The sequence below is a fragment of the Microvirga makkahensis genome, from assembly GCF_009830105.1.
Classification (GTDB): Bacteria; Pseudomonadota; Alphaproteobacteria; order Rhizobiales; family Beijerinckiaceae; genus Microvirga; species Microvirga makkahensis.
In genome coordinates, this window is sequence record NZ_WURB01000002.1 from 167,892 (window position 1) to 224,417 (window position 56,526).

Consider the following 56,526-nt stretch of genomic DNA (forward strand, 5'->3'; position numbering starts at 1 on the left):
GCGGACGATCCGTCGTGGTCACTGCGTCCTGCGGAAATCCGGTGTCGATTTGTACTTCATGATGGGACTGGGCGATTTGAATGCAAATTTAGGCACTTCATGTGAGACCGAAGAGGTAGCCAGTCTCACATGAAGTGCAAACGGTCACGAGAAAGCAGCCTCCTTGTCGATTGCCGGCCGCCACGCCTCAACGGCCTCATCTGTGATTCTCTCTGTGCCTGTCCGAATGGCCTCAATGGCAAGTTCGTTCAATGTGGAGAAGACCTTGGCCGTGATCCCATCCGTGATGCGGGCGAGGTGCCGGAGGCTCTGGGCGGACAGGGAGGAGGGGCGTCGAAGCGGCACGCTCCGCAGGACGGGAGTCACGAGTGCTTGGAACTCGTCATCGGCCCTCCAGCGGGGAAGCGCAAGCTGGTCGAGGCGGCGCACCAGCTGGGCGTCGCCGGCAATGGCTTCACTTGCATCGACTATGCCCAGGCACACGAGTGAGGCTTTCAGCTCGTTGCTGAGGAACCGGAACAGCTGGAGGATGACACGCTGTTCGCGTGGGCTGCCCGCAAGCAGGTTGTGCACCTCATCGAAGACGAGCACACGGACATCGACCTGTTTCATCAACTTCAGTGTTCTTGTCTCCAGTTCGGCCAAGGGCACCGCGCGTTGCTCGAGGCCGGCATCCAGGGCCCTCAAGAGCTGGGCATAGATCCGACGCTCCCTCGGTCGCGAGGTCAGGGTCATTCCAAGTACCGGGATCGTCTCCAATCCATGGACTGGATGAACGATCAGCGGGTTATCGCGCCGGAACTTCTCGACGAGCATCGTCTTGCCCATGCGGCTATGGGCGAAGATGGCAAGCCCTGGTGGCCGGGTCGAAGGCGGGTGGTCGCGCAAGGCTTGCATCAGTTCGAGGACGCGCCGGGCTCTCGTGAAGCCCACCCAGCGTTCCGTTCGGATGGCTCGGATGCGGATATCCTCAGGACGGTCGAGCAGGGCCGCAGCTCCGGGCGCAAGATGAGGCGGCAAAGGCTGCTCGACTGTCATCCCCAGAACTCCATGTCGTCGTCACCCTCGCGCATGGTCGCGGTGTCGAGACCCCTTTGAGCGGCGTCGGTGGGACCTCGTCGGGCACCTGCCTGGGTGGTCTGCGCGCAACCCGGCGGCGCGCCGCAGCGCTCGCCAGGGCCGCCGCATCCTCAATCTGCCGCTGTTGGGCAAGGGAGGCAAAGAGAGCTTCTTCGTTCAGGTCCCGCCGGCCCTGTTCGTAAAGGCGCTTCTTGGCGTTCTTCCACTCCCACCAGGTCACCGGCGGATGGGCCAGATTGCGGTAGCGGGCCTCGACAAAGCGTCTACCCGGCTGGCGCACGAAGATCCGGGAAAGGTCGCGTGGGTCGTACTTGACCAGCAGTTCGCCTCCCCGTCCGACATCCCGGGACAGAGCGTCTGACCAGTAGCGGATCTTCTCCAGATGAATGCCGTCTTTCGAGAGCCGGCGACGGGTCTCGGGGAGAAAGGCGGTCCAGAACGCCATACGATCCGGCGGCAGGTCGAAATCGACCTCGCCCTGAAGGTCACGCCAGACGGCAAGCGGCGGTCGCAGCAGGGTAGTGTGGATCCGGTGATGGTACTTGCCGGCCACTTCGATCGCGAGCCAGACCCCAAGCTCGCGCAGGGTAAAGATGGAACGTCCCTCAGCATCGTAGTCACCGCGGAACTTGGCATTCGAGAAGGTGGTGCCCGGCAGCAGGTGCACGGCACCCATCATAGTTCCGATGATGCGCTCGATGTGGCCGCCAAAGCGTGGGGCCGCAGGCGGCCGATACTGTAGCTTGATGCCATATTCGCGGCAGGCTGCCTTGAGGGCCCGCGAGTGGAACTCCGCGCCATTATCGCAGTGAAGAACTTGGGGCAGGCCTGCGACAGGCCAGTCAAGATCAAGACCTCGCTCATTGAGCCAAGCGCTTTTGCCGTAAACGGCATGCAGCAAGCATAGGCCAACAGAGGAGGCCGAAGGAGGGTCGAGCGAGAGATAGAAGCCTGCCACCATACGAGTGTGCACATCGATCGCGACGGTGAGCACAGGTCTCCCAATGGGACGGCGGTGCTCTTCATCCACGACAATCACGTCAACCACAGTGTGATCGATCTGCCAGACTTCGTTCGGACGGTCAGCGATGTAGGTGCCTGGGCTGGGAGTAACCTTCGCGAGAACATCCCCCTCCCCTCGCCTGCGCGCGGTCTTCTGCAGGTCAAGTTCATTGACGCGGCGCTGAATTGTTCGGCGGTCTGGCAGCCGTAACGGCACCGTCAACTTAACCGAGTAAAGGCTGTTTTCCGGCGATTTCAGCTATTCCCCGGCAGGTCTAAGCTATTGAAACTGCGTGACCGGCGCCGAACCTAAACACCAAAAATAGCAAGTAAAAGCGTTAAGTTGACGGTGCCATCCGGATAACTTCAAGAACTCCCGTTCCGTCGGCGCCTGGTTGGGCCTGACCACCCGGCGCTACCAGTCGGGCGAGGTCGACTATGATGGTCATATCTCCCGGCGGGGCGACCGCCAGGTGCGAGGGCTTCTGTTTGAGGCAGCGACCGTCATCTTGACCCGCAGCTCGGCCGATAGCGGTCTGCAGACCTGGGGCCTCAAGCTTCGGGAGCGGGTCGGCTTCAAGCGGGCAGCCGTTGCGGTGGCGAGGAAACTCGCCGTGATCATGCATGCGATGCTCAAGACCGGCAGCTTCTTCGACCGGAGCATGGGTGCCGCGGCCTAATCGTTTGAAGATCGCGCTCAGCCTCTGAGCGCGCTGAGACGTCCCTGCCGGGACGTGGGCCGAGCCATTCCGCTTGTTGGGATGCACCGCTGATGCAGCCGAGTGCGGCGTCCACATAGGAAGGCTCCTCCCGCGCAGTTCCATCATGCGGCGACAGCTGTCGACCGCGAAGACGACCCTGCCCCCGGCATACGCTCACTCGGCGCAAGGTTGATCCGCCTGGACTGGGCTCTTCTGAGTACCCCCTCGACCCTGATCCCAGCGTCGAGCCAGTAAGCTCTTGAAGAAAACACTTGCAAAACGGCCCGCGATTAGACGACCCCAACACAGAACCTCATGCTCTCCTTTGCGGCCGCTGATAGCTTGATTGACATCACACCGGTACAACCTTAACATCTCGATTGCTTTAAATATAAAGCAATCGAGATGTTACCCTATCGAAGCGTTCGATCGAACCTGAAGTTCATACTTCAACTCGAAATCTGTTGCCGATGCATTCTCCATTGCGGGAGAATTCGAGACCGATTTCGGTTTAGTGGGTTCTGACAGGTGATTTGGCAGCTGCAAAGTCAACAGACCTACAGAAACGGATAAAGTGCATACTGGGAGGAACAGTTATGAAGAAGGTAGCGACTTTTCTAGTTTCTCTGACGATATCAATGGGCATCACCAGCGCAATTGCACAAAAGCAAGAGCGTCCAACGCTACCTGAGCTTCAGTTCGTCGAGATCCCAAAGCATGCTCAAAGTAAATACACGGGAGATCGTTGGAGCTTTATGGAGGCGGGTAGAACGGATGCACCACCAATCGTCTTCCTGCATGGCGTTGGCGCAAATTCGATGCACTGGCGATACCAGTACCATGATCTTGCTGACGACTTCAGGGTGATCGGCTGGAATGCCCCTGGATACATGCTCACCGACGCCTTAAAAGCCGAATTGCCTGGCTGCAAAGATTATGCGGACGCGTTGAAGGACTTTCTAGAAGCCATGAAGCTGGACCGGGTCAACATTGTCGGCAACTCCTTCGGCACGCGCGTCGCTCAATGTTTCGGAATGCACTATCCAGATCGCATCATCAAATTGGCAATGACGGGCACCAGCCGCGGCCTTGATGTTTCTAAGGAAGAAGCAGACAAGACCATGGCCGAGCGAAAGCGCCAGGTTTCCAGCGGTGGCTATGGCTTTGGTGAGCGAGTGAACGCTCTTCTGGGCACGAACCCCTCACCAGAGACAGTGGAGACGGTCCGCCACGTTCTGCGGGCGACAAACCCTAAAGGTTTTCTGCACGGTGTTGGACTTGGTCTCGACTCAACCTATCAGCCGCACGTGTCTGGACCCAAGCTGACCTTCCCTGTGCTGCTAATTCAGGGTGATTCTGACCGCGTGAACCCCCTCGAGGAGGAAGGTGCCGTTGTTCTGAAGCACCTGCCCAACGCCCGGATGGAGGTTCTAGAGAATATCGGTCATCTTCCCGAGGTTGAAGCACCGGAGCGGGTCAATGCTCTCCTGAGAGATTTCTTCAAATAAGTGGTGCATCTGGAAAGCCATGCAGCCAATGGCCGGAAGGCAATGTAGGGTAAGCGGTGCCAACGCCGGTTGCCTTCCGGCACTCGTGGATGATCGGCTTTAGCTCGGCATCGTTACTTAACGATCTGTGATCGGATGGCGCCGTATGACGGGTATGAAGAAGCCCCGTCAGTTGCTCGACGCCCGCCACCGTTTCACGGCTGAACTGCCTTGATCTACCGCAATGGCCCAAGAATAGGTCAGAAATAGGAACACGCCTTCCGGACATGGCATGCTGCCTAGCGAACGCCCTTGTCCTCCGGGGATCCAAGTCTTCGAAACCGATCACGGAGACGATCACAGATGATCGACGAGAGGACCTTGACCTTGCTCCCAACCCCATCCTGTGGGCGCTCGCGCCATGCCTGTGGTTTAGGTCCGGCTATGGCAGGGCGTGAGCCGAGGCCGGCTTGATGTCGTTCGGCCGCACGATTTTCTCCTTGCCCGTCATGTTCTTGATCAGGTAGGCCGGCTGACGCTCGGCCCCGGCCGGGACAATGTTGACGACGCAATAGGTGCGTCCTTTCTCTCCGTCAGCGGCACCCTCGCTCAGGCGGACAAGCTGACCGATGTGAAACGTGGATCGCATGGAACCCTCCTGACGGCTGCGACAGGATCGGCAACTGGAAGCAACCACAAGGAGATGCTCTCAGGCTGCGAAGGATTGACCGCGCTGCTGCATCCAAAGCTTGTTCAAAAGATCGACATAAAGCTGACGCCTCTCACAGTGGGCGGCCCTGAGTTTTTCCGTGATGTATCGCTTGAGTTCTTCGGCGCTGGCGCTGTTCTCGACTTCCTCCAATTCGAGTTGATGCTCGAAATCGATGTTGCCAAGCGTATGGGCGACCTCTTTCAACATCAGATCAAGGCTGGGCGAGTACATCCGATACTGGTGGCTGGCGTAATTGGACACAGTTCCCTCCATGCTTGTTCATCATGGTTTGGGGCTTGGCTTATCCAGCTATATTACGGCGTCCTGGGCCAGTATCTTTGATGCGGAGCAGAGGGAAATTCCGTATTCTTACGGAGATACGGCATCATGCTCCCGGTAGGCAGGAGTCAGGAGAACCCACCGTTCTCTCAAGACGATAGGCTTGACGACCCGATGATACGCCTTCAACCGTGCGATCGTGCCCTCCTCGTCCGGCCCGATCAGCCGCGAGTAGCCCGCCACGTCGGCGCACACGATGGTCACCAGCCTGCGCTCCATGGAGCGCTCCATCACTGGTCCAGTCTGGTAGGCCGAAGCCTACTTCTGAGGCCCCGAGAGGAAAAAACGTCGGCCGGGAGCTTCATTGCGGCCTGCAACACAGCAGTGTGGCTGATGCCCCTTGTTGCCTATGCCCGTGGGCTGCTGGCTTTGGTCTTGTTTCGAGCTTTAGGCCTGGAGTTGAGCCCGTTCCATGGACTTGGGTCTTCCGATTACACGGCCAGCCGTCAGCCGGACCTGGTATCATCCGATTGGTCCGATGGGCCAGTTGTCTCCTGTCCTTCTCGTCCGCCGGCCGTGTCCTGACCGGTCGCGCCTCGTCCTTGTACCTGAACGCGCCGGGAGCGCTCCTGCCGCCCGGTCTTCGGCACGGTCACGGTGAGGACGCCGTTCTCGAAACTAGCTCGGACCTGCTCGGGGTCGGCGGCATAGGGCAGGCGCAGTGAGCGCTGGAAGGTGCCGTAGGAGCGCTCGACGAAGTGGAAGGTCTCCTTCTCGTCTTTGCGCTCGAACTTCTTCTCGCCCCGGATCGTGAGCACGTCGTCATCAAGACTGACATCGATGTCCTGCTCGGTGACTCCCGACAGTTCCACCGTGATGCGGATCTCCGTGTCCGTCTCCGACACGTTCATGCTGGCGTTGACGAAGGTGCCGACGTCGCCCTGGCCCTGGCTGCCGGTCGCGGCGGGCAGGCCGGCGCCGCGGAAGACGTCATCGAAGAGGCGGTTCATCTCGCGATGGAGCGACAGGAAGGGATCACCAGGGAACATTCCGTCGGGACGGAAGGGGGTCATCGGATGACGGGCCATTGTGCGTTCCTCCTCATCAGCCTGAGATCATTGGCGGGTGTGTCCCGCTCAGGAAGGGCAACACAACTCGGACTGGATGATGTCGGATCCGGCATCTCCGCCATGGGGAGACCAAAGCGAAAACGCTCGATCCGTGGGAGAAATCATAATCCCCTACCAACCTCCTTGGAACGGAGATTAGGTCTACATGCCGCCTTCGCCTGGGGTCTTTTGATCGGCATCTGCGGCTGGCCCAACCCGTGATCCGAGAATCTGCGTAGGCATACCGGACCTGCCAGCCGCCGTTCCGACTTGAATGGTTGGCCCGACGGTATTCGAGGGTGATAAGGCGATGCAGCCGATCTTTGTATTCGGCACTCTTAGCGAGATTACTCCCCTGATTGGACGGGTTCGCACTCCGCTATGGCGTCCTCATCAAACACCTGCTCCGGGATCGTATACGGCGGGCCGTTGAGCCATCCTTCGAGTTCTGCCTCTTCCTGCGCGAGATACCGTCTGACCGGGTGGCCATCGACGATGGTTCTGGTTTCCACCAAGTCAACCCTGATCGCCACGATCGTCCGGGTGCCAATATCCGTGCAGCGCCAGCGGCCGGCCGGCGTCGTGAACTCGCCGCCAATCCGGAACTCAAAGTGCTTCATAGGCTGCTCTCCATCTCGCTTTGCCTCTCCCGCATCCGCCTTAGCTCTGCCGGATGCCCGACAACCATCGGCCCAATCCGAACTCCTCTGGAAGGAGCAAACCTCCCACCCTCGCTCGCATGAGTGTTGCAGTGTCGCGCGGAATTACCTCACAATCGCCCGTCGGATGTCCCGGTGGCGTCAAACGGACACAATCTCCGCCAGGGCCAGGAATGCTACCTCGTTCTTGCATCCAATCTGGAGAAGGTTTTCTGATGCTTCGCCGTCTCATTGTGCTTGGTCTCGTTCTTTCGTCCCCTGCCTTCGCCCAAAGCTACACCCGCAGCGACATCGTGCGCGGCCTGTGCCAGCCGGATGGCTGTGATGAGTTCACGGTCCTCAGGGCGGATCGGATCGCCGCGGGCGAAGAGGGGACGCTGTTGAAGACCCGGGTGAGAACGTTCCATGCCAGTTCCGCCGGCCGGCAGGAGCGCGGCGAGCAGGGCGGCTATGTGTTCTGCTCGCCGACAAAGCCCGCGCTCATCGCCGAGCGGGACGGGCGCACGATGGCCTTCTATCTCGCCCCATTCACCACGCTGGAGAGCCGCGAGACGATCCGCCGGAACACCAACTTCCACGCGCTCTATTTCAGCATCTGCCATGGGCCGGAGGCCGGCAGGGCGGCAGTCCACAACCTCTCTGGAGCGGCCCGCGATCTGGGCTACCGCGTGTCTCTGGTGCAATCGAAAACCGAACCTTTGACGCGCGCCGACGATATTCTTGCGGCGACGGGCCGGCCGCCTGTCACCGCCGGTCCCAGCCCCGGCATGAATGCGGAACTCACACCGCGACCGACACGCCCGCAACCCGCTGCTCCCAACTTGACGGTTGGAGGTGGGGAGCACCCTGTACGACCGCACGCCGGTTCTGCCACAGTCACACCGAAGGACGACGGCATCATGGCCGGGCCGCGGCAGCTCACCAACCGCATGTTTGACGCTCTTGATGAGGTCGGGGAGTGGGTGCTCGGCCGCTGATCGGCAGCCCGGGATGCAACCGGACGAACTACGCCGCCTCTTCCAGCACCTTCCGAACCGTGGCCAACGACAGGCCGAAGTGCATGGCGACTTGTCCTGGCTCCACCCCGGCCAGAAGGGCGGCCCACACGGCTTTGCGCTGGCCCTCCTGCAGCGGGGATGAAGTTTTGCTGGACCTTGAGCGCCTGTCTTGCGGTTCGGGATCTGGAACGAGGCGCTTGAGCGACAGGCTGAACTGTCGGGCCGCCGCCTCCAGCTCCGGCCGATTCCCCCTGCCCTTCTCCAGCCGGCGCTGTACCTCCTCGATCAGTTGGCCGAGGTGTTGGGCTAGGCGTGCGTCAGACCAGCCAGCAAGCTCCGGCGGCTTGGCCAAAACGGAGGCCGGTTCGGACAGCGGGGTCGGGATGGTCAGCGTGACCTCAATCGGGTCGAGAGTGTGGGGTGAAGTTTCCTTCGGCATAGAATATATATGGGTATCAGGCGGCTCTCTTCCCAGCCTTGAGGGCTCAGCACGTTGCCGCGAGCTTCGGCAGAACAGGACTGGGCTGCGTGGGCGAGACGTCTCAACCTCCCCGCTGATGCTGCGCGGCCGTCGCGCGAACAATCGTGCTCATGGCAATTGGCGTAAAGTGTCGGCACTGTCGGAGGAGGGGTTCGGCAGACGAGCCTCGACGGCCGCAAGGAACTCCTCCACCGCCTGCAGTCCGCCCTGCTCCAGATTTCTGCTGTGGCTGCCGCCCTCGATGCGGATGAAGCGCTTTGGCTCAGGGGCGGCCTCAAACAGCCGCTCGCCGAACGCAAACGGGATGGTGCGGTCTTCCGTGCAGTGTAGGATCAGGATCGGCGCCTTCACGGCCATGATGATGTCGAGTGAGCGGAACTGGTCCAGCATCAGCCAGGAAACGGGTACATACCAGTAGGTGAGGCGGGCTACGTCGGCGGTGGAGGTATAGGGCGCATCCAGGATCAGCCCCGCCAGCGGCTGCTCGCTGGCTAGGCGCACCGCCACTCCGGTGCCGAGGGACTCGCCATAGGCGACCAGGCGCGAGGCCTCATAGGATTGCCTAACCCAGTCGTAGGCAGTGCGGGCGTCCGTGTGGAGACCCGTCTCGGTTGGTGTGCCCGTTGACCCGGAGTAGCCGCGGTAGCTGATCATCAGCAGCCCGCGGCCGGAGGCGGTCAGCGCCTGAGCGCGCAAGCGCCCGTTCCACAGGCTGCCGCCATTGCCATGAAAATACAGGATCAGCGCCTTGCCGGGCTCAGGCGGCTTCCACCACGCCACGAGCCGTTCGCCGTCGGGTGTCGTCAGAACCAGATCCTGAAAGCCGACAAGTCCTGCCTCGGCGGCTGTGGTGCGGCGGTCGGAGGCCGGATAGAGCAGGCTGCGCTGGTTCACGAACAACACGGCGAGAACGCAGGCATACAGGACGAGCACAACAAAGGCGGGAAAGCGGAGATGGCGGACCATGGAACGAGTGCTATGTCCTGCGGGAGACGCTGGTGGATTTTGCCCTTGGAGATAGCGCCGTGCTGATCTTAGACGATGCCCCAGGCGCGGTAGCGGGAGCGGCCTGTGAGCTCGCGCGGGCGGGTGCCTCCGAGCTGCGCCAGCATCAGATCGACGGCCTTCGGGGTGACCTTCAGCAGCTTGGCCCCGAGCGGCACCGTCACCAGCGGACGGGAGAGAAAGAGCTCCACGAGCTCCGGCAGCTTGGAGTTACTGCGGCACTTGTCTGTAACCCGGTTCATCAGCTCGCGAGCGAGGATCAGCCGGTCGAGATCCTTGTGGCCGATCGCGACCGCCTCCTCCACCACCGTGCAGAAGCCCTCGAGCTTGGAGAGCATGAGGTTTTGTGGGGCAGATTGGTAACGGGTCGGCTGTACGCGGTCTCCGGCGAGACGAAACAAGGCTACGGGACATCCTCACTTGCCAAAGCGCACCTCATCCGAACCCGACTTGTCTGGTGCTTCCCAATCTCCGAAGATTCTGCAGTTCAAGGTTTGGCTGCTCGGCATCAGCCCCATGATCTGGCGGCGGGTTCAGGTGCCAGCCAGCATGACCCTGCGGAAGCTGCACGGTGTCATCCAGGTGGCGGTGGGCTGTGAGGGCATCCATCTGTTCCAGTTCACGCTCCGGGCCAGACGGTTCGGCTCTCCGGAGTTGGCGGCTCGGTCTCCTGATGTCCCGCTCTCCGAGCTTCGCCTCCGCCAAGGAACCCGCTTCCGCTACGAGTACGACCTCAATGGCCCCTGGAAGCACGAGGTACGCCTCGAGAGCCGGCATGAGGCCGACCCTGGGAGTAGCTATCCCATTTGCCTGGATGGGGATGGATCCTGCCCGCCGGAGGACTGCGGCGGGGTGAGCGGCTTTCTGGCCCGGCGTGAGGCCTGGACTGCTCCGGAGACCCGTGATGACTTCGCCGCCCTCGCTAATTTCGTGGATCAGCTCGCTCTCAAGCGAAGCACAGGCACCTCCATCGATGCCGAGGAGGTCGATGACGTCCGGGAGGCTCTCGAGCGCCTTGAAGTGCGCCAGAGCTGGCAAGGAAAGCCGTTCTCCCGTAAGGACGTCAACGGGCGGCTAAGGGACGCCGAGTATCTCGACCTCATGCATCAACAGTGGTGAGGCCATGGCCGCGGTGATCTGACAACGGCGCCTCGGCTCGCCCGAGAACCCATGGAAGGTCCCATGCAGGTCAGGATCATGCTTCAGATCGTCGGAGACGATGGTACCATAGGTGGCACGGAGGAAATCGCAGCTCTAACGAAGGTCACCGAGGGAGCCGAGGATCTGGGCTTGTCCTTGGCCGAGAGCAAGGCCCTGCTGGCAGCCGCTCAGCAGCGAATCGTCGAGGCTCAGGTCAATGGCTGGCTCGAGAACCACCGGCACTGCAAGGTCACTGGTCGGAAGCTCCGGTGCAAGGGCAGTTACTCGATTACCTTTCGGACCCTGTTCGGCGATGTCCAGCTCAAGAGCCCACGCTTCTACCTTCCCAAAGAGCGGCAGACCAACGGTCCGGCCACCATCTCGCCTCTGACGCAGTTGATCCCCGACCATGTTGCGCCGGAGCGCATGTACCTCGAGACCCGCTGGGCCTCGCTCGTGCCCTATGCGGCAGCCGCCGGTCTCCTGGCCGATGTCTTGCCTGTGGAGAGCGGCGTCAACGCAACGACGGTCCGTCAGCATGTGCTCCGCGCCGCCGAGCGGATGGAGAGTGATCTCGCTGAGCAGCGGGTCTCATTCATGGAGGGAACGGACCCTCGCGATTGGGAGGATCTGCCAATTCCTGATGGACGAATGGTCATTGGCCTCGACTGCGGCTACATCCGCGACTGGCGCGACAGAAAGAAGAATTTCGAGCTCATCGTCGGTCGGTCCATGTCCGAAGAGGGAGACGCCCGGTACATCGGCTTCGTTCATGGCTATGACCGCAAGCCGCAGCGCCGCATCATTGACCATCTCCGCCGGCAGGGTTTCCAGGCCGACCAGGATCTGACCTTTATCACCGACGGCGGTGATGAAGTCCGGGGCCCTCGCCGAGCGGATCAGCCCGTGCAGCGAGCATGTCCTTGTCTGGTTCACATCACGATGCAGATCACAGTTCTGCGCCAGTTTGCTCAGGGCTTGGTGCACCATGACAAGAACGCCGGGACGGCGGTCCTCGATGGGCTGCGCCGGATCAAATGGTTTCTGTGGCATGGTAATATCTATCGAGCCCGCGAGGCCATCGATGATCTGGTGCTCGATCTCGAAGCTCTCGACAGTTGCTATCCCAACCTGCGCAAGCTCAGGACCACTATACGGAAGTTCCAGCTCTATATCACCAGCAATGAAGCGAGCCTGATCAACTATGGCGAGCGCTACCGGTCCGGTGAGCGGATCTCCTCGGCTTTTGTCGAGGCGACGGTGAATGCCGTCATCAGCAAGCGCTTTGCCAAGAAGCAGCAGATGCAATGGAGCCGGCGCGGAGCTCATCTGCTTCTGCAGACACGGACCAGAACCCTGGATGGCTCGCTGCGTGCCGCATTCGAGCACTGGTATCCCGGCATGATGAACGACAATGACAGGAGCCACAGGCAGGCCGCGGCTTAGCTGCCCCACAAAACCTCATGCTCTCCAAATCGGCATCGTTGGCTTTGATGAGCGCCAGCGCCTCGGCGCGCACTGCCGCCGGATAGCGGCGGATGCTGGGTTTGCCACGACGGGTGGATACCAGCGCTTTGGGGGCATGAGCCCGATAGGCCTTGAGGCGGACGACCTGCCGGCTGGTGAGCCGCAGGAGCTGGGCAGCCGCATTGACGGTCATGCGCTCTGTCGTCACGTCACGCAGAACATGCGTCTGACACCGGGAGGAGGCGGAATTTGTAACGAGCAGAGCGGTGACATCTCTATCAAGGGTCCACAACTATAGTTCGCATAAGCTATCTTATGGAACTTAGAGCGCCGTCCATTTCCAGGAACGGAGCCTCCGGCGGTCCAAGTTCCGGCTGTCCGAAAGTCCCTCGCCAGAATCTTCGGCCCCGAGGACAACTCGCGCGTCGGCGCGAGGGTCCTGCGCTATGCCGGAAATGGCGAAGCTGCCGCAGCCCGGAATCGCTTATCGGGTCTCGCGCGGAACAAGGCGGACCTGGAACGCATTGCCTCTTTAGGAGTATGCCGCGTTTTTGACATGCTTTCGCCCTCCCGGTGAAGAATGGAACCGGCCGCTCCGGGAGCACCGAGCAAAAGCGATCTGCGGGGCATATCTTGGCCGAGAACACATCCCGGAGCGGACACTGGTTTCTTCGTGGCGGCGGGGACATGGGTGCGCTCATCCGTGCCTGTGACTGGTCCGCGACCACGCTCGGGGCGCCAGAGAGCTGGCCACACCCCCTTAAAACGGCTCTCAGCATCCTGCTCAATTCGAAACACCAGATGTTCCTGGCCTGGGGGCCAGATCTGCTCTCCTTCTATAACGATGCCTATCGCCCCGTTCTCGGAGCCCGTCATCCCAAGGCCCTGGGTAAGCCATTCCCGGAAATCTGGGCAGATATCTGGCCGACCATCGCCCCTCTTGTGGACCGGGCGCTCGCGGGAGAAGGCACCTGGTCGGAAGACCTTCCCCTTGTGACCTTCCGCAACGGCTTTCAGGAGATTGCCTATTTCACCTTCTCCTACAGCCCGATCTTCGACGATAACGGTAAGGTCGCGGGAATGTTCTGCGCCTGTACCGAAACCACGGACGAAGTGCTCTCGGCATTCCGGGCGCGGCACAACGGAGGCGCTGCCGATGAACGAAGGCTGCACTCCCTGTTCCAGCAGGCCCCCAGCTTCATGGCCGTCGTGCGTGGTCCCCACCACATCTTCGACATGGCCAACAGCGCCCACCAGCGACTTGTAGGCTTCCGCAACATCATTGGAAAGCCGGTTCGTGACGCCCTTCCCGAGATCGCGGATCAAGGCTTTGCCCGGCTGCTCGATCAGGTGTACGCCACAGGACAGCCCCACATAGGTCGCGGCACCCCTCTTCTGGTCCAGCCTGCATCCGGCGCACCGGCTGCACTTCGCTACATCGACTTCATCTTTCAACCCATCCCTGCACCGGATGGTTCAGTTTCCGGAATTTTCATCCAGGGACACGACGTAACCGATCACAAGCGCATCGAGGCTGCGCTGTCCGAGAGCGAGGAGTGGCTGCGGCTCGCCCTCCAGGCTGGCCGCATGATCGCATGGGAGCAGGACCTGACAACGAATTTCGTGACACGGTCGCAGAATGCGCTCGACCTGCTGGGGATCGGATCCGGTCCGCTCTCGGAGATGCTCGACCGCATTCCTCCTGAGGACCGGCCTCTACGGGAGCACTTTCGCCCCGGTGGTGACGGCACGGGCACCGGTACCATCGAATTCCGCTACACGACGCCAGGCGGACGAACGCTCTGGCTCGGGATGCGTGGAGAATGGTCCGGTCCGAACCGTCTCATCGGCGTGACGTTCGACATCACGGACCGCAAAGAGGCAGAGGCCGAAATCTGGCGCGTGGCCAACCATGACGTTCTGACCGGCCTGCCGAACCGCGCCCTGTTCCATCAGAGATTCGAGGAAGCGCTCCATGCCGCGAAGCAAAGCAACACGTCCGTCTCCCTTCTCCTGATCGACTTCGACCACTTCAAGGAAATCAACGACGCGCTCGGTCACGATGCAGGCGACGCCTTCCTGCGGGAGACGGCCCGACGCCTGTCCACGCTTGTCAGGGATTGTGACGTCGTCGCTCGTTTCAGCGGTGACGAATTCGCGGTTTTGCTGATCGAGCCTCTTCGACTGAAGCATGCCGCGAAGCTCGCTGAAGCCATGATCGAGAAGCTGAGCGAACCCTTTCAGTATTGCGGGCGCTTGATCGGCAGCAAGGCCAGCATCGGCGTCGCCGCATTTCCTGATCATGATGTCATGCCCGCCGATCTGCTCAAGGATGCGGACATCGCTCTCTTCGAGGCCAAGGCGCAGGGGCGCAGCCGCGTCGTTATATACCGCCCTGCCCTGCGATCGGCTATCGAACAGCGGATTGCACTCCTGGAGGATGTTCGAGACGCGTTGTCCAAACATCGGATTGTCCCGTTCTATCAGCCCAAGGTTTGCCTCTCGACGGGGCGGGTCGTCGGCCTCGAGATCCTGGCGCGGTGGCGGCATCCCACGAAAGGCATTCTGGCTCCCGGCTATTTCGGAGCCGCCTTCGATGATCCTCGGCTGGCGATAGTGCTCAGCGAGACGCTATTGACCAAGGCGGCTGCGGATATGCGCGGATGGCTTGATGCCGGGCTTGATCCCGGCCGGGTCGCGTTCAATCTCTCCTCGTGCGAGTTCAGCCAGCTCGGGATGCCCGATCATGTGTTCCGCATCCTTGAGAGTGCCGGTATTCCGCCCGAGCATTTCGAGATCGAAGTCACGGAGACGGTTCTGCTCACCCGGAGCCCGGACAGCATCTCCGCAACTTTGAACCGCTTTCACGACAGAGGCATTTCCATCGCCCTGGACGATTTCGGAACCGGCTATGCCTCGTTGACGCACCTGAAGCAATTTCCTGTCGAGCACATCAAGATCGACCGCAGCTTCGTCATCGACCTGGAAAAGGATTCCGAGGATGAAGCCATCGTCGCCGCGATCATCACCCTCGGCCGGAACTTGGGCATGCATATCACAGCGGAGGGTGTCGAGACGAAGGGGCAGGCGGAACGGCTCCGGGACCTGGGTTGTCACAATGGACAGGGTTATCTCTTTTCCCGGCCCGTCGCCGGTACTGAAGTGCCTCAGCTCCTTGCAAGATCCGGAACGATGAATGGACATTGAGCCTTCGAGCCATACCGAGGGCTCAGAACGTGTCGGCTTTCAGCGCCGGCTCTGGATGCTTCGTCTGAATCTCGTCGCGGGGGTGATCGGATTTGGCATCCTGATCCTGTCCGTGCATGGCATATGGAACGAGCGTCAGGAAGCCTGGGAAAGAGCTCAACGAGCCTCACGCAATCTCCTGACGACGCTCGCCCGCGATCTTGGCAGCCATCTCCGATCGGTTGATGTCGCCTTGATCAGGATCACGCGCGGGCTTCGCTATCAGGGCTTCACGAGCCTGCCGCCCGAGGTCCAGCACGGCATCCTCTTCGATCAGGCCGGATCGGCCAGCATCGCGAGAACCATTCTCCTTCTCAACGCATCCGGAGACCTTGTTGCGGATGGAGGCCCTCTGCTGGCCCCGCGGGGTCTCAACGTCTCGGACGCCGATTTCTTCAAGATCCACAAGGAGCGATCATTTGCGGGCTTGTTCCTCAGCCATCCCTACGAAAGTCAGATCAAGCTCGGAACGCTCAGCATTGCTCTGAGCCGGCGGCTTTCGAAACCGGATGGCGAGTTTGCGGGAGTTGCCGTCGCTGAAATCGCCCTGTCCGACATCTACGAGCGGTTCCAGAACCTGAATATCGGTCCTGGAGGCTCGATCACACTGTTTCGCGACGATGGCACGATCCTCATGCGTTTGCCCTACGACAGGGAGGACATAGGCCGGAAACTGAGCGACACAGCGAATTTCCAGCGCTTCCGCGAGAAGGATTCCGGCAGCTTCGAAGGGATCGCTGCGATCGATCGGATACGTCGGCTTTACACATTCAGCCGTGTGGACGACCTATCTCTCATCCTGACGGTCTCTCTGTCAGTCGATGAGATTCTCGCACCCTGGTGGCGAAGGACCATGGTTCTTGCGGTTATCACGGGCGTTCTCTGCGCCGCGGTGATGCGCCTGATGTTTCTGTTCCGGCGCGAGCTCGGACGCCGCACCCGCGCCGAGAAGGCGTTGGAGCGTCTCTCAGCGATGGATCCTCTCACCGGCCTTCCGAACCGCCGCACCCTCGATAAGATACTTCGCCGGGAGTTGCAGCAGGCGATCCGCTCAGGCTCACCCCTGTCGCTGCTCTTCGTCGACGTCGATTGCTTCAAAGGCTACAACGACGAATACGGCCACGCCAAGGGCGACGATGTGCTTCGCGCCGTTGCCGATGCCATCGATGCTCCCAGCCAGCGCTCCGGCGGTATCGCTGCCCGCTATGGGGGGGAGGAGTTCATCGTCGTCCTGCCGGAAATCGGACAGACTGATGCCGGAGTCGTCGCACAGACGATCCGCAAGGCCGTAGCCGGGCTCGGCATCGAGCATAGACGGAGCGCATTCAACATCGTGACGGTCAGCATCGGCGCTGCGACAGCGAGCCCGGCCCGAGAGGACGACGCCATCCGTCTCCTGAAGGCTGCCGATGCTGCGCTTTACGAAGCCAAGGCCGCTGGACGAAACCGCGTCTTCGGGCCGGGAGGAGAGAACGGGGCCTCGGCGACGTGAGCGCATCCGGGGATGCACGATGGTCGAGGGCCGTCGCTTCGACCGTTCCACCCTGCTCCGCGTGCGGTTGAATCCGGTCGGTCCCGGCCAGACGGGCCAATGTGGCCTCCCCATCACATACGTCACAGCGCCGGAGCGGGCGAGCCCCTCCGTCCAGGGCTACAGAACGGCCTGGTAGATGCTCACGACCTCGTCGAAGTTCATGTTCCTGGGATTGTTCGCCAGAAGCCTCTGGATACCGACGGTGACCTCCTTCGCCATGTCGGGAATGTCGGCACCGGTCACTCCCATCTGGCTGAGGCGTGTTTCCAACCCGACCGATGCGACGAGTTGCTCCAGCTCGGCGACGAAGGCTTCGGCTGCCTCGGCGTCGCTGGCAAAGCGGCGGTCCGGCAGCAGACAGGCGGCCAGCTCGGCATAGGCCTTCTCTGCAACCGGCATGTTGAAGCGGAACACCGGGCTCATGACCAGGGCATTGCTGTGGCCGTGCGGCACATGGAAGCGTGCACCGAGAGGATAGGACAAGGCATGCACGGCTGCCACCGATGCATTGACGAAGGCCATGCCGGCCAGCATCGAGCCCTGCAGCATGGCGGAACGGGCCTCGATGTCGGAACCATCCGCGACGACACGGCGGATATTGGCTCCGAGCAACTGCAGTCCCTTCATCGCAAGGGCGTCCGAGACGACGTTCTTGCGCGTGCGGCTGGTATAGGCCTCGATGGCGTGAACCATGGCATCGAGCGCGGTGGCGGCAGTGACGCGCGGCGGCATGCCCAGGGTCAGCTCGGCATCCAGCAACGCCACATCGGGCAGGAGCTGCGGAGAATAGATCGCCTTCTTCTCATTGGCGTCGCTGGTCACCACGGAAACCCAGGTCACCTCCGACCCGGTACCGGCGGTCGTCGGCACCTGGATCAGCGGCAAGCGGCGGCCGCGCGCCAGATCCGTTCCGTACAGTTCCTCGATCTTCTGATCCGAACGAACCAGCAGAGCAACCAATTTCGCCGTGTCCAGCGAGCTGCCGCCCCCAAGGCCGATCACGCCATCCGCCTCGAAGGCGCGGGCAGCCTCTACGGCGGAGCGCACCACATGGACCGGTGGGTCGGCCTGCACCTGATCGAACACGGCTGCGCCGATGCCCGCCGCCTTCAGGGACGCGACGGCGCGATGCCCAAAGCCGCACGCCGCAATGCCCGCATCGCAGATCACGATGGCGCGGCCGACGCCAAGCCCCGTCATGAGCTCGCCCAGGCGGCTCAAGCCTCCGGTCTCGCAGATGGCGCGGGGCGTAGTCTGAAAGGTGAAGTCGTTCATTGCGGATCCTCCCTGTTCATGGGCAGCGTTCACGAAACCTTCTCGCGGGCATCCGCTTGAACGAGATCGCTGCCCTTTTCGGCGATCATCATGACCGCCGCTGCCGTGTTGGCCGAGACCATGGCCGGCATGACGGATGCATCGACGATGCGCAGCCCCTCAAGACCGTGGACCCTCAGGCGCTCATCCACCACGGCGCGCGGACTCTTGCCCATGCTGCATGTGCCGATGGCGTGATAAATCGTCTGGCCGTTGCGCCTTGCGAAGTCGAGCCATTCGTCGTCGGTGTTCACGTTGGATCCCGGGTTCATCTCGTAGGCGCGATACCGGTCCATGGCGGGCTGCTCGATGATCCGCCGCGCGATACGCATGCCGCCGATCAGGGATTCCTGGTCGGTCCGGGCGGACAGGAAATTCGGACGGATCGCCGGCGGGGCCATCGGATCCGGGGACTTGATGTGGATCGATCCGCGGGATTCCGGACGCAGCTGCGTGACGCCGATCGTCATGCCGGGCTCGCGATCGAGCTTGCGCTCGCCGGCATTCGCATAGCTCGCATGCATGAAGAAGTACTGCACATCGGGCGTTTCCAGCTCCGGGCGCGTCTTGACGAAGCCGTGCGCGAGGCCGGTCCCGTAGGTGAGGATCCCCTTTCGGGTCAGGAAGTACTGACCGACGGCGAGGCCGAGTCGCCATCCTCGCGTCAATTCGTTGAGCGTGACCGGAAGTTTCACGCGCCAGTTCATGCGCGTGGCAAAGTGGTCGATGTAGTTGTTGCCCACACCCGGCAGGGCATGGAACACCGGAATGCCGGCCGACGCCAGCGTCCCGGGATCCCCGACGCCCGACAATTCGAGCAGATGCGGGGTCTGCACGGCCCCGGCTGCAAGGATCACCTCGGCCCGCGCCCTCACCTCTCGCTCCTCGTTGCCGATCCGGTATCTCACACCGACGGCGCGACGCCCTTCGAAATTGATACGGGTGACATGAGCGAGGGTCTGGACCTTCAGGTTCGGCCGCGACAGGGCCGGACGAAGATAAGCGTCCGCCGCGCTCCAGCGCCGTCCCTTGTGCTGGTTGACCTGATAATAGCCGAAGCCTTCCTGGCTCGCCCCGTTGTAGTCGGGATTGCGCGGGAAGCCTGCCTGCTTCGCCGCCTCGATGAAGGCCTCCGAGATCGGCGGACGTTCGGCGACGCGAACGATGTGGAGCGGCCCGCTTCCACCCCGCAGCTCGCTTTCGCCGTCCTCGAACGCCTCGAGCCTTTTGAAATAAGGGAGAACGTCCTGGAAGCTCCAACCGGTGGCTCCCATCTGCGCCCAAAGATCGTAATCCTGTGCTTGCCCACGCACGAAGATCATGCCGTTGATCAGCGTCGACCCGCCGAGCCCCTTGCCGCGCGGCACCACGATGGTTCGGTTGTAGACGTTTTCCTCGGGCTCCGTCTGAAAGCGCCAGTTGTACTTCGCATTCGTCAGGAGCTTGCTGAATCCTGCGGGAATGGAAATCCAGAACCCGCTGTCGGTGCCGCCGGCCTCGAGCATGAGCACGCTGTTCTTGGAATTGGCCGTCAGCCGGTTCGCCAGCACGCAGCCGGCCGTCCCACCGCCGACGATGATGTAGTCAAAGGATTCCATGACGATATTCTTTCATAAACTCTGGCGGCCGCGGTCGAGGCGATCTTCAGGGGGAAAGCACCTTGCCCGGGTTCAGCAATCCTCCCGGATCGAGCGTGCGCTTGAGCTTGCGGGCCAACGTCATTTCGGCACCGGAGCGATAGCGGACCAGCTCGCCGACGCGATATTGACCGATCCCGTGCTCCGCCGAGATGCTCCCGCCATGGGCGGCCACCGCGTCATGGACGATGCGGTTGACGATCGCCGCGTCATGGCCTTCATCGACGAGCACATTGTAATGGATGTTGCCGTCGCCGAGATGACCGAAGGCGTTCACCCGTGTTCCGGGAACTCCGGCGGCGAGAGTCTTCCCGGCCTCTGCGAGAAAGCGCGGCACGGCGGTGAGAGGCACCGACACGTCGTGCTTGACGCTCTTGCCCTCACGCGCCTCGGATTCCGTCACGTGCTCCCGCAGGGCCCAGAGTTGCGCAGCCTGTGCTCCCGATTCGGCGATGACGCCGTCGAGGGCGATCTCGCGCTCGAAGGCTGCGCCGAGCATCGTCTCGGCAGCCTCGCGCAGACCTGCAAGGCTGGAGGCCGCCTCGATCAGCACGAACCACTCACCCTCGGCAATGGGCGCCTTCAGCCCCGCATGCTTCGCCACGAGCTGCAGGGATGTTCCGGAAATCAGCTCGAAGGCCGAGATCTGATCACCCAGGTCGTCCTGAGCCAACGCGAGAAGCCGCAGGGCCGCATCGGGATCGGTGACGGACAGCAGGGCGGTCACAGAGTGCTTGGGACGCGGTACCAGACGCAGCACGGCCGCCGTCACGATCCCCAGCGTGCCTTCGCTGCCGATGAAGAGCTGCTTCCAGTCGTAGCCGGCATTGTCCTTGCGCAGGCGGCGCAGCCCGTTTGCGAGCGTTCCGTCGGGGAGCACGACTTCGAGGCCGAGCACGAGATTTCGTGTCATGCCATAGCGCAGCACGTTCACGCCGCCGGCGTTGGCGGCAACGACGCCGCCAATGGTCGCCGAGCCCTCCGCCGCGAGGCTGATCGGCAGCAGGCGCCCGACCGCAGCCGCCGCGTCCTGCGCAACCTTCAGAATGCAGCCGGCCTCGGCTTCGATGGTCATGCCGACGGCGTCGAGCTCACGGACGGCCGCCATCCGGGTGAGAGACAGGACGATCTGCGTGCCCGAGGCATCCGGTACCGCGCCGCCGGCCAGCCCTGTGTTTCCGCCCTGCGGAACGATGGAAGCGCCTGCCTCGCGGCAGATATGCACGATCCGCACCACCTGGTCCGTCGATGATGGCCGAACGACACAGGCGGGCCGACCCGGGAAGAGTTTGCGCCAGTCGACTGCGTAAGGCTCGAGGTCGGGCCCTTCAGTAATGACTGCGGACGGGCCGAGCGCCTCTGCCAGCCGTGCCGGGAGATCCGATGGAATGCTCATCTCAACGCCTCGTCGAGGAGTGTGCCGTCGAGGGGCGCGCCCTTGGCCTCCATGGCGAGGGCCAGCCCGTGGGCAACCTCGCGACTGCCTGCGAATGCCGCGCGCTCGAGGACCTTCGAAATGGTCGGGGAAGCCTCACGGCCGTGAACCCTTTGAACCGGCTGGTCGAGCCAGTCCATGTAGCGGCGCTGAATTTCGTCGGCGAGCATCGTGCCGTAGGACGTGCCGACCGATCCCTGCTCGACGAGGATCACGTTGTTGGTCCGGCGGATGCTGGCCCCGATGGTGTCCCAATCGAGGGAGGCCCGGTCGAGGGAGCGCAGATCGATCACTTCCGCATCGACGCCCAGGCGCTCGACGGCTTCGAGGCTGCGCGTCACCATCGCCGAATAGGTCAGCACCGTCAGGTCGCGGCCGGGGCGAGCGACGCGGGCCCTGCCCAGAGGGATGACGTAGTCGAGATCCTCGGCCGGGATGGCGCCCACCGCCTGGTAGAGGTCGACATGTTCGATCACCAGGATGGGATCGCGGCAGCGGAGGGCCGCGTTCATCAGCCCAACGTAATCGTGCGGTGTCGAGGGAGCCACGATGCGCCAGCCGGGCGACGTCGCGAAGATTCCGGCGGGATCGAGGGAGTGCTGCGATCCGTAGCCGGTACCCATGGCGATCTTGGTGCGGAGCACGAGCGGCATATCGGCGTCGCCGCCGAACATGTGGCGGGCCTTGCCGATCTGATTGAATACCTGATCTGCGGCGACCCACATGAAATCGGGATACATGAACTCGATGATGGGTCGATAGCGGCCATCCATCGCGAGCCCGCCGGCGACGCCCGTGAAGGCCGCCTCGCTGATCGGCGTTCCGAGAACGCGCCCGGGATAGACATCGGCAAGCCCCCGGGTCGCGCCGTTGGTGCCGCCTTTCAGCCGGTGGATGTCCTCTCCCATAATGACGAGGGAATCGTCGGTCTCGAATCGCCGGTGCAGGACATCGGCGATCGCATCCACGAACTTCCGCTCCTTCGTCGGGCCCCGATAGGCATCGGCCTCAATGATCCTGGCCTGATCCCAGTCGGGAAGGTCTCCCCTGATGCCGACATCGACGAAGGCGGCGTCGGGCCACAGGTCGGGACGGATGCGCCGCGAATTGCCGTGCGGCTCCACAAGCCGTTCCGCCAAGCGGGACATGACGGTCTTGCACCGGTCGCGCAGGTCGGAAGCCTCCGCCTCGTCGAGAAGGCCGCGCCTTATCATCTCGTCCGCCGTCCGCTTGAGCGGATCGCGGGCGCGCCAGGACGCCTCCTCCTCCTTGGTGCGGTAACCGAAGGCGGAGCCCGGCAGCGGCCCGTTCTGGTGGAAGAAACGATAGACCTCGGCCTCGATCAGGGCGGGGCCTTTGCCGCTCCGGCACAAGGCCAGCGCTTCCTGGGTCGCGAGGTGGACCGCCAGGGGGTCCATGCCGTCGACCCGCCATGACGGGATTCCGAAACCGCATCCACGGCCCGACAGGCGAGCCTCCCGCGTGACCTCGTCGACCTTGGTCGCAACGGCATAGAGGTTGTTCTCGACGAAGAAGATCATCGGCAGCGACCAGGCGGCAGCGAGATTCATCGTCTCCAGAGCCGAGCCGATGTTGATGGCGCCATCCCCGAAATAGGTGACAGCGACATCCCCCGTTCCGGCGAGTTTGTGCGCCATTGCGGCGCCTGCCGCCAGAGGCACTCCGCCGCCGACAATGGCATTGGTCCCGAGCGCTCCGGCTTCGGCCCAGCGCAGGTGCATGGAGCCGCCACGTCCGTGCCCGAAACCGGGCTCGAGTCCGAGGATCTCGGCCAGCGTCCGGTGCAACACCTCCTCGACTTCGGACGGGAACTCCGCCTTGGGATCGAGCTTCGGCGCCACGTAAGCGAGCGCCTTGGCGAGGAACTGGTGGTGTCCGCGATGCGAGCCGTTTACCTGATCGCTCGTCCGGAGGCCGACGATGGAGCCTGCCGCACCTCCCTCCTGACCGATGGAGGAATGGGCCGGACCATGCACAAGCCCCTCCCCGGCAAGATCCAGAACGGTTTCCTCGAAGGCCCGGATGAGGTGCATCTGGGTCAGCATATCGCCGAGCAGCGCAGGATCGGCCGCGTTCCAGTCCTTCAGGGTGGTGCGAAGTTCGACCCAGGGGGCTGCAGGGGCAAGCCTCGTCCGTCCGGGCATGACAGCTCTCCTATATGTACCCGTAGGCGGTCCAGCCGCCATCGACCCCGACGACCTGACCCGTCATGGGTCCGGACGCATCCGAGGCCAGGAACGCCGCGACTTCGGCGACTTCGTGGGTTTCGATGAGACGTCCCATCGGCGTGCGCCTCTCCAGCGCACCGAGATCGAGCCGCCCACGCGCCTGCAGGTCCTCGAGGAAGGGCGTGCGGACATAGCCCGGCGCAATGGCATTCACGCGGATTCCATGGCGTGCCCACTCCACGGCGAGCGCCTTCGCCATGGCGGAGACGCCGCTCTTTGAGACGACATAACCCAGCCGTTCGGGCGCAGCGACCACGCCGTAGATGGAAGATGTCAGGACGATGCTCCCCCGCCCGAGCGGAACCATCCGGCGGCCCGCCTCGTGAACCGTGAGAAAGACGCCGTCGAGGTTTACGCTCATCACACGCCGCCAGCCCTCGAAATCGAGGTCGAGGGTGGGGCAGTTCTGAGAGATTCCGGCATTGGCGAGCACGATGTCGACGGGACCAAAGCGCCTCTCGGCGAGATCGAAGGCCGCCTTCACGTCGGCGGGTTCCGTCACGTTGCCGAAGGCGACAGCCGCGTTCTCGAGATCGCGGACAGCCGCTTCGGCATGTGGATCCTGGTCCAGCACGACGACGCGGGTGCCTCGTTCCGCGAAGGTCCGTGTCATTGCGAGGCCGATACCGGAGGCTCCGCCCGTGATCAGGGCGCAGCGCCCATCGAGACCTTTCACGGGCGGGCGGGCGGTCATGGACGCATCTCCATGAACTCTGCCATCAGTTCCAGCTGGCATGCGAGCATGGGCCTGCCCGGATGGGTCCGGCAGCCCCGCTCCCTGGCAGCTGCCATCAGCGCCGTGACCTCGGGCTGCATGATGATCTCCGCCACCGTCTGATCCGGCGTGAGACGGGTCACATCGAGAGGAAGAGGATCGCCTTCCTTGAGTCCGAGGGAGGTTGCATTGACGACGATCTCATGCCCTGACGGATCGCCGGTTCCAATCTCCACCGGAACGGAGGGATGATTCTCGGCAAGGCGCTGCCTCAGGTCCTCGCTCTTGCTTAGTGTGCGGTTTGCGATGGTGAGCAGCGACACGCCGGCTTCCGCCAGGGCGAACGCAATGGCATTGGCTGCTCCGCCCGCGCCGGCGAGATAGATGCGACGCCCGCGCGGCTCGATGCCGTTCTCCCGCAAGCCCGCGACGAATCCGGCTCCGTCCAGCATCTCCCCCACAAGGCGGCCATCGGCCTCGCGGCGCACCGTGTTGACGGCCCCGATCGCCCTCGCCTGCTTGCTGACGTCGTCACAGAGATCGACGATCGCTGTCTTGTGCGGGACTGTGACGACGAACCCCTTGAGGTTGCGCATCGCCTTGAGTCCTGAGACCAGGGCCGTGAGATCGTCCGCTCCCACATGGAACGGGATGAGAACGCCATCGACGCCGCGCTCTTGCATGAGCGAGTTGAGAGCCTGAGGCGTCTTCACGTGGTGGATGGGGTCGGCAAGAATGCCCCAGATCGCCGTTCGTCCCGTAATCTCTGTCATCGCATCACCCGAGCGTGTAGGCGACCTTCACCGCCGTATAGAACTCGCGCGCGTAGGCACCCTGCTCGCGCGGCCCGTAGGAGGATCCCTTCCGACCGCCGAACGGCGTGTGATAGTCCACACCCGCGGTCGGCAGGTTCACCATCACCATGCCGGCGGCCGAGCGCTTCTTGAAATCGCTGGCGTATTTCAGGGATGTCGTGCAGATCCCCGAGGAGAGGCCGAACTCGGTGTCGTTGGCGACCGTGACCGCCTCCTCGTAGTCGCGCACGCGAATTACCGTAGCGACGGGACCGAAGATCTCTTCGCGGTTGACCCGCATGCTGTTGGTGGTCTCGGTCAGAAGCGCCGGAGCCATGTAGTAACCGGGTGTCTCCCGATTGAGGATCTCGCCCCCGGTCACGAGTTTCGCACCCTCGTTGCGGCCGATGTCAACATAGCCCAGATCCTGCTCGAGCTGGGAACGGCTCACCACCGGGCCGATGTCGGTTCCCGCCTTGAGCGCGTCATCCACCTTCAGGCCGGCCACGCGTTCTCTCAGAGCTTCGACGAAACGATCGTGAATTCCTTCTTGAACGATCAGACGCGAGGAGGCGGTGCACCGTTGCCCGGTGGAGAAGAATGCTCCGTTGACGGCGCATTCGACGGCGACCTTCAGGTCTGCATCATCGAGTACGACCAGAGGGTTCTTGCCGCCCATTTCGAGCTGGATTTTGGCGCCTCTGGCCACGAGGTCGCCCGCGAGACGGCGCCCGACCGGTACGGAACCCGTGAAGCTCACGGCCCTCACTAGCGGCGACCTGACGATGGCGTTGCCGACCTGCGAGCCCGGGCCCATCACCAGGTTGAAAACGCCATCCGGAAGGCCCGCCCGCGAGATGATCTCTGACAGGGCCCAGGCGGAGCCCGGAACGAGGTCCGCCGGCTTGAACACCACGGTGTTGCCATAGGCCAGCGCCGGCGCGATCTTCCAGGCCGGAATGGCGATCGGGAAGTTCCAGGGCGTGATGAGACCGACCACGCCCTCGGGTTCGCGGACGATCTCGACATCCACGCCTGCCCTCACCGACGCCAGCCGGTCGCCTGTGAGGCGCAGAGCCTCGCCTGCGAAGAATTTGAAGACGCGACCGGCGCGCACGACCTCGCCCACTCCTTCCGGCAGGGTCTTGCCCTCTTCGCGCGAGAGGAGACGCCCGATTTCGTCCTTCCGGGCCAGGAGCTCGGTACCGATGCGGTCGAGGGCATCGGCCCTGGTCTCGGGGCTTGACGCGGCCCAGGCGGGGAACGCGGCATGAGCGGACGCGATGGCCGCCTCGGTCTGGGCCGCGTCCGCCGATGCGTATTCGCCCACCACGTCATCCAGATTCGACGGGTTGATGTTGCGGTTCGTTGTGGTGCTCTCCACCCACTCGCCGCCGATGTAGTTCCGGTGCAACATGTCGGTCCCGTTTTCAGATTCCAAGATAGGCAGTCTTGATGTGCGGATCGGCCAACAGGCCTGCTCCGGTGTTTTGCATGGCGATACGGCCGTTCTCGATCACGTAGGCGCGTTCGGCGATCTTGAGCGCATGGAAGGCCTTCTGCTCGACCAGGAGCACGGTGGTGCCCATCTGGCAGATGCGGTCGACCACATCGAACATCTGCTGCACGATGAGAGGCGCGAGGCCGAGCGAGGGTTCATCGAGCATGAGGAGCTTGGGAGCGGCCATGAGTCCGCGCGCGATGGCGACCATCTGCTGCTCGCCTCCCGACAGCGAACCCGCCAGCTGATCGAGTCTCTCCCTGACCCGAGGGAAGATGTCGAGAACCTCTTCGAAGCGCTTGGAGGCCCCTTCCCGCGCATTGGGGTGGTAGCAACCCATCATCACGTTGTCGCGCACGGTCATGACCGGGAAGAGCTGCCGCGCCTCGGGAACCATGACGAGTCCGCGTCCGACGATGTCGGCAGGGTCGCGCCTGTCGATTCTTTCACCGTCGAAAACGATTTCTCCGCTTGTCGGCTTCACCAGGCCCGAGATCGTCCGCAGCAGCGTGGTCTTGCCCGCGCCGTTCGAGCCGATGATGGTCACGACCTCGCCGCGCCCGACCTCGATCGTGATATCCTGAAGGATGACCGTACGGCCGTAGCCCGCCGTTACATTAGATACCTTGAGCATCGACGAAATCCTCTCCGAGATAGGCCTCGATCACTCGACGATCCTTCACCACGTCCTGCGGGTTGCCTTCGGCAATGACCCGACCGGAGTCGATCACCACGATCCGATCCGACAGGCTCATGATGGCCTGCATGTTATGCTCGATCGCGATCACAGTGACGCCGGTATCGCGGATGGCGCGGATGAGATTGACCATCTTCTGCGTGTCGGTCTGGCTCTGGCCCGCCATCACCTCGTCGAGGAGAAGGATCGAGGGCTCCGTCGCCAGGGTTCGGGCGACCTCCAGGCGCTTCAGACCGCCGATGGGAAGGTTGCGGGCCTCCAGATCCTTGATGTCCTCAAGCCCCACCAGACGAGCGACGCGGAGCGCTGCCGCCCGTGCATCCTCCACTTTCGGATGGCGCATGAAAGCGCCGACCATGATGTTCTCAAGAACGGTCAGCTTGCCGAAGGGCTGCACGATCTGGAAGGTGCGTCCCACACCGAGACGGGCGAACTCGTCGGCGGAGGCCGGGCTCGTCATCGCCCCATCCGGTCCGACGATGCCGATCGTACCGGCAGTCGGCTTCAGGAAGCCGGATATCTGGCTGAAGAGGGTCGTCTTGCCGGCCCCGTTCGGACCGATGATACCCAGGATCTCGCCGCGCTTGAGCGTGATCGATACGTTGTCGGTCGCCGTCAGGCCGCCGAATTTCATGACGAGATTGCGCGCTTCCAGGATCGGCTTGCCCGTTTCGCCCGTAATCTGGCGCAGCGCCGGAGCCACCCGGTCCTCCCGCTGGCGTCCGCCGCCCGGAAGCCTGTCGACGAGCTTCATGAAGCGAGGCCCGAAGGTTCCGACGAGACCGGCCGGCAGCGTCAGGGTGATGATGATCAGGACCGTGCCGTAGACGAACCCGTGAAGGCCGTTGGCGGAGGCACCAAGCCAGCCGCGGGCCAGCTCCGCGATCGGAACCACCAGAACCGTGCCGAGCAGGGGGCCGAACACGGTCCCCAATCCACCGATGAGGGCGAACATAGCGATCTCGATGGAGGTCGCTAGCGAGAACATCGTCGCGGGCTCGAGGAACGTCATGTACATGGCGTGGAATGAGCCAACGAGCGAGGTGAGCGCCGCCGAGATCATCACGGCCTTGAGCTTCACGCCGGTGTTGTTGACGCCTGCGGCCAGGGCCGCATCCTCACGCTCGCGCACGGCGGTCAGGTAGAAGCCCAACCGCGAGTTGCGGATGGCCCAGGAGACGATCAGCGTCAGCAGAAGTAGGCCGAAGGCGATATAGAGATAGTTGATCTTGTTCTCGAAGATCATCCATGCCCAGCCGAGATTGAGCGGAACGATGAGTCCCGCCGCGCCGCCGGTCAGGCCGTTGAAGTGAATGGACAGGAGGCGCACGACCTCCAGGAACGCAATGGTCGCGAGGGAGAAGAACGGCCCGCGCAGGCGGAAGCAGGGATATCCAATTCCGATGCCGACCAGCACCGACAAGGCCGCCCCCGCCCACATGCCCAGCCAGGGACTCAGGCCGACATGCTGGATCAGGAGGGCTGTCGTGTAGGCTCCGATGCCGTAGAACACCGTGTGGCCGAGTGACAACTGGCCTGCATATCCGCCGACGATGTTCCAGGCCGTCGACAACGCGCCGAAGATGCAAATCGTCACGAAGACGTGGACCACGAACGTCGAGTCGATCAGCACCGGCACGATGAGAAGCATCGAGAGGGCGATGAGCGCGCAGTAGACACGGGGGTTCGTGAGGCGGGACAGCAAGCCCGCGTTTCGCTGACTCGTCTCCGCTGGGGCAATGACTTTAGCGGTCATGGATCACTCCGTGCCTCGGCCGAACCCGAAGAGGCCCGTCGGCTTGAAGATCAGGATGAGGATGAAGATCGCGAAATAGACGACCTCCTTGAGGTCCGGCGCGATGTAGTAGCCGGAGAGGCTGTCCACGATGCCGATGATCAGGGCGCCCACGAAGGCCCCGTAGATGCTGCGCATGCCACCCAGCACCACGATCACGAAGGCCGTGAGCACGAAGTATGTTCCGATCGTCGGAGTGACCGGATAGAGCGGGATCAGGAGTGCACTCGCCAGGCCGACGCAGGCTGCGCCGAGGCCGAAGGTGATGACGTAGATCCGGTCGACCCTGACCCCCATGAGCAGGGCCGCGTTCCGGTTCTGAGCCGTGGCGCGGATCGCCCGCCCGAGGGCTGTCGTCTGCATGAAGAAGTGCAGCCCGGCCACGAGGGCGACGGCGCAAGCGAACATGATGATCTGGCCGACCAGCATGGTGTATCCGCCCGCGGAAACGGCCTGCCGTGCGCTCGGAACGGTCAGTGAGTAAAGATCCGCGCCGAAGACCAGGAGCGCGAGATTCACGAGAGCGGTCGATAATCCGACCGTTGCGAAAATCTGGATGTGCTCGTCAGCGCCAAGAAGCGGCTGGATGACGAAGCGCTGCACCAGCGCTCCGAACACGAACAGAAGGATGACGACCGGAACGATCGAAACATAGGGGTTCAGCCCCAGGTGAGCTCCAAGGAGGTAGACGGCATACATGCCGATCATCAGGAACTCGCCATGGGCGAAATTGACGACCCGGACGATTCCGAAGATCAGGGTGAGGCCGACGCTGATGATGGCATACATGCTGCCGAGCAGAATGCCATTGAGTAATAGCTGTATGAGGACGTCCATCGACGGGCTCCGGGACGCAGACAGGAAAAGCGAGGGGACGTTAAAGACGGCCCCCGGGGCGCGCTGCCCCGGAGGTCGCAAGCGCTGCATGGGGTCAGTTCGTGCCGACGCCGGTCTTCATCTTGGCCACGGCGGCTTCCGGCGGGAACACGGTCACGAGCTCGCCGCCCTGCCATTGCATGAGGAACGGGCTGACGCGGGTATTCTGACCCTTCTCGTCGAACTTCACGCCCCAGCCGGTCGCCGTCTTGCCCATCGGGATGTCGACCTTCAGGAGGGCCTCGCGGATGCTGTCGGCCTTCAGGTCCTTGGAGGCGGCCATGGCGTCGAGGAAGACGTTCGCGCCCATGTAGTTCGTGAGGCTGTGGCCGGAACGCGGCGGGATGCCGTACTTCGCCTGGTACTTCTTCACGAATTCGTCGATGCCGGGAGCGGCCTGGGGATTCGTACGATATTGCGGGAAGTCGACGTTGAGCGCGCCTTCGATGTTCTCGTTGCCGACGGCCTGCGCCGTGTCACGAGTGGAGTAGCCGCCGCCGGCGCCGATCACGGCCTTCGGCTTGAAGCCCTGGTCCTTCATCTGGCGGAAGAAAAGAACCGTATCGTTCTGGTACGACGTCTGCAGGACCACGTCGACATTCGCCGACTTGAGGCGCAGGATCACCGGCGTCAGGTCAACCGACTTCGCGGAATAGGGTAGCGTTTCGACGACGTTCAGGCCCTTTTCCTTGGCGCGCGCCTGCTGGAAGCTCGACACGGTCTGGCCGTAGAGGGAATCCTCGTGGATGATGCCGATCTTGAGGTCCTTCGGCTGAACGTTGAGAGCAGGAGCCACGGCCTCGATAACCGAATCCACCATCCGGTTGGCGAAATCCTTGGAGGTCGGGTTCGTGCGGAAGACGTATTTCAGGCCGCGCTCCGTGATGGGATCGGAGATCGCACCGAGCTCGAAATACGGAACGCCGGCCAGCTGCGCGACCTGCGTCGCGGCAAGCGCCAGCGAGGACGAGTAGGTTCCGAAGATCACCGAGACCTTATCGACCGAGGTCAGGCGGCGCGCCTCGCCGACGGCCTGGTTGGGATCGACCGCGTCGCCGCGAACCAGTTCAATCTTCTTGCCGTTGAGGCCGCCTGCAGCGTTGCGCTCTTCGACAGCGATCTCAAGGCCACGGAAGCTCTCATCGCCCAGAAGGGCAAGGCCACCAGAAAAGGGGTAAAGCGCTCCGACCTTGACGGTCTGCTGAGCGTAGGCCTGAGACGCGCTCAGCGCCAACCCGGCGGCCAGAGCCGCCTTCATCAATAACTTCATCGTTTCCTCCCTGAAGCCTCCTGTTCCCGGCGGCTTCTTCCGAGCAGCGCCGACGGCACGGCACGACCGGCCCTGTTCGTTCGGCGAGGGAGATTGTGCAGATAACCAAGTTGCCTGACAAGTAGGAAATTGCTAATCCTTAGGTCGAGCAGGATGGACGGGACCAACCGCCCACAGGAAGCTGCCCCACAGCAGGAGGAAACTCGCATAATGGCTATTCCCGAGACCATGCGGCAAGTCCGCTTCGAAGGCGCAGGCGGACCGGAGGTCATTCGCCTGGAGACCGCACCGATTCCGCAGCCCGGTTCTGGCCAGGTGCTCATCGAGGTCGCAGCCGCCGGCGTCAATCGTCCAGACTGTCTCCAGCGGGCGGGAGGATACCCCCCTCCCCCTGGCGCAACGGACGTGCCGGGCCTCGAAGTCTCAGGGCGCATCGTCGCCGTCGGCGACGGCGTGAGCAGCCTCAGGGTGGGCGACGAAGTCTGCTCCCTGGTCGCAAGCGGCGGCTATGCGGAATATTGCGTAGCGGATGAAGCTCTCTGCCTTCCTGTTCCGGGACCCTTGTCATTGCTGGAAGCCGCCGGAGTCCCCGAGACCTACTTCACGGTTTACGACAACGTCTTCACCCGCGGTCGCCTCGCGGCAGGGGACACTCTCCTCGTGCACGGCGGATCGAGCGGGATCGGTTCCACGGCGATCCAGCTCGCCAAGCAGGCCGGAGCCATTGTCTACGCGACCGCAGGCTCGCCCGAGAAATGCGACTTCTGCCGCTCGCTCGGCGCCGACGTCGCGATCGACTACCGCTCGCAGGATTTCACCGAGGAGGTCAGGCGCCTCACCAGGGAACGTGGCGTCGACGTGATTCTGGACATGGTTGGCGGCCCCTACATCGCGCGCAACATCTCGGTGCTGGCGATCGAAGGCCGCCTGGTCCAGATCGCATTCCTGCAGTCGAGCAAGGTCGAGATCGACTTCATGCCCGTCATGCTGCGCCGCCTAACGATCACGGGCTCGACCTTGCGGCCGCGCTCTGTTGCGCTGAAGGCCGAGATCGCCGAGGCCTTGCGGCGGAACGTGTGGCCTCTTCTCGAGAAGGGGGCCGTCCGCCCCGTGATCCACGCAACCTTCCCGCTGGAGCAGGCCCGCGAGGCCCACGAGCTGATGGAGTCGAGCGCGCACCAGGGGAAGATCATGCTGGAGATCCGCAAATGAGTTCGCATGCCGGTTGCGTCGCTCTGATCACCGGTGCCGGCCGCGGCATCGGGCGAGCCGTTGCGGATGCTCACGCAGCTGCAGGCGCCCGCGTCGCCTATGTCGATCACGACCTTGCCCTCGCGGAGGACGCTGCATCGGCGGCCCGCCAACGCGGTTACGAGGCGATGGCTCTTTCAGCCGATGTTGCGGACGAGGAGGCGGTCGCCCTCGCCTGCCGCCGTGCGGCGGAAGCGCTCGGGACCATCGACATCCTCGTCAACAATGCCGGCATCTCGCCCAAGACGGGACCGGATGGAAAGCGGGCGAACGCATGGGAGATGAGTCCTGCGGAATGGCGGCGCGTCATCGACGTCAACCTTACGGGAGCATTCAACGGCATGCGTGCCGTCGTGCCGGGCATGCGCGAGATCGGCCGAGGCCGCATCGTCAGCATGTCGTCGGTGGCGGGAAGGACCTATTGCGACATCGTCGGCGTCCATTATGCCGCCTCCAAGGCAGCTCTGATCGGCTTCACGAAGCATCTGGCAGGGGAGCTCGGCCCCTACGGCATCACGATCAATGCCGTCGCTCCGGGCCGCATCGATACGCCCCTGGTGCGCGGAACCGCTCCGGAAGCCAATGAGGCGGCGCGTCTCGCGACTCCGCTGCGCCGGCTCGGAAGCCCCGAGGACGTTGCCAACATGTGCCTGTTCCTCACCTCCGATGCTGCCGCCTTCGTGACCGGACAAGTCTGTGACGTGGCAGGCGGCTGGCTGATGACCTGAGGAGGTCGCTGACGGACCATGTTGGATTTCAACGGCAAGACCCTTTTCCTCACCGGAGCGAACGGCAGCATCAGCCGCGCGATCGCGCGGCTCTTCTTCGATCTCGGCGCGTCCTGCGTGCTGACGGATCTCGACGAGGCCGGCGTCCAGAGCTTCGCTCGCGAGCTCGACCCGGCGGGCCGACGCGCGGTGGGGCTTCGGCAGGACGCCGCCAGTTCCAGCGATGCGGATGGCGCTCTGGCTGTCGCTAGGGACAAGTTCGGCACCATCGACTGTGTCGTCACCAGCGCGGGCCTCTACCGGGACCAGATGGTCCATGACATGACCGACGAGCAATGGCGGCAATCGATCGACGTCAATCTCTCGGGCGTGTTCTATACCTGCCGCGCCGCCATTCCGCTCCTGGCCGACGGCGCCGCGATCGTGAACATCGCGTCCATGGCCGGACATAAGGGCAGCTACATGCACTCGCATTACGCGGCCGCCAAGGGGGCCGTGCTGACGTTCTCGCGTTCGCTCGCCCTCGAGCTTGCACCGCGTGTCCGAGTGAACGCGGTTTCGCCGGGCCTCATCGAGGGGCCGATGGTGCAGCCGCTTCTCCGCGCACGCGGCCCGGCGCTGATCGAACAAACCCCGCTCAAACGCCTCGGTACGCCTGAGGAGGTTGCGCGCACTGTCGCCTTCCTGTGCTCGGACTGGGCCAGCTTCATCACAGGCGAAACCGTGCACGTGAACGGCGGCCTCTACATAGGAAGCTGAGAACGATGAGCAGAACGGCCAAACCACCGGAGCAGCGCTCGACGGCACCATCCCGGGACATCATCGGGCGGGGGCCGTCCCTGGCCGATACGCTGGCCCTGCGCCTGAAGGACGAGATCGTCTCGGGCCGTCTGCGTCCCGGCGAGAAGCTGGCGACGGAGCAACAGATTTCCGAAACCTACGGTGTCAGCCGCCCCACGGTCCGCGAGGCGATCGGGCGCCTGAAGCACGACGGGCTGGTGATCACCCGTCAAGGCGCCGGCGCATTCGTTGCCGATCCAGGCGCCGTCTCGGTCTTCCGCCTCGACATCGCAGATTTTTCGAACAGAGAGGAAATCCGCAATATCGTCGAACTCCTCATGGCGGTCGAGGCAACCGCCACCGAGCACGCCGCCGTGCGCAGGACGAAGGGGGAACTGAAGGCCATCGAGGCTCAGTTGCGCGCCATGCAGGCGGCGGTGGATCGCGGAGAAACGGGCGTCGACGAGGACGTTGCCTTTCATCGATCCATTGTCGAGGCGACTGGCAACCCCTTCTTCCGGGACTTGTCCGATTTTCTCGACCGGCGCGTGCGCAACTTCATTCGCACGGCTCGTTCGAACACGGCGCGCATTGGAGGCATGGCACAGGCTGTTCAAGCCGAGCACCAAGCCATCTTTGACGCGATCGTCAGAAAGGACGCCGCAGCAGCGCGCGCCGCCGCCGAAAATCATCTGCGGAACGCGGCGTCCAGGCTTGCCCTCTATCTCGAACGATAGGCGCTTGAGTGGCGAAGCTCATCCCTTGCCAGAGGGGCGCTCTCTCGGCTCATGCCGATCAGGGGACCGTCGGTCGCATCGGGTTGAGGAAAGGGGGCAATGTTAGCGATCTCGTTCCTGGCGTATCGCTCTCGCATCTCGATTCCGGCAGGTTCGTCACCCGCGTCGACACGCCGCCTACACCAATCTAGCCTCACCCGCCTTCCGCCATGGCTCGACAGACGAGGCTCGTGCTCCTTCCGGGGAGGAGAGCATTCCCCTCCACGGCGCGCGGGTCGTGATCAATGATCGTCCTCCGGGAGCGATCCCTGGAACTGCGCACGCAATTCCTCCGCCGCTTCTTGGAGAGGCAGGCGTATTTCCTGATGACGGGAAACGATGCTCTGCCTGACGAACTCCTTGAGGTCCTCCTCAGCGCCGCTCTTGTCCAGTCTTTCCAGTTCGCGAGCCGTTCGCGCGTCCATGCACTCCAGAGCGTTCAAGAGATCATGAAATCTCTCCTTAGTCTCTGGCGCAATCACGGGCGAATAGGTGCTCGCCTCGTTCTTCGCTCGCAGCTTTGCACTATATTTCATGGCGTTCCCTGTAGAGTTATAGGCTGATGGAACACGCCTATATGGACCGGGTAATATTTGGGCACGCTTCGCGATTGGCGGCAATGCTGTCCTGACATGCTACTACTTCATGGTTATTCCATGAGGAGGCCGACTTCTGCGCTCCGCGACCGGGCGAGCCGTCCACCCGTTCAGCCCCCTGGTTGCCGGAACGGCCCTGCAACCCCATCAAGGTGATCATCAGGGCATCCGTCTGCATCCATGGATCCCGGTTCGGGACAGGCCTTTCAGCCCTGTCTCGGCGCCGCAGCCTTTCTGGAGCGCAGCGCCATGAGCAGCACGGGTACGAGCCAGACGAGCAGAGTAGCGACGCCGAGCGCGCCGGCGATCGGCCGCTCGAAGAATGCAAGATAGCTGCCGTCCGACTTGATCATGGAAGTCACGAAGTTCTCCTCGAGCGTCGGCCCGAGCACGATGCCGAGGATGCAGGGTGCGACGGGAATGTCGTTCTCTTCCATCAGGAACCCGAGCACGCCGAACACCAGCATCACGGCCACGCCGAAAGCGGAGTTGTTGACGGCGAAGGCGCCCACGATGCAGAACATGAGAATGCACGGCATCAGGATCTCGCGCGGAATGCGCAGGATGGTTCGGGCGCCCTTGATGGCGGCCCAGCCCAGGGGCAGCATCACCAGATTGGCCAGGATGAAGATGATGAAGACCGCATAGATGTATTGCGGATTGTTCAGAAAGATCATCGGGCCCGGGTTCATGTTTTTCAGGTAGAGCACGCCGATCACGATGGCCGTGATGCTGTCGCCAGGGATGCCGAAGACCAGCGCAGGGACCCAGGCGCCGGCGAGCGCCGCATTGTTCGACGACGTGCTTTCGATGATCCCCTCCACGTGCCCCTTTCCGTACTTCTCGGGAGTGCGGGACATCTTCTTGCTGATCGCGTAACTGACCCAGGCCGCGATGTCGGCGCCGGCTCCCGGAAGCGCTCCGATGATCGTGCCCAGTACGTTCCCGCGCAGCTGCTGCGGCCAGTACTGAACCATCATCCGCCCCCAGCCTCGGAAGAGATTGCCCATGACCGCCTGCGGCCCGGCCTGAACGCTGTGGGAGATGGCGAACCGGAAGACCTCGGACACGGCGAAGAGGCCGATCATCGCCGCGATGAAGTTCACGCCTCCGGTGAGTTCGGTGCTGCCGAAGGTGAAGCGGGGCACCCCGGCCGGATTGTTCAGCCCGATGGTCGCGACGAACAGGCCGATGAACAGGCTCACGAGACCTTTTACAGGCGATCCTGTTCCGATGAAGACCGCACAGGTCAGCCCGAGCAATGCCAGCCAGAAATACTCGAAGGAGCTGAACTGCAAGGCGACCTCGGCAAGGACGGGGGCCGCCAGGATCAGCACGACCGTTCCGAACAATCCGCCGATGACCGAAAAGAGCAGATTCGCGCCGAGCGCGATCTCCCCCTCGCCGTTGCGGGTCATCATGTAAGCTTCGTCCGAATATGCCGCAGATGCCGGAGTTCCCGGAATGCGCAGGAGCGTTCCGGGAATGTCGCCGGCGAAAATGGCCATGGCGGAGCAGGTCACCATGGCTCCCACGGCCGGAACCGGATCCATGAAAAAGGTCACCGGAACCAGGAGCGCGATCGCCATCGTGGCGGTCAGGCCCGGGATCGCGCCGACCACGAGGCCGAACAGGGCCGCGAGAAAAATGGTCACCAGCACCGTCGGCTGGAATACGAGCCCGAGAGCTGTCTGGATGGCACTCATGTCGTCATCCGGATCAGGGCCCAAGCAGGCCGAGTGGGAGGGGGACGCGCAGCAATCCCGCGAAGGTCTGCTGAATCAGGATCGTCGCGGCGAACGCCACTGCCGCGGCGATCCACCACCGGACGCCCATCATCAGCAGGAACACCAGCAGGATGACGATCGACATCGGCACGAAACCGAGTATCGGCGCGGCCAGGATATAGGCCAGGACCAGGGCGATGACGACGGCGAGCCTCACCCAGGCGTGGTGGGTGCGAGCCCAGTCGTTCCAGGCCACGGCGCCCTGCCAGCGCCGACGGCCCGAGGCGATCATCACGACGCCGCAGCCCGCGAGGCCCGTAGCGATGAGCATCGGGAAGACGGCCGCGCCGTATTCCTGTCCCGGAATGGCCGGAAGTGTCCTCGCATAGGCGAACATCGCGATTGCGAAGGCGAGGAGCACCGCTCCGGTGACGGCATCGTTGATGCGCATCGAAGTCGGCCGGCTACTTCGCCAACCCGACCTTTTTCATGACCGCTCCGAGATCCTCGTCGCTCTTCTTCCAGAACGCGAGGAACTCCTCACCGGCCGCGAACTTCATGCCGAAGCCCCGCTGGTTCATGAAATCGTTGTACTCCTTGCTCTTGTAGATCTTGTCCAGGGCCTCGGCGAGCCGCTTCGTGACGTCCGCAGGCATGTCCTTCGGCCCGACGATGCCGCGCCAGGCACCGATTTCCCACTGGCTGCCGGTCTGCTCCGCAAGCGTGGGGACGTTCGGAAACGCCGGATTGCGCTCGGGGTTCATGATGGCGATGCTCTTCACGCGACCGGCATCGATGAGGGATCGAGCCTCGGGGAGCGAGCAGGGAACGACCTCGACGCCGCCGGCGACGAGATCCTGAAGGCCGGGCGCGGCGCCCTGGCTCGGCACCCAGCGGACAGTGCTGGGATCGATCGCGAGGCTGTCGAGCATGCCGGCGATCGCGAGGTGCCATATGCCGCCCTGCCCTGTTCCCGACGCCTTGAACTTGCCCGGGTTCTTCTTGATGTCGTCCAGAAGCTCGTTCACGGTCTTGTAAGGGGCGTCGGCGCGCACCTGGACGCCCGCCGGATCGAGATTCATCAGGGCAATGGGCGTGTAATCCTTGTAGTCGCGCTGGGTGAGGCCCTGCCAATGCAACATGCCGATCTCGACAGTCGCGAGCCCGAGGGTGTAGCCGTCCGGCGTCGCCGCCGCGATCGCCTCATGCCCCACGACGCCGCTGCCCCCGGTTCTGTTGACGACGTTGACCGGCTGCCCGAGCTCCTTCTCGAGCAGGGAGCCGATGATGCGCGCGGTCGCATCGGTGCCGCCGCCGGCGGCCCACGGCACGATGATGGTGATCGGTCGCTCGGGATAGGCGGCCCAAGCATATCCGAAAGCCGAGACCAGCGAGATGGTGGCAACGGCCAGTGTCTTCAGGAAACCACGACGCAGCATTCTTTCCTCCCGATGCGCCAGCTCCTCGTTCACCTGGAGCCGGTCTTGGCTTTAGGTTGAGTCACGAAAAGATTATTGGCCAGCTCTCCCTATTTTCCACTCCAAGATTGCGTGATGCCCTGTGATATCGCTTGCGATCATCCAAGCGGATGAACAGTGCGCCTCGAACAGCCCGAACCGAAGACGATGTGAGCGGCGATGTTCAGTGCCCCTATCCGGCCGGGATCGGTCGCCTGGACGCGGCGATGCGGTCCCGTAGCGAGCTGGAGCTGAGCCCAAGGATCGAGCAGTGCTGTCACGCCAACGCCGCTGAGAGCCTTGCGATGGAGTAAATCGATCATCGGTCCAGGTCCCTTCCCGCCATCCTCTCGAACACGGAGTGCCCCTAAGGCATGTATTGGCCGCCATTCACCTCCATCACCTGCCCCGTGACGTAGCCGCTGAGCCGGTCCGAGGCGAGATAGAGAAAGGCCCCGACACAATCCTCCGGCGTGCCAAGGCGGTCCATGGGAATGGTAACCTGCATGGCGGCAAGCTGCTCAGGCGTCGAATAGCGCTCGTGGAACGGTGTCATGATGACGCCGGGCGAGACGGCGTTGACCCGGATGCCGTCCTTGACCAATTCCTTGGCCCAGCCACGCGTGGCGACGGAGATGAACCCCTTGGCCGCGGCGTAGATGACGGAGCCGGGCCCGCCACCGTGGCGTGCGGCGATCGACGATACATTGATGATGCAGCCGCCGCCCTGCGCCCGCATGTGGGAAACGCCCTCGCGAACGAAGCGCACGACCTGCTCGACGTTCAGGGCGAGCACGGCATCCACATACTCGTCCGTGTAATCCTTGATCGTCGTCCGCTTGACGAGGCCTCCGGCGTTGTTGACGAGAACATCGAGCCGACCGAAATGCCCCACGGTCTCGGCCACGATATGCGCCGCCGCCTCGGGCTCGGTCACGTCCGCTCGAACCAGGAACGCCTCTCCGCCAACGGCCCGCACCTCGTCGGCAACCTGCCGCGCCGGCTCCTCGCTGGCGTTGTAGTGGATCGCCACCCGCGCCTTGTTGTGTCCGAAGGCCAGTGCGGCCGCTGCTCCGATCCCGGTGCTCGCACCGGTGATGAGAATGACCTTTCCGGCAAGGTCGGGGATGGTGGCGTAGGTGTTGGAAGAGGTCATGGCTTGAGTTCCGGCGCGAGCGTTGAAAGGGTGCTGTTTCTCAGAAAAGAGCCTGGAGATCGGCATCGACGGCAATGGCCTGCCCTGAGATCGTCCGGCCCAGCGGCGAGCACAGGAAGATGATCTGGTCGGCAAGCTGCTGCGCGGTTACGTATTCCTTCAGGGACGTGTTCGCGAGCGCCCGGCGCTGCATCTCCTCGAACGACACGCCGAGCTGCTGGGCTTTGGCTTCGAGCACCCGGCGCTGGCGGTCGCCGGCGACGATTCCGGGTAGAACGGCGTTCACGCGGATGCCGTCCTCGCCGAGCTCCCGTGAGAGCGATTTCGTGAACCCGATCACGGCCCATTTGGCGGCGGCGTAAGGCGAGCGCAGGGGAAAGCCGAACCGGCCCGCAGCGGAGGACAGATTCACGATCGAGGCATTCTGGCTTTTCCTCAGGTGAGGCACGGCCAGGCGCGTGCAGTTGAACTGGCCGGTGATGCAGACCTCCAGACAGCGGTCCCAATCCTCGGGGTTGATCTCCTCGACCCGTGCCGTCGGCCCTGCGATGCCGGCATTGTTGACGAGAACGTCCAGCCCCCCGAGAGCCCGCAGGGCTTCCTCGAAGACCCGGGCGACATCGCCGCGATCCGCCACATCGCCGAAAGAGGAGGTCAGAGCCGGGTCGGACGTAGCCGCCGCCTCAAGAGCGGCACGGTCGACGTCGCAAACATGCACACGCGCCCCCTCACGGTGGAAAGTACGGGCAATCTCAAGTCCGATACCTGCGGCTCCGGCCGTCACCAGAACACGCAGCCCAGCGATGTTGAGGTCCATCGTCGTCGTCTCCCTCCCTGAGCCGGGCGCCTTGCTTGCAGCGCGGGCTCTTCTAGTGTTGTCCCAGGGGCCGGCAGGGGCCTATTCCAGCAGACGCCCGGTGCTCTCGATGAAGCCGGCGGCGCCCTCGATATCGGCGACGAGTGCCTTGCGTGCGGCGGCCGCATCGCCGGCATTCACCGCCGCCACGAGGCTGCGATGATGCTCGGCTGCGCCGCCCGTACGCAGACGCTCGGCAGAAGCCTTGAGGTCGAAATTCAGAACGGGCCCGATCTTCAGCCAGAGACCCTCGATGATTCCCACCAGCGTCGGCAGGCCCGTCGCCCGGTAGACGGCGAAGTGGAGCTCCTTGTTCGCCCGGACGGCCCTGTCCGCGTCAGGTTCCGGACTCCGGGCCTCGGCGAGGAACGCCTCTTCGAAGTGCCTTATGGCAGCGAGATCGGATTCCGCGCGGCTCCTGGCCGCCTGCTCCGCCGCGAAGCCCTCGACCGCGAGCCTCACGGCCGTCAGCTCCCGAAAGCGGGCGCAGGTCATCAGCGGGACGCGCACGGCACGGTTCGGGAGCACCTCCAAGGACTGGTCTGCCACGAGCCGCGCCACCGCCTCCCGCACCGGCATCATCGACACGCCGAGGGTTTCGGCGACGCTGCGCAGGGACATCTTCTGCCCGGGAGCAAGCTCGCCGCTCATCAGAAGGTCACGCAGCTTGGTATGGACGCGTTCGCCCAGCGTGACGCGCTCCAGGCGGTCGATCTGCGCGACGGCCGACGGGGTCTTGGTGGGGTTGGGGCTCGACAAGTTGCACATTTTCCGACAGTCTAACTGTGATCACAGATCGCGGCAAGTAACTGCGACACCATCATGGGAGGAAGGAAACGGCCATGGCACATTCTGATGACTTGACCCGACGTACGCTCCTGAAGGGAGCGGCCAGCGCGACCGCGCTCGCAGGACTCGGGATGCCTGCGATCGTCAAGGCGCAATCCGACGTGATCCGGATCGGGCACCTCACGCCCATTACCGGCTTTCTGGGACCACTCGGCGAGTTCGCACAGATGGGCGTGAAGCTCGCCGCCGAGGAGATTAATGCTGCCGGAGGCGTTCTAGGCCGCAAGATCGAACTCGTGATCGAGGATTCCGTAAACCCGCAGACGGCCTCGGCCAAGGCTGAGCGCCTGATCGAGCGCGACAAGGTCGCAATGATCATCGGCGAAATTTCATCCGCCTCGGCCCTCGCAATCGGTCAGGTGGCCAACCGGACCAGGACGGTGTTCATCAATACCGGCGCCAATTCCGACGCCCTGCGCGGGGCCAGCTGCAATCCCTACATGTTCCACATCGAGGCCGCGAACTCGATGATGGTCACGGCGGTCGGCACGTACCTGAAGAACGAGAACATGATCAAGGGGAAGAAGTGGTACTCCCTCACGGCCGATTACGCGTTCGGCCACGATCTCTTCCGGGTCGCCAAGAAGTTCGTGTCGGAGAACGGCGGCGAATTCACCGGCGAGGAGCTTGTTCCTACCGACGCCACCGACTTCAGCCCCTATCTCCTCAAGATCCGGCAGGCCCAGCCCGACATCGTCGCCTCGAATCTGGCCGGAAACCAGATCACGAACTTCATCAAGCAGTATGCCGAGTACGGGCTCCAATTCCCGATCACCGGTTTCGGCTTCGACACGGCGGTGGCCTGGGGCGCGGGCAAGGGCAACTTCTCGGGCATATGGCCGCTGATCTGGCATCACATGGTCGACACGCCGTCATCCAAGAGGTTCGTCGAGGCTTTCACAAAGACGTACGGAAAACCGCCGGAGAACCAGTGCTGGGGCGACTACAATTCCCTCAAGATCGTCGCGCAGTCCTTCACCGAGATGAAGTCCGCAGATCCTCAGAAGCTCGCCGAGCACCTGCGCAAAGGCGCGAAATTCGACATTCTGAAAGGCCGCGAGGGCTATTTCCGCGCCTACGATAACCAGATGGTTCAGGAGATGTATGCTGTCCGCGCCAAGGATCCGGACAAGATGAAGGACCAATGGGACATTTATGAACCGCTGGGTTCCGTCCCCGGCCCGAATGACGACCTCGAGACGTTGGCGCCGCCGAAGGACGGCACCTGCAAGATGCAGGCGTGACACGACAAGAGTCGGCCCGGCCGGAACGGCTGAACGCCGTTCCGGCCGGGCGGTGACGGCATTCTGTTTTCCCTCGGCTCGGGTTCCTCGCGGGAGGACGCCTCCTATGACTGGACAAGGAGTCTCGCTTGGCGTTCGTCTTTCTTCTTGAGCAGGTGCTGAACGGCCTTCTGGTGGGCGCCTATTACCTGCTGATCGCCCTCGGCCTGTCCCTGATCTTTTCGCTCGGCGGAATCGTGAACCTGTCCCACGGCGCCTTCTATGCGATCGGCGCGTATCTCGCCGTCACGTTGGCACCCAGGATCGGCTTTGCAGGCGCCTTCGTCGCATCCCCTGTGCTCGTCGCGCTTTTAGGCGTCCTGATCGAGCGCCTGCTGTTTCGAAGGTTCTACCGCTCCGATCCGATTCTCAGCCTGCTTCTGACCTTCGGCCTGGCGATGATCATCGAGCAGAGCCTGCGGATGATCTTCGGTGCGGCCCCCCAACCCTTCTCCATCCCCTCAGCCCTGCGGGGGCAGGTCTTTCTCGGCAACTTCATCTATCCGCGCTATCGCCTCATCATCTTCGGCGTGGCGCTCGCGGCCGTCACCGCGACTTGGTTCCTGGTTTATCGCACCGCCTTCGGCCGCGTGGTCCGGGCCGGGGTGCAAGACCCGGACATGGTCGGAGCGCTCGGCATCTCGCTGCAGCCGTACATGACGGCCGTCGCCGCGCTCGGCATCGGCCTAGCGGGCCTTGCCGGTGTCCTGCTGGCCCCGATCTCGGGGGTGCATCCCGCCATGGGCGCAGAGATCCTCACGGCCGCCTTCGTCGTGGTCGTCATCGGTGGGCTGGGTTCATTCTGGGGCGTGATCGCCGCCGCAGCGCTCGTGGGCGTGGTGCGCGGCCTCACGATCTATTTCTTCCCACCTGCCGGCGAGGCCTCGATGTACCTCCTGATGGCCCTCGTGCTGCTTCTGCGTCCGCGCGGGTTGCTCGGCGAACGCATCCAGAGATTCGAGTAGGTCGATGCGCACGAGTTATTTACCTCTCCTCATCGCGGCGGCAGCGCTCATTCTGCTCCCCTTCGCTCTCGATCCCGTCGGCCTGCCGCTTCGCTCGTCGATCGACGTGGTGGTGTTCGCCATCGCCTGCCTCGGCCTGAACGTCCTCGTCGGCTACACGGGCCTCGTCTCCTTCGGGCATGGCGTCTGGTTCGGGCTCGGGGCTTACGCGGCGGCCTTGAGCCAGCTTCACTGGTTCCCGGACGGCATCGTTCTTCCGGCTCTCTTCGCCGTGGTCTTCATTGCGGGTGCGTCATCTCTCATAGGCGCGCTCATCCTGCGGCGTCGCGGCGTCTACTTTTCCCTGCTGACCCTGGCATTGGCGGCCATGCTCTTCGCCGTCGCCTATCGATGGACCGCGCTGACAGGCGGGGAGAGCGGGCTCGGCGGCGTCGTCCGAACCCGGGCGCTTGGTCTCGATCTGAGCTCGGACTGGACCTATTATGGATTCGTGGCGACGGTGGCGTTTGCCGTCTGCTTCGCCCTGCTGCGCTTTCACAACTCTCCCGCCGGCAGCGTGCTGGTGGCGATCCGCGAAAACGAGCAGCGCGCCCGCTTTCTCGGCTATCCGACCAACCGCTACAAGCTTCTCGGGTTCGTGGTGTCCGCCACTGTCGTGGGAATCGCGGGCGTTCTCTCGGTTTTCAATCATCGCTTTGCCTCCGCCGAGCCCCTCTCCGTCGCGTTCTCGGGCGAGCTGATCGCGATGGTCGTGATCGGAGGAATGCGCAGTTTCCTGGGGCCGGCCCTGGGGGCTCTTTTCTACATCCTGTTCCGGGAGTTCCTGTCGATCTGGACTCCGCACTGGCTCCTCTATTTCGGCATCCTCTTCGTCGGGTTCATTGTCCTCTCGCCGACGGGACTGGTCGGGGTCGCACAGCGGATCTCGGCGCCGTTCCGGGCCAAGATGACGGAAGAGGCCGCCATGGCGGGCCGCACCCTGACCGAGGAGCCCCTGCCGCCCTTTCTCAAGCCCGCTGCCCATGTGGACGGCGTCATTCTCGAAGCGCGCGGCATGACGAAGAGCTTTGGCGCGCTCAGGGCCGTCCAGTCGGTCGATATCGCCGTACGCGACCGCAGCCTCCATGCGCTGATTGGACCGAACGGCGCCGGAAAGACTACCGCCTTCAATCTGATATCGGGATACTTCACGCCCGATGAAGGCGACGTCCTCCTTCAGGGTCGCTCGATCGTCGGGCTCTCTCCTGAAGCGATCACGCAGGCAGGAATCGGACGCTCGTTCCAGATCACGAATCTCTTCCCTGCCCTGACGGTCGAAGAGAATGTCCGCCTCGCCGTGCAGGCCCGTCACCCGCAACGCTTCGATCCGTGGACGGCTGCGCGATCAATCAAGCAGATCGAAGCCGAAACCTCGGCTGTCATCCGCTATCTCGGCGTGGCCGGCATTGAGAAGGCCGAGGCAGGCGCCCTCTCGTATGGCGGGCAGCGCCTTCTGGATATGGGCTTGGCGCTTGCCACGAAACCGAGGGTGCTGCTGCTCGACGAGCCGCTCGCCGGTCTGGCCGCCGCCGAACGTCAGCGCATCGGCGATATCATCAAACGCATCTCCGCGGACGTTCCGATGTTGCTCGTCGAGCACGATATCGACCGCGTGTTCCAGATCGCGGATGCCGTCACGGTGATGAATGCGGGCCAGGTGCTGGTGGACGGGACGGTGGAGGATGCACGCTCCAGCCCGAAAGTGCAGGAGATCTACATCGGCTCCGGCGCTGCCACTGTTGCAGCGAAATCCCGGCAGAGCGCCGCCGAGGCGGCGACCGTGCTCGTGTCGGAGAAGGTCAACACGTTCTACGGCAAAAGCCATGTCCTGGCGGACGTGTCCTTCGATGTGCGCCAGCATGAGATCGTCGCTCTTCTGGGCCGCAACGGCGCGGGCAAGTCGACCCTGCTCAAGACCCTGATCGGCATTGCGCCGCCCGGTTCGGGTTCGATCAGGCTCGACGGTCAGGAGATCGCCGGGCGCCCCTCCTCCGAGATCGCGCGTCTGGGAATCGGCTACGTGCCGCAGGGACGTGGGCTTTTCGCCGGAATGACCGTGGCCCAGAATCTCGAGCTCGGGCGACTCAAGCGCGAGACCGGCCATGGCGTCCGGTGGGATCTGGATCGGATCTTCGAGTACTTCCCGCGCATCCGGGAGAGACTAGACACCCCGGCGGATTTTCTCTCCGGTGGCGAGCAGCAGATGGTGGCGGTTGCACGCGCCCTCTCGGGCGACGTGAAGGTATTGCTCCTCGACGAGCCCTTCGAAGGTCTTGCCCCGGCTATCGTCGAGCAGCTCTTCGAGAGCTTCGATAGACTCCGGCACGAGATTTCGATCATCATCGTCGACCATCATCTCGACCTCGCGCTCGCCCTGTCCGACCGGACGGTCGCGCTCGAGCGCGGGCGGGTGATTCATACGGGTCCATCGAAGGACCTGCGGGACGATCTTGCGCTACGCCGCAAGGTCCTGTGGCTGTGAGACTTGAGGGAGATGACGGCATGCCGAGTGCTGCGATCATTGGTGCGGGGCTGATCGGCCGGTCCTGGGCGATCGTCTTTGCGCGAGCCGGATGGAATGTGCGCATCACGGACCCGAGCCCCGAGACGCTCGCGAGGGCGCCAGGCCTCATCCGCGAAGGGCTGGAGGAGCTTGCAAGGCATGGCCTCGTCGCCGACCCTGAAGACGCAGCCGGGCGCGCCCTCGCCGTGCCGTCCCTGGCCAAGGCCGTGCACGGGGCAGACCTCGTTCAGGAGAACGGCCCAGAGATCGTCGAGACCAAACGGCTCATCTTCGCGGAACTCGACCGCCTCGCGCCCTCGGACTGCATTCTCGCCTCGTCGACTTCGGCGATCGTCGCGTCCCGCTTCACCGAAGGGCTGCCAGGCCGCGCCCGCTGCCTCGTGGCGCACCCGGTCAATCCCCCTCACCTCGTGCCGCTCGTCGAACTCTGCGGGGCACCCTGGACGGCACCCGAGACGATCGCCCGCGCCCGAGCGATTTATGACAGCGTCGAGCAGGTGCCCATCGTCGTCAACCGCGAAGTCGAGGGCTTCGTCCTCAACCGACTCCAGGGCGCCCTTCTGGCAGAGGCGTTCCGGCTCGTCGGCGAAGGTGTGGTGAGCCCGCAGGATCTCGACAAAACCCTGAAGGACGGTCTCGGCCTGCGCTGGTCCTTCCTCGGCCCCTTCGAGACCATCGAACTCAACGCGCCCGGCGGCATCGCCGATTATTGCGGCCGCTATACCGGATTCTACCGCCGCCTGTCCGAGGATCCCGCGGGGCCGCATGTCTGGGACAGGGAGAATGTGAGCCGCATTCTGGAGGCCTGGGGCGGAGCACCGGGCCCCGATGAGCTCGCACAGCGCTCGGCTTGGCGGGACAGGCGCCTGGCAGCCCTGAAGGCCCACAAGCAGTCGCAACCGGATCAGTGATCTCCCGAGAAGGAAAAGTCCATGGCCCGCAAAGTCATCATAACATGTGCCGTGACCGGCGCGATCCATACGCCATCCATGTCCCCTCACCTGCCGATCACCCCTGAGGAGATCGCTGAAGCCGCCATCGGCGCGGCCGAGGCCGGTGCCGCGATCGTGCACCTGCACGCGCGCGACCCGAGGAACGGCAAACCCGATCAGTCGCCGGAGGCCTTCGCCCCTTTCCTCCAGGTGGTGAAGCAACGCAGCAACTGCGTCATCAACATCACCACAGGCGGCGCGCCGACCATGCTGGTGGAGGAAAGAGTGCGCCCGGCAGCCTATTACAAACCCGAGGTCGCTTCCCTCAACATGGGTTCGATGAATTTCGGACTTTATCCGATGCTCAACCGGTTCAAGGAGTTCAAGCACGATTGGGAGGAATCGTATCTCGAAGGATCCCGTGACAGGATCTTCCGCAATACGTTCTCCGATATCGAATACATCCTGACGACCTGTGCCGAGAACGGCACCCGTTTCGAGATCGAATGCTACGATATCGGCCACCTCTACACTCTCGCCCATTTCGTGGACCGTGGCCTCATCAAGCCGCCCCTCTTCGTGCAAAGCGTCTTCGGTCTTCTGGGAGGCATCGGTCCTCATCCCGAGGATGTGGCTCACATGAAGCGCACGGCCGACAGGCTGTTCGGGAGTGAGTACCAGTGGTCGGTGCTGGGTGCGGGCAAGAACCAGCTCCCCATTGCGGCCCAAGCGGCGGCCATGGGAGGCAATGTCCGCGTCGGTCTGGAGGACTCGCTCTGGATCGGCCCGGGCAGGCTTGCGAAATCCAATGCACAACAGGTGCAGATGGCGCGCCAGATCATTGAGGGGTTGGGTCTGGAGATCGCGACCCCCGACGACGCGCGCAACATGCTGTCGCTCAAGGGAGGCGATCGCGTCAATTTCTGACGATCGAGACCGGCCGGTTTTCGGCCCCCATCGCCGTTCTCTCGGGCATTGCACCCTCCAGCAGAGTAATGACGAGGCGATAGCATGCGCTTGACGAAAGGCTTCATGTAAGCCGGCCGGATCAGACGTATGGAATGGCCGAGCCCGCCGATCTCTCACGCCTGAAGTGAGCGGTGCTGCAGGCCTCCATTGCCACGGTGCACGGCGGTTGGACGGCGACGAGCGAGAACCTGATGCTGTCGCAGCTCTCTGTTGGACAGGACCTCACCGGATGCTTCGGCAGCGTGGGCCCGGAACACGCACTTCATCAGATCCAAGCCGATTGTGCGACTTCTTCCATGGACGCCTCCCTCAAGTGATATTCAACACCTCCACTGTGGCACGCCAAGGCCGTGGGGAGAGCGCACCCATCAGAGCCCGAAAACGTCGATCCGGACTCAGCCTTTACCAGCCAGCGAACCGAGCCACCGACCCATCATCAACCCTGCCTGCGGTAACGTCCCTCAGAGCCTGATCCAGGATCTCCACAGCCCTGGTTGCCTCGTCGTGCGTGAGGGGGAGAGATGGCGTCAACTCGAGCACATTGGAATTGACACCAACATAGTAGAGAACAAGGCCAAGCTCGAAGGCTCGGTATGCAACCTTCGCGGTCTGATGCTTGGCAGGCGTCTTCGTGGCCTGATCGCTCACAAGTTCGACCCCGATCGCCAATCCCTCCCCTCTCACGTCTCCAATCAGCGAATGCCGCTTTTTGAGGTCGGCGAGCAGGTTCTTGAGGTGCTTCCCGACGGCGGCAGCGTGATCTACAAGTCCTTGCTCTCTGATGGTATCGAGTACGGCTACGGCGGCAGATGCACAGACCGGATTGCCATGCACGGTCTGGAAGGAGAAAGCGGCGCGGTAATTCATAATCGGGGTTGGACCGACCACGGCCGATACCGGAAGGCCGCCGCCCAGTCCTTTCCCGAACACGACAATGTCAGGCTCAATGCCGAGATGCTGAAAGGCATGCATGCGGCCCGTCCGCCCGAGTCCCACCTTGACTTCGTCGGCCACGATGAGAATGCCGTGACGACGGCACAGAGCTTCGACCCGTTGGAAGAACTCCGGCGGCGGCACCACCATACCGCCGTCGGACTGGATCGCTTCCAGGAAGAGCGCCGCGACCTCCCCGGGCGGTAACGGACCTGCCAGCAGATCCTCCAGATGCCGGAGCGCGGCTGCCGCCGCGTGGCTCTCTCCACCATCGCGGTAGGCATTCGGATAAGGGATCAGTGTCAGGCCGGGGGCTCTCTGGACGCTTGTTTGCGCCGGATGCCCGGATATTGCCATCGATCCCACCGTGCCGCCATGGTAGGCGCCTTGGAAAGCGATGATCCTGGGTCGGCCCGTGGCCGCCACCACGGCGCGTGCCACGGTCTCGTTCGCGTCGGATCCGGAATGTCCGAGCCAGACCCGCCCGGCAGCCCGCCCGGGAACGATCGACAGCAAGCGTTCAGCCAATTCGATTGCCGGGATGTTTGCACCAGACAAGTAGCTCGCGCCTGCTTGGCTCGCGAGTGCTCGATCGACCGCAGCGCGCACCGCCGGGTGGGAGTGTCCGAGACTGGCCGCGCCCCAGGATGCCGAGAGGTCGAGCAGCCTTCCACCATGCTCGTCGATGAGATACGCGCCCTCGCCGCCGACAGCCGCCTGAGGGAAGAAGCGCAGGGACGCCATGCTGGAAAGGGCCCGCTGATCGCGTTCATAAAGGTTCATCGCAAGCAGTCCTCCTCGCAGACGGATCACTCGAAGAACCCGAGAAGCTCATCGTACTGCACGACATGACAGTAGATCATGTTGATGATCTCCAACTCGCGATGGTGCAGCTCCATTGTGGCAGCTGCACAGCAATCGTCGACCACGACGACGCCATAGCTCTCGTCCGCAAGGCTTCTGACCGTCGAAGACACGCACTGATCGGTGAAGATGCCTGCGACGATCACGTCCTTGATGCCCATATTGTGCAGGATCAGCCGCAGGTTCGTACCCGTGAGGGCACTATCGGTTGTCTTCAGCACCACGATCTCGTCTTCACGCGGTTCCAGTTCAGGCACGACCTGCGCATCCGGGCGGTCCTTCGGCAGCAGAAGATAGTTGAATCCTGGCTTCTTCTGACTGAGGGAACGATCCCGCCCGTCTGGTTTGAGGCACGCAATACGCGCGAAGATGACTTCGACGCCCCGCCTGCGGCACTCTTCGATCAACCGCGCGGTATTAGGAATCACGATATTTCGCATCCGCTCGTAGAAGGGACGCCAGCGCTCCGTCTCCTCTGGCGTGTCCTTGTTCTCCAGATATGTGTTCTGAATGTCGATGACCAGGAGAGCCGTCGTCAGGGGATTGAGCCGGATATCGGCGGGTTCCTCGGCATTGGCGTAGTAAAATGAGCGGTAAGCAGTTTTCCAATTCATGACACGTGTTTCCGTTTTGCAAACTTGCGAGCCAAAAGTGCACCAATCTCACGGGTCGGGAATAACCCGCCCGGGCGGAGGATGAGAACGGCGATCATTGCCAAAGCGAGAACAACTTCCGTTATGCCGATCACCTGCTCGCTGAAGATCCGCGCGCTGTTGAGAGCTCCCTCGATGGCCCGGAGCCCTTCAAAGGCGCCGGTCACGAGGAATGTGCCGATGACGGCGCCGGTCACCGTATTGGCTCCGCCGATGACAAGCATTCCAAGGATCACGAAGGTTTCGCGCAGGTAAAAGGCATTCGGCGAAAACGATGTGATGAAGTGGCCCCACAGCGCGCCGCCGATTCCCGCGACGAAGGCGGCAAGCACGAAGGACCGCCACCGGAGTTGCGCAGTATGAACGCCCAATGCACCTGCTGCGATCTCGTCGTCCCGGCTCGCCCGGAGCAATCGACCTGTGCGGGATTCCTTGAACGCAAGCGCCGTGATGACCGCCAGGATCGCGGCGATCGCTGCCATCGGGAGATCCGTCGCGCGGGGCACACCGAACAATGTACGTGGCCCATTGGTGACGTTACTCCAGTTGGTCATGATCGTATGCAGCACGACCAGGAGCGCGAATGACGTGATAACTGCCGCAGCATCAGAGAGTCTCATCAACGGATAGGACAGGACCGCCGCGACAGCCGCTGCCACGAGGCCGCCCACGACCATCGCGGCGTAGGGCGGCAGTTGGACGCCCTGCAGCACTGCATAGAGGTCCGGAAGGGCCATTCCCTTCATTTGCGCCGGGATCGTGAGGAGGGCAGAGGTGTAGGCGCCGACGCCCATGAATCCGATATGTGCAAACGACAGGATGCCAGAGTTGCCCATGAAGATCTGCAGCCCGAGAACGAGGACCAAGGAGATGCAGAGATTGGTCGCAATGCGGTCGAAGACACGGACGCCGAGTGCCTCCACACCTGCGACGAGGAGAAGAACGAGACCGGCGAGGATTGCGATGGTAAGAAGATGACGGAGCATAGCGGCCTCAGGTGCGCTGACCAGTCGCCGGACCTTTGAGAAGACCTTCGGGTCGCCACAACAGGATCAGGATGACAAGGCTGAAGGTGAAGGCATCCCGGAACTTAAGCAGTTCCTGGCTCAGTGTGTAATTGAGAGTCGTGTCGATGAGCGCGAGCAGGAATCCCCCGAGCACGGCGCCCCCGAGACTACGCATGCCGCCGATGACAGTGGCAATAAAGGCTACGAGCAGGGGCTCATTGCCGATCCCCGGCACCACGGTTCCTATCCTGCCGATCCAAAGAATTCCCACTATCCCGGCCAAGAGACCGCTGATCGCGAACGCCGACGAGATGATCAGATTGGCAGGAACCCCGAGCATCCGCGCCATCGTGAAATTGGTTGCCGCCGCCCGCATGGCGATACCGAGTACAGTGCGACGCATCAGGAAGGTGAACACGCCAAGCAGCACAACGGCCGCCGCGATCGTGATCAGATTTCTTACGGGTGTAATCACGCCTGCAAGCTCGACGGTCTGGGAGAAAGCCGCCGGCATGGGAACATTGCGAGGCCGCGGCGAAATGAAGAGGAGCGCCGCATTCTGAAGCAGGGTAGAGAATGCAAAGGAGGTGATCAGCACGGCGGTCACCGATTTGGCGCGCACCGGACGAAAGGCGACGTAGTCGGTTAGAATGCCGGCGATGACCGCCATCAGCACCGCGACTGCAGCCATCACCAGCCAAGGCAGACCGGATCCGCCAACCAGAAAAAGCGTGTAGCCGGCCACCATAATAAGCTCGCCATAGGCAAAGTTCACGAGCTTCAAAATGCCGTAGACGATGACGAGGCCGAGCGCCATCAGCGCGTATGCGCCGCCCAGGCTGAGCACGTCAATCAGGAACTGCAGAGCAAACGTCACGTCTTCATCCCCCGAGATAGACCGCATTGAAATCAGTTGCCGCACTGATTTCGCCCGCCGTTCCGGAGGCTGCGATCCGTCCGAGGCGCATCACATAAGCACGGTCGGCCACTTCAAGCGCTTTGGCGATGTTCTGCTCGACCAGAACGATGGTTAGTCCTGACCGCTTGAGGACGCCGATCATCTCGAAAATCTGATCGACGATGGCCGGCGCAAGACCAAGAGATGGTTCGTCGAGCAGCAGAACCTTTGGACGGGACATCATCGCTCTTGCAATGACAAGCATCTGCTGCTCGCCTCCCGACAGGGTTCCCGCTGGTTGGGACGAACGCTCGGCGAGGCGCGGGAAGAGCGTCAGCATTCTCTCCCGATCCTCAGTCACCCCTGCCCGGTCATGACGTCGGATATAGCTGCCGAGCATCAGGTTCTCCGCCACGGTGAGGTCCGGGAATACGTCCCGTGTTTCAGTGACGGTCGCAAGCCCCTTGCGGATCATCGCCTCGGGGCCCGCCGACGTCACGTCTTCGCCGGCAATGCGAATGGAGCCTGCGGCCGGCTTGAGCGCTCCCGCGATGCACATTATGGTAGTGGACTTTCCAGCGCCGTTAGCGCCGAGCAGCGCTATCAGCTCCCCGCGCTTCGCCGTCAGGGAAATGCCGCGCACGGCTTGGATTGCGCCATAGCGCACTTCGAGATCGGCTACTTCAAGCACGGATGGCCTCCGATCCGAGATAGGCTTCGATCACTGCTGGGTTCTTGCGCACGTCCTCGGCCCTTCCCTCTGCGATTGTCTTGCCGAAGGCAAGAACATGCAGCCGATCGCATAACCGCATGATCAAGCTCATGTCGTGATCGATAATGAGCAGTCCGAGGCCACGACTTCTCGGAAGCGCCGCAAGAATGTGAAGGAGTGCTTCCGTTTCCGCTTCGTTCATGCCGGCGGCAGGTTCGTCCAGCAGCAGAAAGGCCGGATCGGCTGCCAGTGCGCGCGCGATTTCAACGCGCCGCTTGTCGCCATAGCTGAGGCTTCCCCCAAGATCATCGGCGCGATGAGAAAGGTTGAACCCATCGAGTAGCGTCAGCGCTTTCGCACGCGCGGCGCGCAGGCTGCTGCCATGCGCAAGCGCTGCGGCCTCGACGTTGTCGAGCACCGCCATGTTGTTGAACAGACGAACGATTTGGAATGATCGCGAAAGGCCCTGGAGCGCGACTTCGCGCGGTGTGAGACCGGAGATCTGCTTGTTGCCTATCATGACTCGCCCGCCTGCGAGCGGCACCTGGCCGGTGATAGCGTTGATCATGGTGGTCTTGCCAGACCCGTTCGGCCCGATCAACCCGACGATCTCGCCCGGTGACAGGGTCAGGGACACACCATTCAGTGCGCGCAAACCAGAGAACTCGACTGCGACGTCGACTACTTCGAGGGAGGGATTCGCCATAAACTTTCCGATAATGGTGACCCAGCAACGGTCAGGCCGTAGTAGTTTCCCCCGGAGGCGGCTCCGGGGGAAACATAGAAATCAGGGTGCGGGAATGCGCTCGGGGCGGCGCCAGCCGACAAACTGTGGCTTGCCGCTCTTGAGCTCGAGAACCACGGCGGCCTTGTTAGGCACATGACCTTCTGCGGCCGTCCCGTAGTCGAGTTCCCCAGTGAGGAGCTTGAAGCTGCCATCCTCCAGCGCCTTCGCGACGGCATCGCCTTCTGTGGATCCCGCCGCCTTGACGGCTTCGGCAAGCAGCATGATCGAATCCCAGCCCGTTGCCACGAAGGATGTATCGGGATCCTCCTTGTACATTTCCTTGTAGAGCCCAATGAATTTCGGCATGTCCGGATGCGCCTCCGGCCCCATCCAGGTATGTGTGACGAAGAAGACGTTGTTGCCCATCTTCTCGCCAAGGGCAGTGTGCAGCGCCGGGTCGTCGTAGGCGTCTCCGCCCAAAACCGGCGCATCGTAGCCGACCTCGCGAAGCGCACGGATGATCATCCCGATATCCGTCCCATAGGAGGAAACGAAGATGACGTCCGGCCTCTTGCCGAGCGCCTTCAGGCGCGCGAGCTGAGCCGAGAAGTTGTTATCGCCATTGGTGTAGGTATCTTCCAGGAGGATCTCACCACCGTTGGCTTTAAACTGCGCAACGAAGTACTTGGACAGGGACTTGGTGTAGGCGATGAACTGGTCCGTCACGACGTACGCCGTCTTCCAACCCTTTTCTTTGGCGTAGTCGGCTGCAACGGCGCCCATCGTGGTGTTCCACATGGAGAGGGTGAATTGCTTGTCACCCAGCGTCCACGCGCTGTAGAGAGGATCAGATGCGCAGGTTGACAGACCGACAATGCCCGCTTGTTGTGCCTCTCGGCTCGCTGGGCTCCCGAAATCGAAATCACAAGGGGCGAGGATCATCTCGGCGCCTTTGTCGATCAACTCGACTGCCACATTGCCAACGGTGACTGGATCGGACTTGCCGTCGATGTTGACGAACTCGATCTGCTTGCCAAGAAGCCCGCCGTTGTCGTTGAGGTACTTGACCGCAACCTGCGCTCCCTTGAACCCGGGTGTGTCGAGAGGGGCTTGAACCCCGGTCAGCGACAGGGCACCGCCGATCATGATCTTGTCTCCGGCCGCCTGTGCGGCTGTCCCCGTCAGGAGTACCGCTGTCGCGACCGTTCCAATTAAACTCGTCAGATTAGCATTCATTCTAGTTCCCTCTTCTTGCTTCCGCCATCAGATCATCGTGCGATGTGAACCCGCTTCCGATCACCGCTGCCCGCATTGGCTCCTGGGACGATAACGAAATCCTTGAGAGCACGATGATCAAAAACAGCATATCCATCAAAGGATCTTTTCAGAGACTGCGCAATCCTGATGTTTCGCCACTACTGCCTGCCAGGCTTCCGATGACTCCGGGCCGATCCTCGGAGACGTCCCAGCGGCTGATCGAGACGTCAGGCGCTGTCCATGCAGCCCTCACTCCAGCTTCGGAGCTTGCCATCTGCCTCCTCCCTTCCTCTTACTGGGCCGACCACGGCAGGCTAGGCGGAGATCTCGGCGATCAGCGCGTCGGTCGATACTTGGCGACAGTAACCCTTGATGGCACGAAGCGTATTGTTGTGACGCTCCTGGGTGTAGGTGGCGCACGCGTCCGGCACCAGGGTCACCAGATAGCCGAGGTCACAGGCATCGCGGATCGCCGACTCGACGCACTGATCGGTGACCAGGCCGCACAGGACCAGCTGCCTCACACCTAAATTGCGCAGCAAGTAGTCGATATGCGTGGACACGAAGACGCTCGACGACGACTTCGGCAGCACGATCTCGTCGTCTAAGGGCGCAATCTCGTCGATCACCTTGCCGTCCCATGAGCCCTTAGGCACATTGAAACCGGTGATCTTGTAGTCGAGGCTGCGGTCGCGTCCATCCTTGGTCAGGCTCTCGATGGTGGTATATAGAACCTCAATGCCCGCCGCCCGGAAAGCCTTCTGCAGGCGTTGCATGTTGGGGATCGCAGTCGTTTTCAGCCGTTCGAAATAATAGCCATACTTGCCGGTGATATCGGCCTCAGGCACATCCTTGAACTCGCCTCCTTCCCGGCGGACCGAGAAGTTCTGCACATCGATGAACAGCAATGCGGACGCCTGCGGATCCAGCGGAATCTCGCGCGTGGTCGGGAAATCATGGGCCATGGGGGAACTACATCTCCTCTGTGATTGCGGCGGCAAGTGCTTCGACGACCAGATCCGCCCAGCGAGATTGACCATCCCGGCCCATGATCAAGTCGTTGCGAATTTCGAGCAGCAGGTGCGGCAGGCCACGTCTCTCGCCGTGGACCGGGATCGTGTAATCGGAAAAGTCGTCAACGGAATAGGGTTCGTTGGGGGCTGCGGGTATGTTTGGATTCCGCGCCCTGAACTCCGCGAGGAATCGGTCTGCAAGCCGCCTGTCGCGATTGAACAGTACGCCCATATGCCAGGGCCGCGTCGCGCCGCCGAGGAGTTGCGGGGTGAAGCTGTGCACGGAGACGAGGAACGTGGGCGTACCGGAACGACGATCCAGCACCCCGGCCAGCACGCGGTGGAAAGGCTGATGGATCTCTTCGAAGCGCTGCAGCCGGTCCCGTTCACC

Annotated in this window: 54 protein-coding genes and 1 pseudogene (2 of these 55 running past the window's edge); 17 read left to right on the plus strand and 38 right to left on the minus strand. The window is 62.9% G+C overall.

What is annotated here, in order from left to right:
* A protein-coding gene (locus GR328_RS03715; RefSeq protein WP_246215664.1) for an IS6 family transposase crosses the window boundary here: on the plus strand, window positions 1-133 show its 3' end. The gene continues 605 nt to the left of window position 1, outside the view; only the last 133 of its 738 coding nucleotides appear in the window; its start codon lies off the left edge, out of view; the stop codon is at window positions 131-133.
* 11 nt (window positions 134-144) lie between these two features.
* Here the strand turns inward: GR328_RS03715 and GR328_RS03720 are convergent, their stop codons facing one another.
* Entirely contained in the window at window positions 145-1,038 is an 894-nt protein-coding gene (locus GR328_RS03720) for a TniB family NTP-binding protein (RefSeq protein WP_160883178.1), read from the minus strand.
* Window positions 971-2,299 carry a Mu transposase C-terminal domain-containing protein gene (locus GR328_RS03725; protein ID WP_343039272.1) on the minus strand — a complete coding sequence of 443 codons (1,329 nt, stop codon included), beginning with the start codon at window positions 2,297-2,299 and terminating at the stop codon, window positions 971-973. Before GR328_RS03725 ends, GR328_RS03720 begins: the two co-directional genes overlap by 68 nt.
* 139 nt (window positions 2,300-2,438) lie before the next feature.
* On the opposite strand from GR328_RS03725, the pseudogene GR328_RS03730 reads away from it, so the two are divergent.
* Together GR328_RS03730 and GR328_RS03735 are read left to right on the plus strand one after the other, a co-directional pair.
* Window positions 2,439-2,762: pseudogene (locus tag GR328_RS03730) on the plus strand (transposase); the annotation flags it as partial.
* Between the two features lie 617 nt (window positions 2,763-3,379).
* Complete coding sequence (locus tag GR328_RS03735) at window positions 3,380-4,291, plus strand: alpha/beta fold hydrolase (RefSeq protein ID WP_160883180.1); 912 nt, start codon at window positions 3,380-3,382, stop codon at window positions 4,289-4,291.
* A 421-nt stretch (window positions 4,292-4,712) separates the two neighbouring features.
* Here GR328_RS03735 and GR328_RS03740 read toward each other — a convergent pair whose 3' ends face one another.
* The 5 genes from GR328_RS03740 to GR328_RS03760 all read right to left on the minus strand — a co-directional run bounded on the left by GR328_RS03740 (window position 4,713) and on the right by GR328_RS03760 (window position 6,990).
* Window positions 4,713-4,919, minus strand: coding sequence for a hypothetical protein (locus GR328_RS03740; protein ID WP_160883181.1), 207 nt, complete (start codon window positions 4,917-4,919; stop codon window positions 4,713-4,715).
* 60 nt (window positions 4,920-4,979) lie between these two features.
* Window positions 4,980-5,243 (minus strand): hypothetical protein, encoded by a 264-nt coding sequence (locus GR328_RS03745; protein ID WP_160883182.1) that lies wholly within the window; start codon window positions 5,241-5,243, stop codon window positions 4,980-4,982.
* 108 nt (window positions 5,244-5,351) lie between these two features.
* A complete protein-coding gene (locus GR328_RS03750) occupies window positions 5,352-5,540 on the minus strand; it encodes a hypothetical protein (RefSeq protein WP_160883183.1) in 189 nt (62 codons plus the stop codon).
* A 227-nt stretch (window positions 5,541-5,767) separates the two neighbouring features.
* On the minus strand, window positions 5,768-6,349 hold the full coding sequence (locus GR328_RS03755; RefSeq protein WP_160883184.1) for an Hsp20/alpha crystallin family protein: 582 nt from the start codon (window positions 6,347-6,349) through the stop codon (window positions 5,768-5,770).
* A gap of 368 nt (window positions 6,350-6,717) precedes the next feature.
* Window positions 6,718-6,990, minus strand: a complete 273-nt coding sequence (locus GR328_RS03760) for a hypothetical protein (protein ID WP_160883185.1) — start codon at window positions 6,988-6,990, stop codon at window positions 6,718-6,720.
* 254 nt (window positions 6,991-7,244) lie between these two features.
* On the opposite strand from GR328_RS03760, the gene GR328_RS03765 reads away from it, so the two are divergent.
* Window positions 7,245-8,006 carry a hypothetical protein gene (locus GR328_RS03765; protein WP_205789719.1) on the plus strand — a complete coding sequence of 254 codons (762 nt, stop codon included), beginning with the start codon at window positions 7,245-7,247 and terminating at the stop codon, window positions 8,004-8,006.
* Window positions 8,007-8,034: 28 nt separating this feature from the next.
* On the opposite strand, the gene GR328_RS03770 is transcribed toward GR328_RS03765, so the two are convergent.
* The 3 genes from GR328_RS03770 to GR328_RS03780 all read right to left on the minus strand — a co-directional run bounded on the left by GR328_RS03770 (window position 8,035) and on the right by GR328_RS03780 (window position 9,914).
* Window positions 8,035-8,466: a hypothetical protein gene (locus GR328_RS03770; RefSeq protein ID WP_160883186.1), complete on the minus strand. Its 432-nt coding sequence runs from the start codon at window positions 8,464-8,466 to the stop codon at window positions 8,035-8,037.
* Between the two features lie 150 nt (window positions 8,467-8,616).
* The gene (locus GR328_RS03775) at window positions 8,617-9,474 is read right to left on the minus strand and encodes an alpha/beta hydrolase (protein ID WP_160883187.1); all 858 of its coding nucleotides are present in this window, start codon (window positions 9,472-9,474) and stop codon (window positions 8,617-8,619) included.
* A gap of 68 nt (window positions 9,475-9,542) precedes the next feature.
* Window positions 9,543-9,914 carry a helix-turn-helix domain-containing protein gene (locus GR328_RS03780; protein WP_246215666.1) on the minus strand — a complete coding sequence of 124 codons (372 nt, stop codon included), beginning with the start codon at window positions 9,912-9,914 and terminating at the stop codon, window positions 9,543-9,545.
* A gap of 49 nt (window positions 9,915-9,963) precedes the next feature.
* On the opposite strand from GR328_RS03780, the gene GR328_RS03785 reads away from it, so the two are divergent.
* From GR328_RS03785 to GR328_RS03800, 4 genes are all read left to right on the plus strand, one after another.
* Window positions 9,964-10,632: a plasmid pRiA4b ORF-3 family protein gene (locus tag GR328_RS03785; RefSeq protein WP_160883188.1), complete on the plus strand. Its 669-nt coding sequence runs from the start codon at window positions 9,964-9,966 to the stop codon at window positions 10,630-10,632.
* Window positions 10,633-10,695: 63 nt separating this feature from the next.
* Window positions 10,696-12,099: an ISKra4 family transposase gene (locus tag GR328_RS03790; RefSeq protein ID WP_160883189.1), complete on the plus strand. Its 1,404-nt coding sequence runs from the start codon at window positions 10,696-10,698 to the stop codon at window positions 12,097-12,099.
* 708 nt (window positions 12,100-12,807) lie between these two features.
* Window positions 12,808-15,327, plus strand: a complete 2,520-nt coding sequence (locus GR328_RS03795; RefSeq protein WP_160883190.1) for a sensor domain-containing protein — start codon at window positions 12,808-12,810, stop codon at window positions 15,325-15,327.
* On the plus strand, window positions 15,317-16,858 hold the full coding sequence (locus tag GR328_RS03800) for a sensor domain-containing diguanylate cyclase (protein WP_160883191.1): 1,542 nt from the start codon (window positions 15,317-15,319) through the stop codon (window positions 16,856-16,858). Before GR328_RS03795 ends, GR328_RS03800 begins: the two co-directional genes overlap by 11 nt.
* A 159-nt stretch (window positions 16,859-17,017) precedes the next feature.
* Here GR328_RS03800 and GR328_RS03805 read toward each other — a convergent pair whose 3' ends face one another.
* The 11 genes from GR328_RS03805 to GR328_RS03855 form a co-directional block, all read right to left on the minus strand.
* Window positions 17,018-18,175, minus strand: a complete 1,158-nt coding sequence (locus GR328_RS03805; RefSeq protein WP_160883192.1) for an iron-containing alcohol dehydrogenase — start codon at window positions 18,173-18,175, stop codon at window positions 17,018-17,020.
* Between the two features lie 29 nt (window positions 18,176-18,204).
* Window positions 18,205-19,812 (minus strand): GMC family oxidoreductase, encoded by a 1,608-nt coding sequence (locus GR328_RS03810; protein ID WP_160883193.1) that lies wholly within the window; start codon window positions 19,810-19,812, stop codon window positions 18,205-18,207.
* 46 nt (window positions 19,813-19,858) lie between these two features.
* Window positions 19,859-21,247, minus strand: a complete 1,389-nt coding sequence (locus tag GR328_RS03815) for an FAD-binding oxidoreductase (protein WP_160883194.1) — start codon at window positions 21,245-21,247, stop codon at window positions 19,859-19,861.
* Entirely contained in the window at window positions 21,244-23,451 is a 2,208-nt protein-coding gene (locus GR328_RS03820; protein ID WP_160883195.1) for an alpha-ketoacid dehydrogenase subunit alpha/beta, read from the minus strand. Before GR328_RS03820 ends, GR328_RS03815 begins: the two co-directional genes overlap by 4 nt.
* Window positions 23,452-23,461: 10 nt before the next feature.
* Window positions 23,462-24,229, minus strand: a complete 768-nt coding sequence (locus tag GR328_RS03825; RefSeq protein ID WP_160883196.1) for an SDR family NAD(P)-dependent oxidoreductase — start codon at window positions 24,227-24,229, stop codon at window positions 23,462-23,464.
* Window positions 24,226-25,023, minus strand: a complete 798-nt coding sequence (locus GR328_RS03830; protein ID WP_160883197.1) for a shikimate dehydrogenase family protein — start codon at window positions 25,021-25,023, stop codon at window positions 24,226-24,228. Before GR328_RS03830 ends, GR328_RS03825 begins: the two co-directional genes overlap by 4 nt.
* 4 nt (window positions 25,024-25,027) lie before the next feature.
* The gene (locus tag GR328_RS03835; protein WP_160883198.1) at window positions 25,028-26,461 is read right to left on the minus strand and encodes an aldehyde dehydrogenase family protein; all 1,434 of its coding nucleotides are present in this window, start codon (window positions 26,459-26,461) and stop codon (window positions 25,028-25,030) included.
* 13 nt (window positions 26,462-26,474) lie between these two features.
* Window positions 26,475-27,179, minus strand: a complete 705-nt coding sequence (locus tag GR328_RS03840; protein WP_160883199.1) for an ABC transporter ATP-binding protein — start codon at window positions 27,177-27,179, stop codon at window positions 26,475-26,477.
* Window positions 27,163-28,983: a branched-chain amino acid ABC transporter ATP-binding protein/permease gene (locus tag GR328_RS03845; protein ID WP_425487010.1), complete on the minus strand. Its 1,821-nt coding sequence runs from the start codon at window positions 28,981-28,983 to the stop codon at window positions 27,163-27,165. The genes GR328_RS03840 and GR328_RS03845 overlap by 17 nt, the downstream gene beginning before the upstream one ends.
* Before the next feature lie 18 nt (window positions 28,984-29,001).
* Window positions 29,002-29,874 carry a branched-chain amino acid ABC transporter permease gene (locus GR328_RS27130; RefSeq protein ID WP_160883201.1) on the minus strand — a complete coding sequence of 291 codons (873 nt, stop codon included), beginning with the start codon at window positions 29,872-29,874 and terminating at the stop codon, window positions 29,002-29,004.
* 94 nt (window positions 29,875-29,968) lie between these two features.
* Window positions 29,969-31,183, minus strand: coding sequence for an ABC transporter substrate-binding protein (locus GR328_RS03855; protein ID WP_160883202.1), 1,215 nt, complete (start codon window positions 31,181-31,183; stop codon window positions 29,969-29,971).
* 210 nt (window positions 31,184-31,393) lie between these two features.
* Here GR328_RS03855 and GR328_RS03860 point away from each other — a divergent pair, with 210 nt between their 5' ends.
* From GR328_RS03860 to GR328_RS03875, 4 genes are read left to right on the plus strand one after another with little or no spacing between them, the layout of a single operon-like run.
* Window positions 31,394-32,395, plus strand: a complete 1,002-nt coding sequence (locus GR328_RS03860; protein WP_160883203.1) for an NAD(P)H-quinone oxidoreductase — start codon at window positions 31,394-31,396, stop codon at window positions 32,393-32,395.
* Window positions 32,392-33,162, plus strand: a complete 771-nt coding sequence (locus tag GR328_RS03865; RefSeq protein WP_160883204.1) for an SDR family oxidoreductase — start codon at window positions 32,392-32,394, stop codon at window positions 33,160-33,162. Before GR328_RS03860 ends, GR328_RS03865 begins: the two co-directional genes overlap by 4 nt.
* 18 nt (window positions 33,163-33,180) lie before the next feature.
* Entirely contained in the window at window positions 33,181-33,921 is a 741-nt protein-coding gene (locus GR328_RS03870) for an SDR family NAD(P)-dependent oxidoreductase (protein WP_160883205.1), read from the plus strand.
* Between the two features lie 5 nt (window positions 33,922-33,926).
* A complete protein-coding gene (locus tag GR328_RS03875) occupies window positions 33,927-34,679 on the plus strand; it encodes a FadR/GntR family transcriptional regulator (protein WP_160883206.1) in 753 nt (250 codons plus the stop codon).
* 281 nt (window positions 34,680-34,960) lie between these two features.
* Here GR328_RS03875 and GR328_RS03880 read toward each other — a convergent pair whose 3' ends face one another.
* The 8 genes from GR328_RS03880 to GR328_RS03910 form a co-directional block, all read right to left on the minus strand.
* A complete protein-coding gene (locus GR328_RS03880) occupies window positions 34,961-35,254 on the minus strand; it encodes a hypothetical protein (protein WP_160883207.1) in 294 nt (97 codons plus the stop codon).
* Window positions 35,255-35,520: 266 nt separating this feature from the next.
* On the minus strand, window positions 35,521-37,020 hold the full coding sequence (locus GR328_RS03885; protein WP_160883208.1) for a tripartite tricarboxylate transporter permease: 1,500 nt from the start codon (window positions 37,018-37,020) through the stop codon (window positions 35,521-35,523).
* 13 nt (window positions 37,021-37,033) lie between these two features.
* Window positions 37,034-37,492: a tripartite tricarboxylate transporter TctB family protein gene (locus GR328_RS03890; RefSeq protein ID WP_160883209.1), complete on the minus strand. Its 459-nt coding sequence runs from the start codon at window positions 37,490-37,492 to the stop codon at window positions 37,034-37,036.
* Window positions 37,493-37,505: 13 nt separating this feature from the next.
* Window positions 37,506-38,480: a Bug family tripartite tricarboxylate transporter substrate binding protein gene (locus GR328_RS03895; protein ID WP_160883210.1), complete on the minus strand. Its 975-nt coding sequence runs from the start codon at window positions 38,478-38,480 to the stop codon at window positions 37,506-37,508.
* 137 nt (window positions 38,481-38,617) lie between these two features.
* Window positions 38,618-38,821: a hypothetical protein gene (locus tag GR328_RS26810; protein ID WP_205789721.1), complete on the minus strand. Its 204-nt coding sequence runs from the start codon at window positions 38,819-38,821 to the stop codon at window positions 38,618-38,620.
* A gap of 44 nt (window positions 38,822-38,865) precedes the next feature.
* Entirely contained in the window at window positions 38,866-39,654 is a 789-nt protein-coding gene (locus tag GR328_RS03900) for an SDR family NAD(P)-dependent oxidoreductase (protein ID WP_160883211.1), read from the minus strand.
* 40 nt (window positions 39,655-39,694) lie between these two features.
* Window positions 39,695-40,471 (minus strand): SDR family oxidoreductase, encoded by a 777-nt coding sequence (locus GR328_RS03905; protein ID WP_160883212.1) that lies wholly within the window; start codon window positions 40,469-40,471, stop codon window positions 39,695-39,697.
* Window positions 40,472-40,552: 81 nt separating this feature from the next.
* Entirely contained in the window at window positions 40,553-41,269 is a 717-nt protein-coding gene (locus tag GR328_RS03910; protein ID WP_246215667.1) for a GntR family transcriptional regulator, read from the minus strand.
* Window positions 41,270-41,352: 83 nt separating this feature from the next.
* Here GR328_RS03910 and GR328_RS03915 point away from each other — a divergent pair, with 83 nt between their 5' ends.
* The 5 genes from GR328_RS03915 to kce all read left to right on the plus strand — a co-directional run bounded on the left by GR328_RS03915 (window position 41,353) and on the right by kce (window position 48,029).
* A complete protein-coding gene (locus GR328_RS03915; RefSeq protein WP_160883214.1) occupies window positions 41,353-42,603 on the plus strand; it encodes a substrate-binding domain-containing protein in 1,251 nt (416 codons plus the stop codon).
* 128 nt (window positions 42,604-42,731) lie between these two features.
* A complete protein-coding gene (locus GR328_RS03920; RefSeq protein ID WP_160883215.1) occupies window positions 42,732-43,607 on the plus strand; it encodes a branched-chain amino acid ABC transporter permease in 876 nt (291 codons plus the stop codon).
* 4 nt (window positions 43,608-43,611) lie between these two features.
* Window positions 43,612-46,128, plus strand: coding sequence for a branched-chain amino acid ABC transporter ATP-binding protein/permease (locus GR328_RS03925; RefSeq protein WP_160883216.1), 2,517 nt, complete (start codon window positions 43,612-43,614; stop codon window positions 46,126-46,128).
* Window positions 46,129-46,148: 20 nt separating this feature from the next.
* Window positions 46,149-47,081, plus strand: coding sequence for a 3-hydroxyacyl-CoA dehydrogenase (locus GR328_RS03930; RefSeq protein WP_160883217.1), 933 nt, complete (start codon window positions 46,149-46,151; stop codon window positions 47,079-47,081).
* A 21-nt stretch (window positions 47,082-47,102) separates the two neighbouring features.
* On the plus strand, window positions 47,103-48,029 hold the full coding sequence (kce, locus tag GR328_RS03935) for a 3,5-dioxohexanoate:acetyl-CoA acetone transferase (protein ID WP_160883218.1): 927 nt from the start codon (window positions 47,103-47,105) through the stop codon (window positions 48,027-48,029).
* Window positions 48,030-48,473: 444 nt separating this feature from the next.
* On the opposite strand, the gene GR328_RS03940 is transcribed toward kce, so the two are convergent.
* From GR328_RS03940 to GR328_RS03980, 9 genes are all read right to left on the minus strand, one after another.
* On the minus strand, window positions 48,474-49,787 hold the full coding sequence (locus GR328_RS03940; protein ID WP_160883219.1) for an aspartate aminotransferase family protein: 1,314 nt from the start codon (window positions 49,785-49,787) through the stop codon (window positions 48,474-48,476).
* A gap of 26 nt (window positions 49,788-49,813) precedes the next feature.
* Entirely contained in the window at window positions 49,814-50,482 is a 669-nt protein-coding gene (locus GR328_RS03945) for a cysteine hydrolase family protein (RefSeq protein ID WP_160883220.1), read from the minus strand.
* Window positions 50,479-51,507 carry a branched-chain amino acid ABC transporter permease gene (locus tag GR328_RS03950; protein ID WP_160883221.1) on the minus strand — a complete coding sequence of 343 codons (1,029 nt, stop codon included), beginning with the start codon at window positions 51,505-51,507 and terminating at the stop codon, window positions 50,479-50,481. The genes GR328_RS03945 and GR328_RS03950 overlap by 4 nt, the downstream gene beginning before the upstream one ends.
* Window positions 51,508-51,514: 7 nt before the next feature.
* Entirely contained in the window at window positions 51,515-52,405 is an 891-nt protein-coding gene (locus GR328_RS03955) for an ABC transporter permease subunit (RefSeq protein ID WP_160883222.1), read from the minus strand.
* 4 nt (window positions 52,406-52,409) lie between these two features.
* Window positions 52,410-53,117, minus strand: coding sequence for an ATP-binding cassette domain-containing protein (locus GR328_RS03960; RefSeq protein ID WP_160883223.1), 708 nt, complete (start codon window positions 53,115-53,117; stop codon window positions 52,410-52,412).
* Window positions 53,110-53,844, minus strand: a complete 735-nt coding sequence (locus GR328_RS03965) for an ABC transporter ATP-binding protein (protein WP_160883224.1) — start codon at window positions 53,842-53,844, stop codon at window positions 53,110-53,112. The genes GR328_RS03960 and GR328_RS03965 overlap by 8 nt, the downstream gene beginning before the upstream one ends.
* A gap of 81 nt (window positions 53,845-53,925) precedes the next feature.
* Window positions 53,926-55,011 carry an ABC transporter substrate-binding protein gene (locus tag GR328_RS03970; RefSeq protein WP_343039285.1) on the minus strand — a complete coding sequence of 362 codons (1,086 nt, stop codon included), beginning with the start codon at window positions 55,009-55,011 and terminating at the stop codon, window positions 53,926-53,928.
* Between the two features lie 425 nt (window positions 55,012-55,436).
* Window positions 55,437-56,087, minus strand: coding sequence for a cysteine hydrolase family protein (locus GR328_RS03975; protein WP_160883226.1), 651 nt, complete (start codon window positions 56,085-56,087; stop codon window positions 55,437-55,439).
* Window positions 56,088-56,094: 7 nt separating this feature from the next.
* On the minus strand, window positions 56,095-56,526 hold the 3' portion of the coding sequence (locus tag GR328_RS03980) for an N-formylglutamate amidohydrolase (protein ID WP_160883227.1). It continues 354 nt past the right edge of the window; only the last 432 of its 786 coding nucleotides appear in the window; its start codon lies off the right edge, out of view — the gene reads right to left on this strand; its stop codon occupies window positions 56,095-56,097.

What these genes read in the sequence shown, in the direction of transcription:
- GR328_RS03720 (WP_160883178.1), bottom strand. Translation starts at nt 1,038, where the DNA reads ATGACAGTCGAGCAGCCTTTGCCGCCTCATCTTGCGCCCGGAGCTGCG.
- GR328_RS03735 (WP_160883180.1), top strand. Translation starts at nt 3,380, where the DNA reads ATGAAGAAGGTAGCGACTTTTCTAGTTTCTCTGACGATATCAATGGGC.
- GR328_RS03740 (WP_160883181.1), bottom strand. Translation starts at nt 4,919, where the DNA reads ATGCGATCCACGTTTCACATCGGTCAGCTTGTCCGCCTGAGCGAGGGT.
- GR328_RS03750 (WP_160883183.1), bottom strand. Translation starts at nt 5,540, where the DNA reads ATGGAGCGCAGGCTGGTGACCATCGTGTGCGCCGACGTGGCGGGCTAC.
- GR328_RS03755 (WP_160883184.1), bottom strand. Translation starts at nt 6,349, where the DNA reads ATGGCCCGTCATCCGATGACCCCCTTCCGTCCCGACGGAATGTTCCCT.
- GR328_RS03760 (WP_160883185.1), bottom strand. Translation starts at nt 6,990, where the DNA reads ATGAAGCACTTTGAGTTCCGGATTGGCGGCGAGTTCACGACGCCGGCC.
- GR328_RS03765 (WP_205789719.1), top strand. Translation starts at nt 7,245, where the DNA reads ATGCTTCGCCGTCTCATTGTGCTTGGTCTCGTTCTTTCGTCCCCTGCC.
- GR328_RS03770 (WP_160883186.1), bottom strand. Translation starts at nt 8,466, where the DNA reads ATGCCGAAGGAAACTTCACCCCACACTCTCGACCCGATTGAGGTCACG.
- GR328_RS03775 (WP_160883187.1), bottom strand. Translation starts at nt 9,474, where the DNA reads ATGGTCCGCCATCTCCGCTTTCCCGCCTTTGTTGTGCTCGTCCTGTAT.
- GR328_RS03790 (WP_160883189.1), top strand. Translation starts at nt 10,696, where the DNA reads ATGCAGGTCAGGATCATGCTTCAGATCGTCGGAGACGATGGTACCATA.
- GR328_RS03795 (WP_160883190.1), top strand. Translation starts at nt 12,808, where the DNA reads ATGGGTGCGCTCATCCGTGCCTGTGACTGGTCCGCGACCACGCTCGGG.
- GR328_RS03800 (WP_160883191.1), top strand. Translation starts at nt 15,317, where the DNA reads ATGGACATTGAGCCTTCGAGCCATACCGAGGGCTCAGAACGTGTCGGC.
- GR328_RS03805 (WP_160883192.1), bottom strand. Translation starts at nt 18,175, where the DNA reads ATGAACGACTTCACCTTTCAGACTACGCCCCGCGCCATCTGCGAGACC.
- GR328_RS03810 (WP_160883193.1), bottom strand. Translation starts at nt 19,812, where the DNA reads ATGGAATCCTTTGACTACATCATCGTCGGCGGTGGGACGGCCGGCTGC.
- GR328_RS03815 (WP_160883194.1), bottom strand. Translation starts at nt 21,247, where the DNA reads ATGAGCATTCCATCGGATCTCCCGGCACGGCTGGCAGAGGCGCTCGGC.
- GR328_RS03820 (WP_160883195.1), bottom strand. Translation starts at nt 23,451, where the DNA reads ATGCCCGGACGGACGAGGCTTGCCCCTGCAGCCCCCTGGGTCGAACTT.
- GR328_RS03825 (WP_160883196.1), bottom strand. Translation starts at nt 24,229, where the DNA reads ATGACCGCCCGCCCGCCCGTGAAAGGTCTCGATGGGCGCTGCGCCCTG.
- GR328_RS03830 (WP_160883197.1), bottom strand. Translation starts at nt 25,023, where the DNA reads ATGACAGAGATTACGGGACGAACGGCGATCTGGGGCATTCTTGCCGAC.
- GR328_RS03835 (WP_160883198.1), bottom strand. Translation starts at nt 26,461, where the DNA reads ATGTTGCACCGGAACTACATCGGCGGCGAGTGGGTGGAGAGCACCACA.
- GR328_RS03840 (WP_160883199.1), bottom strand. Translation starts at nt 27,179, where the DNA reads ATGCTCAAGGTATCTAATGTAACGGCGGGCTACGGCCGTACGGTCATC.
- GR328_RS27130 (WP_160883201.1), bottom strand. Translation starts at nt 29,874, where the DNA reads ATGGACGTCCTCATACAGCTATTACTCAATGGCATTCTGCTCGGCAGC.
- GR328_RS03855 (WP_160883202.1), bottom strand. Translation starts at nt 31,183, where the DNA reads ATGAAGTTATTGATGAAGGCGGCTCTGGCCGCCGGGTTGGCGCTGAGC.
- GR328_RS03860 (WP_160883203.1), top strand. Translation starts at nt 31,394, where the DNA reads ATGGCTATTCCCGAGACCATGCGGCAAGTCCGCTTCGAAGGCGCAGGC.
- GR328_RS03865 (WP_160883204.1), top strand. Translation starts at nt 32,392, where the DNA reads ATGAGTTCGCATGCCGGTTGCGTCGCTCTGATCACCGGTGCCGGCCGC.
- GR328_RS03870 (WP_160883205.1), top strand. Translation starts at nt 33,181, where the DNA reads ATGTTGGATTTCAACGGCAAGACCCTTTTCCTCACCGGAGCGAACGGC.
- GR328_RS03875 (WP_160883206.1), top strand. Translation starts at nt 33,927, where the DNA reads ATGAGCAGAACGGCCAAACCACCGGAGCAGCGCTCGACGGCACCATCC.
- GR328_RS03880 (WP_160883207.1), bottom strand. Translation starts at nt 35,254, where the DNA reads ATGAAATATAGTGCAAAGCTGCGAGCGAAGAACGAGGCGAGCACCTAT.
- GR328_RS03885 (WP_160883208.1), bottom strand. Translation starts at nt 37,020, where the DNA reads ATGAGTGCCATCCAGACAGCTCTCGGGCTCGTATTCCAGCCGACGGTG.
- GR328_RS03890 (WP_160883209.1), bottom strand. Translation starts at nt 37,492, where the DNA reads ATGCGCATCAACGATGCCGTCACCGGAGCGGTGCTCCTCGCCTTCGCA.
- GR328_RS03895 (WP_160883210.1), bottom strand. Translation starts at nt 38,480, where the DNA reads ATGCTGCGTCGTGGTTTCCTGAAGACACTGGCCGTTGCCACCATCTCG.
- GR328_RS26810 (WP_205789721.1), bottom strand. Translation starts at nt 38,821, where the DNA reads ATGATCGATTTACTCCATCGCAAGGCTCTCAGCGGCGTTGGCGTGACA.
- GR328_RS03900 (WP_160883211.1), bottom strand. Translation starts at nt 39,654, where the DNA reads ATGACCTCTTCCAACACCTACGCCACCATCCCCGACCTTGCCGGAAAG.
- GR328_RS03905 (WP_160883212.1), bottom strand. Translation starts at nt 40,471, where the DNA reads ATGGACCTCAACATCGCTGGGCTGCGTGTTCTGGTGACGGCCGGAGCC.
- GR328_RS03915 (WP_160883214.1), top strand. Translation starts at nt 41,353, where the DNA reads ATGGCACATTCTGATGACTTGACCCGACGTACGCTCCTGAAGGGAGCG.
- GR328_RS03925 (WP_160883216.1), top strand. Translation starts at nt 43,612, where the DNA reads ATGCGCACGAGTTATTTACCTCTCCTCATCGCGGCGGCAGCGCTCATT.
- GR328_RS03930 (WP_160883217.1), top strand. Translation starts at nt 46,149, where the DNA reads ATGCCGAGTGCTGCGATCATTGGTGCGGGGCTGATCGGCCGGTCCTGG.
- kce (WP_160883218.1), top strand. Translation starts at nt 47,103, where the DNA reads ATGGCCCGCAAAGTCATCATAACATGTGCCGTGACCGGCGCGATCCAT.
- GR328_RS03940 (WP_160883219.1), bottom strand. Translation starts at nt 49,787, where the DNA reads ATGAACCTTTATGAACGCGATCAGCGGGCCCTTTCCAGCATGGCGTCC.
- GR328_RS03945 (WP_160883220.1), bottom strand. Translation starts at nt 50,482, where the DNA reads ATGAATTGGAAAACTGCTTACCGCTCATTTTACTACGCCAATGCCGAG.
- GR328_RS03950 (WP_160883221.1), bottom strand. Translation starts at nt 51,507, where the DNA reads ATGCTCCGTCATCTTCTTACCATCGCAATCCTCGCCGGTCTCGTTCTT.
- GR328_RS03965 (WP_160883224.1), bottom strand. Translation starts at nt 53,844, where the DNA reads ATGGCGAATCCCTCCCTCGAAGTAGTCGACGTCGCAGTCGAGTTCTCT.
- GR328_RS03970 (WP_343039285.1), bottom strand. Translation starts at nt 55,011, where the DNA reads ATGATCGGCGGTGCCCTGTCGCTGACCGGGGTTCAAGCCCCTCTCGAC.
- GR328_RS03975 (WP_160883226.1), bottom strand. Translation starts at nt 56,087, where the DNA reads ATGGCCCATGATTTCCCGACCACGCGCGAGATTCCGCTGGATCCGCAG.